Origin of the sequence: Roseateles sp. (assembly GCF_039595295.1) — a bacterium.
In the GTDB taxonomy this organism is placed as follows: domain Bacteria; phylum Pseudomonadota; class Gammaproteobacteria; order Burkholderiales; family Burkholderiaceae_C; genus Roseateles.
The window spans coordinates 222095-278151 of the sequence record NZ_JBCNLU010000001.1 but is presented as its reverse complement, the minus strand read 5'-3'; the positions used below and the strand labels follow the sequence as shown (position 1 = coordinate 278151).

The 56057-nt window shown below is 69.4% G+C and carries 50 protein-coding genes (2 of these 50 running past the window's edge); 23 read left to right on the top strand and 27 right to left on the bottom strand.

The genetic code is table 11. The features are described from left to right. On the top strand, window positions 1-1209 hold the 3' portion of the coding sequence (locus ABDW59_RS01320) for a dicarboxylate/amino acid:cation symporter (protein ID WP_343627547.1). It extends 132 nt beyond the left edge of the window; 1209 of the gene's 1341 nt are visible here — the last part of the coding sequence; its start codon lies off the left edge, out of view; the stop codon is at window positions 1207-1209. Here ABDW59_RS01320 and ABDW59_RS01315 read toward each other — a convergent pair whose 3' ends face one another. The 8 genes from ABDW59_RS01315 to ABDW59_RS01280 all read right to left on the bottom strand — a co-directional run bounded on the left by ABDW59_RS01315 (window position 1210) and on the right by ABDW59_RS01280 (window position 10821). Beyond that, window positions 1210-1470, bottom strand: coding sequence for a hypothetical protein (locus tag ABDW59_RS01315; protein WP_343627545.1), 261 nt, complete (start codon window positions 1468-1470; stop codon window positions 1210-1212). Between the two features lie 271 nt (window positions 1471-1741). Beyond that, window positions 1742-2503, bottom strand: a complete 762-nt coding sequence (locus ABDW59_RS01310; RefSeq protein ID WP_343627544.1) for an enoyl-CoA hydratase — start codon at window positions 2501-2503, stop codon at window positions 1742-1744. Window positions 2504-2557: 54 nt separating this feature from the next. Beyond that, complete coding sequence (locus ABDW59_RS01305; RefSeq protein ID WP_343627542.1) at window positions 2558-3409, bottom strand: alpha/beta fold hydrolase; 852 nt, start codon at window positions 3407-3409, stop codon at window positions 2558-2560. A gap of 376 nt (window positions 3410-3785) precedes the next feature. Beyond that, window positions 3786-5000: an acetyl-CoA C-acyltransferase gene (locus ABDW59_RS01300; protein WP_343627541.1), complete on the bottom strand. Its 1215-nt coding sequence runs from the start codon at window positions 4998-5000 to the stop codon at window positions 3786-3788. A gap of 178 nt (window positions 5001-5178) precedes the next feature. Further along, window positions 5179-7575, bottom strand: coding sequence for a 3-hydroxyacyl-CoA dehydrogenase/enoyl-CoA hydratase family protein (locus tag ABDW59_RS01295; protein ID WP_343627540.1), 2397 nt, complete (start codon window positions 7573-7575; stop codon window positions 5179-5181). A gap of 105 nt (window positions 7576-7680) precedes the next feature. Beyond that, entirely contained in the window at window positions 7681-8136 is a 456-nt protein-coding gene (locus tag ABDW59_RS01290) for a DUF2147 domain-containing protein (RefSeq protein ID WP_343627539.1), read from the bottom strand. Between the two features lie 116 nt (window positions 8137-8252). Continuing rightward, window positions 8253-10043 carry an acyl-CoA dehydrogenase C-terminal domain-containing protein gene (locus ABDW59_RS01285; protein WP_343627538.1) on the bottom strand — a complete coding sequence of 597 codons (1791 nt, stop codon included), beginning with the start codon at window positions 10041-10043 and terminating at the stop codon, window positions 8253-8255. A 49-nt stretch (window positions 10044-10092) separates the two neighbouring features. Continuing rightward, on the bottom strand, window positions 10093-10821 hold the full coding sequence (locus ABDW59_RS01280; RefSeq protein WP_343627725.1) for a TetR/AcrR family transcriptional regulator: 729 nt from the start codon (window positions 10819-10821) through the stop codon (window positions 10093-10095). 339 nt (window positions 10822-11160) lie between these two features. Here ABDW59_RS01280 and ABDW59_RS01275 point away from each other — a divergent pair, with 339 nt between their 5' ends. The 11 genes from ABDW59_RS01275 to ABDW59_RS01225 all read left to right on the top strand — a co-directional run bounded on the left by ABDW59_RS01275 (window position 11161) and on the right by ABDW59_RS01225 (window position 24495). Further along, window positions 11161-11724 (top strand): CheW domain-containing protein, encoded by a 564-nt coding sequence (locus ABDW59_RS01275; protein WP_343627537.1) that lies wholly within the window; start codon window positions 11161-11163, stop codon window positions 11722-11724. Continuing rightward, window positions 11721-13229 (top strand): protein-glutamate O-methyltransferase CheR, encoded by a 1509-nt coding sequence (locus ABDW59_RS01270; RefSeq protein WP_343627536.1) that lies wholly within the window; start codon window positions 11721-11723, stop codon window positions 13227-13229. Before ABDW59_RS01275 ends, ABDW59_RS01270 begins: the two co-directional genes overlap by 4 nt. Beyond that, the gene (locus tag ABDW59_RS01265) at window positions 13226-13771 is read left to right on the top strand and encodes a chemotaxis protein CheW (protein WP_343627535.1); all 546 of its coding nucleotides are present in this window, start codon (window positions 13226-13228) and stop codon (window positions 13769-13771) included. The genes ABDW59_RS01270 and ABDW59_RS01265 overlap by 4 nt, the downstream gene beginning before the upstream one ends. A gap of 14 nt (window positions 13772-13785) precedes the next feature. Next, window positions 13786-15246, top strand: coding sequence for a CHASE3 domain-containing protein (locus ABDW59_RS01260; RefSeq protein ID WP_343627534.1), 1461 nt, complete (start codon window positions 13786-13788; stop codon window positions 15244-15246). Between the two features lie 52 nt (window positions 15247-15298). Then, window positions 15299-17521 carry a response regulator gene (locus ABDW59_RS01255; protein ID WP_343627533.1) on the top strand — a complete coding sequence of 741 codons (2223 nt, stop codon included), beginning with the start codon at window positions 15299-15301 and terminating at the stop codon, window positions 17519-17521. After that, the gene (gene cheB, locus ABDW59_RS01250; protein WP_343627532.1) at window positions 17518-18594 is read left to right on the top strand and encodes a chemotaxis-specific protein-glutamate methyltransferase CheB; all 1077 of its coding nucleotides are present in this window, start codon (window positions 17518-17520) and stop codon (window positions 18592-18594) included. The genes ABDW59_RS01255 and cheB overlap by 4 nt, the downstream gene beginning before the upstream one ends. After that, window positions 18591-21590 (top strand): response regulator, encoded by a 3000-nt coding sequence (locus tag ABDW59_RS01245; RefSeq protein ID WP_343627531.1) that lies wholly within the window; start codon window positions 18591-18593, stop codon window positions 21588-21590. Before cheB ends, ABDW59_RS01245 begins: the two co-directional genes overlap by 4 nt. An 89-nt stretch (window positions 21591-21679) precedes the next feature. Beyond that, a complete protein-coding gene (locus tag ABDW59_RS01240; RefSeq protein ID WP_343627530.1) occupies window positions 21680-22495 on the top strand; it encodes a response regulator transcription factor in 816 nt (271 codons plus the stop codon). Between the two features lie 83 nt (window positions 22496-22578). Further along, entirely contained in the window at window positions 22579-23139 is a 561-nt protein-coding gene (locus ABDW59_RS01235; protein WP_343627724.1) for an HNH endonuclease, read from the top strand. Window positions 23140-23249: 110 nt separating this feature from the next. After that, complete coding sequence (locus ABDW59_RS01230) at window positions 23250-23906, top strand: response regulator transcription factor (RefSeq protein WP_343627529.1); 657 nt, start codon at window positions 23250-23252, stop codon at window positions 23904-23906. Window positions 23907-24027: 121 nt separating this feature from the next. Then, window positions 24028-24495: a glycine zipper 2TM domain-containing protein gene (locus tag ABDW59_RS01225; RefSeq protein WP_343627528.1), complete on the top strand. Its 468-nt coding sequence runs from the start codon at window positions 24028-24030 to the stop codon at window positions 24493-24495. Between the two features lie 54 nt (window positions 24496-24549). On the opposite strand, the gene ABDW59_RS01220 is transcribed toward ABDW59_RS01225, so the two are convergent. The 9 genes from ABDW59_RS01220 to cyoA form a co-directional block, all read right to left on the bottom strand. Then, window positions 24550-24909 carry a DUF86 domain-containing protein gene (locus ABDW59_RS01220; protein ID WP_343627526.1) on the bottom strand — a complete coding sequence of 120 codons (360 nt, stop codon included), beginning with the start codon at window positions 24907-24909 and terminating at the stop codon, window positions 24550-24552. Next, window positions 24906-25196: a nucleotidyltransferase family protein gene (locus ABDW59_RS01215; protein ID WP_343627524.1), complete on the bottom strand. Its 291-nt coding sequence runs from the start codon at window positions 25194-25196 to the stop codon at window positions 24906-24908. Before ABDW59_RS01215 ends, ABDW59_RS01220 begins: the two co-directional genes overlap by 4 nt. A gap of 102 nt (window positions 25197-25298) precedes the next feature. After that, the gene (locus ABDW59_RS01210; protein WP_245643129.1) at window positions 25299-25871 is read right to left on the bottom strand and encodes a response regulator transcription factor; all 573 of its coding nucleotides are present in this window, start codon (window positions 25869-25871) and stop codon (window positions 25299-25301) included. Continuing rightward, window positions 25858-27264: an ATP-binding protein gene (locus ABDW59_RS01205; protein WP_343627523.1), complete on the bottom strand. Its 1407-nt coding sequence runs from the start codon at window positions 27262-27264 to the stop codon at window positions 25858-25860. The genes ABDW59_RS01210 and ABDW59_RS01205 overlap by 14 nt, the downstream gene beginning before the upstream one ends. Before the next feature lie 32 nt (window positions 27265-27296). Continuing rightward, window positions 27297-28067 carry an SURF1 family protein gene (locus tag ABDW59_RS01200; RefSeq protein ID WP_343627522.1) on the bottom strand — a complete coding sequence of 257 codons (771 nt, stop codon included), beginning with the start codon at window positions 28065-28067 and terminating at the stop codon, window positions 27297-27299. Then, the gene (gene cyoD, locus ABDW59_RS01195) at window positions 28067-28462 is read right to left on the bottom strand and encodes a cytochrome o ubiquinol oxidase subunit IV (protein ID WP_343627521.1); all 396 of its coding nucleotides are present in this window, start codon (window positions 28460-28462) and stop codon (window positions 28067-28069) included. The genes ABDW59_RS01200 and cyoD overlap by 1 nt, the downstream gene beginning before the upstream one ends. Next, window positions 28459-29067, bottom strand: coding sequence for a cytochrome o ubiquinol oxidase subunit III (gene cyoC, locus ABDW59_RS01190; protein ID WP_343627723.1), 609 nt, complete (start codon window positions 29065-29067; stop codon window positions 28459-28461). Before cyoC ends, cyoD begins: the two co-directional genes overlap by 4 nt. Before the next feature lie 38 nt (window positions 29068-29105). Beyond that, window positions 29106-31100 carry a cytochrome o ubiquinol oxidase subunit I gene (gene cyoB / locus ABDW59_RS01185; protein ID WP_343627520.1) on the bottom strand — a complete coding sequence of 665 codons (1995 nt, stop codon included), beginning with the start codon at window positions 31098-31100 and terminating at the stop codon, window positions 29106-29108. Between the two features lie 62 nt (window positions 31101-31162). After that, a complete protein-coding gene (cyoA, locus tag ABDW59_RS01180; RefSeq protein ID WP_343627519.1) occupies window positions 31163-32239 on the bottom strand; it encodes a ubiquinol oxidase subunit II in 1077 nt (358 codons plus the stop codon). Between the two features lie 203 nt (window positions 32240-32442). On the opposite strand from cyoA, the gene ABDW59_RS01175 reads away from it, so the two are divergent. The 6 genes from ABDW59_RS01175 to ABDW59_RS01150 all read left to right on the top strand — a co-directional run bounded on the left by ABDW59_RS01175 (window position 32443) and on the right by ABDW59_RS01150 (window position 39278). After that, window positions 32443-33801 carry an MFS transporter gene (locus ABDW59_RS01175; protein ID WP_343627518.1) on the top strand — a complete coding sequence of 453 codons (1359 nt, stop codon included), beginning with the start codon at window positions 32443-32445 and terminating at the stop codon, window positions 33799-33801. Between the two features lie 189 nt (window positions 33802-33990). Then, window positions 33991-34497 carry a MarR family winged helix-turn-helix transcriptional regulator gene (locus ABDW59_RS01170; protein ID WP_343627516.1) on the top strand — a complete coding sequence of 169 codons (507 nt, stop codon included), beginning with the start codon at window positions 33991-33993 and terminating at the stop codon, window positions 34495-34497. 8 nt (window positions 34498-34505) lie between these two features. Beyond that, window positions 34506-36602 carry an FUSC family protein gene (locus ABDW59_RS01165; protein WP_343627515.1) on the top strand — a complete coding sequence of 699 codons (2097 nt, stop codon included), beginning with the start codon at window positions 34506-34508 and terminating at the stop codon, window positions 36600-36602. Next, window positions 36599-36814 carry a DUF1656 domain-containing protein gene (locus tag ABDW59_RS01160; protein WP_343627514.1) on the top strand — a complete coding sequence of 72 codons (216 nt, stop codon included), beginning with the start codon at window positions 36599-36601 and terminating at the stop codon, window positions 36812-36814. The genes ABDW59_RS01165 and ABDW59_RS01160 overlap by 4 nt, the downstream gene beginning before the upstream one ends. A gap of 80 nt (window positions 36815-36894) precedes the next feature. Next, entirely contained in the window at window positions 36895-37785 is an 891-nt protein-coding gene (locus ABDW59_RS01155) for an HlyD family secretion protein (protein ID WP_343627513.1), read from the top strand. Then, window positions 37782-39278, top strand: coding sequence for a TolC family protein (locus tag ABDW59_RS01150; RefSeq protein WP_343627511.1), 1497 nt, complete (start codon window positions 37782-37784; stop codon window positions 39276-39278). Before ABDW59_RS01155 ends, ABDW59_RS01150 begins: the two co-directional genes overlap by 4 nt. A 44-nt stretch (window positions 39279-39322) precedes the next feature. Here the strand turns inward: ABDW59_RS01150 and ABDW59_RS01145 are convergent, their stop codons facing one another. From ABDW59_RS01145 to ABDW59_RS01130, 4 genes are all read right to left on the bottom strand, one after another. After that, entirely contained in the window at window positions 39323-41788 is a 2466-nt protein-coding gene (locus ABDW59_RS01145) for a CehA/McbA family metallohydrolase (protein WP_343627509.1), read from the bottom strand. Window positions 41789-41904: 116 nt separating this feature from the next. Further along, complete coding sequence (locus ABDW59_RS01140; RefSeq protein WP_343627508.1) at window positions 41905-42615, bottom strand: PEP-CTERM sorting domain-containing protein; 711 nt, start codon at window positions 42613-42615, stop codon at window positions 41905-41907. 297 nt (window positions 42616-42912) lie between these two features. Continuing rightward, window positions 42913-44220 carry a HipA domain-containing protein gene (locus ABDW59_RS01135; RefSeq protein ID WP_343627507.1) on the bottom strand — a complete coding sequence of 436 codons (1308 nt, stop codon included), beginning with the start codon at window positions 44218-44220 and terminating at the stop codon, window positions 42913-42915. A 16-nt stretch (window positions 44221-44236) separates the two neighbouring features. Next, window positions 44237-44539 carry a helix-turn-helix transcriptional regulator gene (locus tag ABDW59_RS01130; protein ID WP_343627506.1) on the bottom strand — a complete coding sequence of 101 codons (303 nt, stop codon included), beginning with the start codon at window positions 44537-44539 and terminating at the stop codon, window positions 44237-44239. 234 nt (window positions 44540-44773) lie between these two features. Between ABDW59_RS01130 and ABDW59_RS01125 the strand changes: the two genes are divergently transcribed. Together ABDW59_RS01125 and ABDW59_RS01120 are read left to right on the top strand one after the other, a co-directional pair. Continuing rightward, complete coding sequence (locus ABDW59_RS01125) at window positions 44774-45838, top strand: NAD(P)H-dependent oxidoreductase (RefSeq protein ID WP_343627505.1); 1065 nt, start codon at window positions 44774-44776, stop codon at window positions 45836-45838. A gap of 80 nt (window positions 45839-45918) precedes the next feature. Next, window positions 45919-46194: a hypothetical protein gene (locus ABDW59_RS01120; protein WP_343627504.1), complete on the top strand. Its 276-nt coding sequence runs from the start codon at window positions 45919-45921 to the stop codon at window positions 46192-46194. A 22-nt stretch (window positions 46195-46216) separates the two neighbouring features. Here ABDW59_RS01120 and ABDW59_RS01115 read toward each other — a convergent pair whose 3' ends face one another. Then, window positions 46217-47188 (bottom strand): AraC family transcriptional regulator, encoded by a 972-nt coding sequence (locus tag ABDW59_RS01115; protein ID WP_343627503.1) that lies wholly within the window; start codon window positions 47186-47188, stop codon window positions 46217-46219. Between the two features lie 263 nt (window positions 47189-47451). On the opposite strand from ABDW59_RS01115, the gene ABDW59_RS01110 reads away from it, so the two are divergent. Continuing rightward, complete coding sequence (locus ABDW59_RS01110) at window positions 47452-48708, top strand: MFS transporter (protein WP_343627722.1); 1257 nt, start codon at window positions 47452-47454, stop codon at window positions 48706-48708. A 45-nt stretch (window positions 48709-48753) separates the two neighbouring features. On the opposite strand, the gene ABDW59_RS01105 is transcribed toward ABDW59_RS01110, so the two are convergent. Then, window positions 48754-49788 (bottom strand): AraC family transcriptional regulator, encoded by a 1035-nt coding sequence (locus ABDW59_RS01105; RefSeq protein ID WP_343627502.1) that lies wholly within the window; start codon window positions 49786-49788, stop codon window positions 48754-48756. 168 nt (window positions 49789-49956) lie between these two features. Here ABDW59_RS01105 and ABDW59_RS01100 point away from each other — a divergent pair, with 168 nt between their 5' ends. Then, window positions 49957-50493: a carboxymuconolactone decarboxylase family protein gene (locus ABDW59_RS01100; protein WP_343627501.1), complete on the top strand. Its 537-nt coding sequence runs from the start codon at window positions 49957-49959 to the stop codon at window positions 50491-50493. A 33-nt stretch (window positions 50494-50526) separates the two neighbouring features. On the opposite strand, the gene ABDW59_RS01095 is transcribed toward ABDW59_RS01100, so the two are convergent. From ABDW59_RS01095 to ABDW59_RS01080, 4 genes are all read right to left on the bottom strand, one after another. Then, on the bottom strand, window positions 50527-52101 hold the full coding sequence (locus ABDW59_RS01095) for a methyl-accepting chemotaxis protein (RefSeq protein WP_343627499.1): 1575 nt from the start codon (window positions 52099-52101) through the stop codon (window positions 50527-50529). A 171-nt stretch (window positions 52102-52272) separates the two neighbouring features. Then, window positions 52273-54141: a diguanylate cyclase gene (locus tag ABDW59_RS01090; protein WP_343627497.1), complete on the bottom strand. Its 1869-nt coding sequence runs from the start codon at window positions 54139-54141 to the stop codon at window positions 52273-52275. Between the two features lie 77 nt (window positions 54142-54218). Further along, on the bottom strand, window positions 54219-54653 hold the full coding sequence (locus ABDW59_RS01085) for a response regulator (RefSeq protein ID WP_343627495.1): 435 nt from the start codon (window positions 54651-54653) through the stop codon (window positions 54219-54221). Window positions 54654-54755: 102 nt separating this feature from the next. Beyond that, a complete protein-coding gene (locus ABDW59_RS01080; protein ID WP_343627494.1) occupies window positions 54756-55901 on the bottom strand; it encodes a C4-dicarboxylate ABC transporter in 1146 nt (381 codons plus the stop codon). Window positions 55902-56003: 102 nt separating this feature from the next. Between ABDW59_RS01080 and ABDW59_RS01075 the strand changes: the two genes are divergently transcribed. Further along, a protein-coding gene (locus ABDW59_RS01075) for a LysR family transcriptional regulator (protein WP_343627493.1) crosses the window boundary here: on the top strand, window positions 56004-56057 show its start. Its footprint extends 840 nt past the window's final position; the window shows 54 of its 894 coding nt (coding positions 1-54); its start codon is at window positions 56004-56006; the stop codon falls past the right edge of the window.

Sequence of the window (56057 nt, the reverse complement as noted above, 5' to 3'; positions counted from 1 at the left end):
CTGCAGCCCTTGGGCGACGCCTTCATCAAGCTGGTGAAGATGATCATCGCCCCGGTGATCTTCCTGACCATCGTGACCGGCATCGCGAGCATGACGCAGCTGAGCCGCGTCGGCCGGGTGTTCGGCAAGGCGATGGCCTACTTCCTGTTCTTCTCGACGCTGGCGCTGATCGTCGGCCTGATCGTGGCGAACGTGGTGCAGCCGGGCGCGGGCATGAACGTGAACGTCGCGGACCTGGACCAGAAGGAAGTCCACCGCTACGTCGAGAAGACGCATGACCTGACCCTGGTCGGCTTCCTGATGGAGATCATTCCGAAGTCGCTGATCGGCGCGCTGGCGGACGGCAACATCCTGCAGACGCTGTTCGTGGCGGTGCTGTTCGGCGTGTCGCTGGCGCTGGTGGGCGAGCGCGGCAAGCCGGTGCTGACCTTCTTCGAGTCGCTGACCGCGCCGGTGTTCCGGATGGTCCACATCCTGATGAAGGCGGCACCGATCGGTGCGCTGGGCGCGATGGCTTTCACCATCGGCAAGTACGGCCTGGCCTCGCTGCTCAACCTGGGCATGCTGGTGGGCAGCTTCTACGTGACGTCGCTGCTGTTCGTGCTGGTGGTGCTGGGCATCGTGGCCAAGCTCTGCGGGTTCTCGGTGATCAAGCTGATCCGCTACCTGAAGGCCGAGCTGCTGCTGGTGCTGGGCACCTCCTCGTCGGAGTCGGCGCTGCCCTCGCTGATGGAGAAGATGGAGAAGGCCGGCTGCGAGAAGACGGTGGTTGGCCTCGTGGTGCCGACGGGCTACTCGTTCAACCTGGACGGGACCAACATCTACATGACGCTGGCCGCGCTGTTCATCGCGCAGGCGACCAACACGGATCTGACGCTGGGTCACCAGATCACGCTGCTGCTGGTGGCGATGCTGAGCTCCAAGGGGGCGGCAGGCGTGACGGGCGCGGGCTTCATCACGCTGGCGGCGACGCTGTCGGTGGTGCCGGAAGTGCCGGTGGCCGGCATGGCGCTGATCCTGGGCGTGGACCGCTTCATGTCGGAGTGCCGCTCACTGACCAACTTCGTGGGCAACGCGGTCGCGACCATCGTGGTGTCGAAGTGGGAGAACGCGCTGGATCACGACGCGCTGGATCGCGCGTTGGCGGGAACCGACATCGATCCGGACGACCTGCCGGTGCGCAGCGCGGGTCCGGCCGAGACGGCCTGATCAGAACGCGCGACGGGCCCGCGGGGCCCGAATGAATGACGAGCCCTGCGGGGCTCGTTGTCGTTCATGGACGCGCTCGCACGACGTGGTCGCGAAGTCCAATGCCCGCTCGGCATCTCCTTCGAAAAAGTACACGCCGCTTCCCAACCAGTCGTATCGATTGGCCGACGGCGACAGCTGACGCAAAGTGCCGCGGATGAGACGGTCCCGAACCGTCACATCGCAGCCGTGATAGGCGATGACCAGTGCGCCGTCGTTCATTGGTACTCCGGCATCAGGTTGCCGTCCTTGTCGATGATCCCTGCCTCGATCGCCAACTGGATGGCGACGTCCGCGTCCACTGGCGCAAGAACAAGGAAGTCCGCTCACGCGAATCGCTGGAAGGCGCACGCTCACGTGATCCGCCGCTCATCCGGAGGCGGCCAACCGGATCGAGGCAAGACCCGGCCCCAATGAGAAAAGGGCGCCATCGGCGCCCTCCTCATTCGCGATCACGTCGCGACTCGCTCGCGACTCGCGTGTCCGTCGACCCTCAGAACTTCGAGAAGTCCGGCTGGCGCTTCTGGAAGAAGGCCTGGAAGGCTTCCATCGCTTCCGGGCTGCGCAGTCGCGCGCTGAAGATCTCGGCCTCGGCCTGGATGGTGTCCAGCAGTTGGTCTTTGGTCGAGCGGCGCATCAGCTGCTTGCTCTCGCGCACGGCGCTGGGCGCCAGCTTGTTGAAGCGCTCGGCCGTGCGGCGCGCCTGCGCCACCACTTCGCCCGCCGGCAGCACCGCGTTGGCGATGCCGCATTCCACCGCCTGCTCGCCGGTGAAGGGGTCGCCCAGCAGGATCTTCTCGGCCGCGCGGCGCGGGCCCATCAGGCGCGGCACCAGCAGGCTGGAGCCGAATTCCGGCACCAGACCCAGGCTCACGAAAGGCATGGCCAGGCGCGCGTCGTCGGCCACGTAGACGAAGTCGCAGTGCAGCAGCAACGTGGTGCCGATGCCGATGGCCGCGCCGTTGACAGCCGCCACGATGGGCTTGTCGCAGTTGATCATCGCGCGCATGAACTGGAACACCGGCGCGTTCTCGTCGCGCGGCGGGCTGCCCATGAAATCCTCGATGTCGTTGCCGGAGGTGAAGATCCCCGGCTGGCCCTGGATCAGCACCGCGCGCACGGCGTTGTCCGCATTCGCGGCCACCAGCGCGTCGGCCATCTCCTGGTACATCGCGCGGGTCAGCGCGTTCTTCTTCTCGGGACGTGCGATCTCGATGGTCTGCACGCCGTTGACGATGGCGGTCTTGATGCTCATGGAGCAGTCTCCTCGTGTGGGGTGACCGTGAGGGTCACGGTCGGATGGCCGCGATCATGCCAGCCACGCGCTCACCTGCGGCCACAGGCTGCGCTCGAAACGGTCGCGGAAGAATCCGAAATGGCCGATGCGGCGCTCGCCGACGTCCTTGGGCGCGATGCGGCGCAGCTCCGGCCGCGCGCCGGCATAGAAGCCGTGCAGCGACTCGGTGTTGCGACGCGACATGAACTCGTCGTCGGTGAAGGCCAGGGACAGCATCGGCACCCGCAGCGCCGCGTACTGGCGCTTCAGGGCTTCGCCGCCCTCGCCCATCATGTACTCGCGATCGAGACACCAGCGTCGCCATTGCGCCATCACGCCGCGCGGCAGGTCGCCGACCTTGCGCAGCTTGCGGCCAGGGAAGTAGCCGAAGACCGGCAGCGCCAGTGGGACGATCACGTACCAGAGCCACCAGACGTAGCGGCGCAGACCCAGCGAGTTCTCGCGCCAGTAGCCGCTGCCGCAGCCCACGGTCACGACGCGGGAGACGCGCGAGCGGTTGGGCAGCATGCCCAGAATCTGACCGCCCAGGCTGTGGCCCAGCCAGTGGATTTCGCGGTCGTCGTTCAGCAGCTTGTCCAGATGAGCGAGCGCCGCGGCGGCGTCGTGCTCGGCCCAGGTGCGGATGTCGGCGTCGAGACCGCGCAGCGAGCGCTTCATGCTCTCGGGACGGGAGGCGCCCATGCCGCGGTAGTCGAAGCTGAGCACCAGCCAGCCCTGCGACGCCATCCAGCGGGCGAAGGCCGCGTAGTAGCGCTGCTCGACACCCATCGCCGGAGCGATCAGCAGGCCGGCCTTGGCGGTGGCAGGGTCACCGTAGAGGTGACCTTGGAGAGGGAAGCCGTCGTCCGTTTGGAAACTGATCATCTTGATCTCCAGAGCCCGAAGACCCTCTCCCCTGCCCTCTCCCGCAAGCGGGCGAGGGAGTCGAGACCTGCCCACGTCCGCGCGAGGGCGAGGGGTTGAGGCCTGCCCACGTCCGCGCGAGAGCGAGGGGTTGAGGCCTGCCCACGTCCGCGCGAGAGCGAGGGGTTGAGGCCTGCCCACGTCCGCGCGAGAGCGAGGGAGCAAGAGCGCGATTGGCCTCGTCGCGAGCACCCCGGTCCTGCCCCTCTCCCGCTTGCGGGAGAGCCTAGGTCTTGCTCCCTCTCCCGCTTGCGGGAGAGCCCAGGTCCTGCCCCCTCTCCCGCTTGCGGGAGAGGGCGGGGGAGAGGGTCTTCGCGCTCGAAGCCCGTCGCTGTGTTTACAGCCGCTCGATGATGCCCGCTGCGCCCTGCCCGGCGCCGACGCACATGGTGACCATGCCGTACTTGCCGCCGGTACGACGCAGCCCATGAATCACCGACGCCGCGCGGATCGCGCCCGTCGCGCCCAGCGGGTGGCCCAGGGCGATCGCGCCGCCATTCGGGTTCACCTTCGAGCGATCCAGCACGATGCCCTTGCTGTCCAGGTCGTTCAGCACCGCCAGCGACTGCGCCGCAAACGCCTCGTTCAGCTCGACCCAGTCCAGTTGCTCAGCCTTGATGCCGGCCAGACGCAGCGCGGCCGGGATCGCCTCGATCGGACCGATGCCCATGATTTCCGGCGGCACGCCGCGCACCGCGAAGGACACGAAACGCGCCAGCGGCGTCAGGCCGAAGCGCTTCACCGCGGCTTCCGACGCGACGATCAGCGCGCCCGCGCCGTCCGAAGTCTGCGAGCTGTTGCCCGCCGTGACGCTGCCCTTGGCGGCGAACACCGGCTTCAACTTCGCCAGCCCCTCCATCGACGTGTCCTTGCGCGGACCTTCGTCGATGTCGACCGTGCGCGTCTTGACGATCACGCCGTCACCGTTCAGGTCCGGCTGACGGTCCTTCAGCTCGAACGGGGTGATCTCGTCCTTGAAGAAGCCGCCTTCGATCGCGGCCAGCGCGCGGCGGTGCGATTCGAGCGCGAACTCGTCCTGCGCCTGACGCGAGACCTTCCACTTGTCGGCGACCTTCTCTGCCGTCAGACCCATGCCGTAGGCCAGGCCGATGTTCTCGTCGCGCTCGAAGATCGCGGGCGGGAAGGAGGGCTTGTTGCCGCCCATCGGCACCATCGACATCGATTCCACGCCGCCGGCGATCATCACTTCGGATTCACCCACGCGGATGCGGTCCGCCGCCATCGCCAGGGCGGTGATGCCCGAGGCGCAGTAGCGGTTCACCGTCACGCCGCCGACCGTGTTCGGCAGGCCCGACAGGACCGCCGCCACGCGGGCGATGTTCATGCCCTGCTCGCCTTCCGGGAAGGAGCAGCCGATGATCGCGTCCTCGATGACCGACGGATCCAGACCCGGGACCTGGGCCATCGCGGCCTGGATCACGCGGGACAGCATCTCGTCCGGGCGGGTGTTCTTGAAGTAGCCCCGGCCCGACTTGCCGATCGGCAGACGGGTGGCGGCGCAGATGTAGGCGTCTTGAACTTGCTTGCTCATTTCTGATCCTTTCAACGATCAGCGGGTATCTTGAATTCGGTGAAGCGGTCTCTCGGGGCGTAGCGAGCGGACGCCAGGCTAGGCGGGCGAAGCGCAGGAAGCGGAACGTACTTCCTGTACGTGAGGATTCCGAGCATTCGACCAACGACGCATGGCGTTCGCGCAGTAGCCCTCGCTATCAGTTGCGGACCGGCTTGCCGGTCTGCAGCATGCCCATGATTCGCTCCTGGGTCTTCGGATGCTCCAGCAGCGAGCAGAAGTGCTTGCGCTCCAGCGACATCAGGTATTCCTCGGTCACCAGCGAGCCGGCTTCGACTTCACCGCCGCAGACCACGTCCGCGATCAGCGAGGCCAGATGGAAGTCGTGCGCGCTGATGAAGCCGCCGTCGCGCATGTTGGCCAGCGAGGACTTCACCGTGGCGATGCCCGAGCGACCCGCCACCGGGAATTTGGCGCGCAGCGGCGCGCGGTAGCCCGAGTCCGCCATCGCCTTGGCCTGCGCCGTGGCGACGAACAGCAGCTCGTCCTTGTTGGGGACGATGATGTCGCTGTCCAGCAGGTAGCCCAGCTTCTGCGCTTCCAGCGCGGAGGTCGCCACCTTGGCCATCGCGGCGTTGGTGAAGCCGTCCTTGAGGAAGGCGAAGATGTCCGCGTTGGCGTTGCCCGCCGCGGCCATTTCCGCCGCGCGACGCGCGATGTAGGTCAGACCGCCGCCGCCCGGGATCAGGCCCACGCCGACTTCGACCAGACCGACATACGACTCCATGTGCGCGACACGGCGGGCGCAATGCACCGCCAGCTCGCAGCCACCGCCCAGCGCCAGCCCGCGCATCGCGGCGACGACCGGCACGTTGGCGTAGCGCACGCGCAGCATCATGTCCTGCAGCTTCTTCTCTTCCGGGGCGATGCCCTTGGCGCCCTTGGTCATGAAGACCGGCATCAGCGCTTCCAGGTTGGCGCCGGCGGAGAACACGTCGTCCGGCGACCAGATCACCAGGCCCTTGTACTTGGCCTCGGCGATCTCCACGGCCTTGAGCAGGCCCTCGGTGACCGTCGGGCTGATCAGGTGCAGCTTGCAGTTGATCGAGGCGATCAGCACCTCGCCGTCCAGCGACCAGACACGGACCTCGTCGTTCTTGAACTCCTCGGTGCCGGCCTTCAGCGGCTCGACCGCGCCCTCGCCGACCAGCGACTCGGGGAAGGCCTGGCGCTCATAGACCGGCAGCTTGGCGCGCGGCTTGAACTTGCCTTCCTTGGCGCTCCAGGAGCCGTCCCTCGAATGCACGCCGCCGTTCTCGGCGACCGGGCCTTCGAAGACCCAGGCGGGCAGCGGCGCGCTCGACAGCGTCTTGCCGGCGTCGATGTCGGCCTTGACCCATTCGGCGACCTGCTTCCAGCCGGCGGCTTGCCACAGCTCGAACGGACCTTGCTGCGAGCCGAAGCCCCAGCGCATCGCGAAGTCGATCTCGCGCGCGGTGTCGGCGACAGTGTCCAGATGGACGGCGACGTACTGGAAGGAGTCGCGCAGGATGGACCACAGGAACTGCGCCTGCGGGTTGGTCGATTCGCGCAGCAGCTTGATGCGGTCGGCGGGCTGCTTCTTCAGCATGCGCGCGACGATCTCCTCGGCCTTGCCGCCGCCGGCGACGTATTCACCGGTGGCGAAGTCCAGGCGCTGGATGTCCTTGCCGACCTTCTTGTAGAAGCCCGCGCCGGCCTTCTGGCCCAGCGCGCCCTTCTCGATCAGACCGGCCAGCACCTTGGGCGTGGCGTAGGTCGAATAGAAGGGGTCGTCCTTCAGGTTGTCCTGCATGGTCTTGACGACGTGGGCCATCGTGTCCAGGCCCACCACGTCCGCGGTGCGGAAGGTGCCCGACGAGGCGCGACCCAGCTTCTTGCCGGTCAGGTCGTCGACGACGTCCACGGACAGGCCGAACTTCTCGGCCTCGATCATCGTGGCCATCATGCCGGCGATGCCGACGCGGTTGGCGACGAAGTTGGGCGTGTCGTTGGCGCGCACGACGCCCTTGCCCACGGCCGTGGTCACGAAGCTCTCGAGCTGGTCGATGACTTCAGGATTCGTGGTCGGGGTGTTGATCAGCTCGACCAGGTACATGTACCGGGGCGGGTTGAAGAAGTGGATGCCGCAGAAGCGCGGCTTGATCGACTCCGGCAGCACTTCCGACAGCTTGGTGATCGACAGGCCGGAGGTGTTGGACGCGACGATGGCGTGCGGCGCGACGAACGGAGCGATCTTGGTGTACAGATCCAGCTTCCAGTCCATGCGCTCGGCGATGGCCTCGATGATCAGGTCGCAATCCTTGAGCAGCTCCAGGTGCTCCTCGTAGTTGGCCTGCTGGATCAGCGCGGCGTTCTCGGCCACGCCCAGCGGCGCCGGCTTGAGCTTCTTCAGGCCGTCGACGGCCTTGCTGACGATGCCGTTCTTCGGGCCCTCTTTCGCGGGCAGGTCGAACAGCACGACCGGCACCTTCACGTTGACCAGATGGGCGGCGATCTGCGCGCCCATCACGCCGGCGCCGAGCACGGCGACCTTGCGAACTTGGAATCGACTCATGGTTTCTCCAATGACATCACGAGGGATGTAAGAACTCTTGGGTGGCCCGGGCGTCGCCGTGGCGGCGGCCGGGGATGGCGGCCGCGCGGGCCGCCGGTTCGGTGATCACTCGACGCGGATCCAGGTCTGTGTACGGCCCAGCAATGGCATGCCGATGAAACCGCGCACTTCCAGCTTCTTGCCGCCGTCCACCGGCTTCAGGCGCACACGATAGACCTTGCCGTTGCTCGGGTCGAGGATGTCCCCGCCGTCCCACAGCTCGGCGTCGCCGCTGTTCTTCTTGACGTTGCGGATGATGGTCATGCCGATGATGGGCTGACCCTTGCGATCGTCCTCGCACTCGTCGCACTTGGCGGTCTGCTTGGTCGGATCGGTGATCTTCTCGATCTTGCCCATCAGCACGCCGCCCACCTCGCTGATGCGGACGGTGGAGCGCTCCTGCTTGGTGTCGTCGTCGATCGTCTTCCAGACGCCCACCGGCGAGGTGGCCGATTGGGCCAGCGCCAGGTTGGCGGACAGACCGAGGCCCAGGGCGACGGCGGTGGCGAACAGCGGTTTCATCGTGTCTCTCTCCGATTTCTTGTGGACTGCCGTGGGCCCGGCGTGAGGCCGCATCGGTGCTGCGGCGGGGGGGACGCGGGCGCCCCGCTCGAGGGGGCGCCCGCGACGCTGTCTTTTTAGAACAGCGCCTCGTCCATTTCCATCAGCGGGTTCAGACCGGCACGCGCGGTGCGGATCAGGCTGGCCGTCTCGGGCAGCAGCTTGGCGAAGTAGAAGCGCGCGGTCGCCAGCTTGGCGGTGTAGAAGGGATCGCCCGAATCCTTCTTCTCCAGCGCCAGCTTGGCCATGCGCGCCCACATGTAGGCGAAGCACAGGTGACCCACGACGCGCAGGTAGTCCACCGCGGCGGCGCCGACTTCATCGGGGTTCTGGAAGGCCTTCATGCCGATTTCGGTGGTCAGCTTGGTGACCTTGTCGCCGATGTCGGCCAGCGGGTTGATGAACTCCTGCATCGCTTCGCTGGTGCCCTCTTCCTCGACGAACTCGGCGATCTTCTTGCCGAACTTCTTCAGCGTCGCGCCGTTGTTGCTCAGGATCTTGCGGCCCAGCAGGTCCAGCGACTGCACGGTGTTCGTGCCTTCGTAGGTCATGTTGATGCGGGAGTCGCGGACGAACTGCTCCATGCCCCACTCGTGGATGTAGCCGTGGCCGCCGTAGACCTGCATGCAGTGCGAGGTCGCGATCCAGGCGTTGTCCGAAATGAAGGCCTTGATGATGGGGGTCAGCAGGGCGACCTCGTCCTCGCAGGCCTTGCGCTCGTCGGCGTCGTCGCTGCTCAGCGCCTTGTCCAGCTGCAGCGCGGTGTAGGCCGACAGCGCGCGGCCGCCTTCGGCGTAAGCGCGCGCCGTCAGCAGCATCTTGCGCACGTCGGGGTGGACGATGATGGGATCGGCCGGCTTGTCCGGCGCCTTCGGGCCCGACAGAGCGCGCATCTGGATGCGGTCCTTGGCGTAGACGACGGCGTTTTGGTATGCGACTTCGGTCAGGCCCAGCGACTGGTTGCCCACGCCCAGACGGGCGGCGTTCATCATCACGAACATCGCCTGCAGACCCTTGTGGGGCTGGCCGACCAGCGTGCCCACCGCGCCATCGAGCACGATCTGCGCGGTGGCGTTCCCATGAATGCCCATCTTGTGTTCCAGGCCGCCGCAGTAGACCGGGTTGCGCTCGCCCAGCGAGCCGTCGGCGTTCACCTTGAACTTGGGTACCACGAACAGCGAGATGCCCTTGGAGCCGGCCGGCGCATCCGGCAGACGCGCCAGCACCAGGTGGATGATGTTCTCGGCCAGGTCGTGCTCGCCGGCGGAGATGAAGATCTTCTGGCCGGTGATCTTGTAGCTGCCGTCGCCCACGGGCTCGGCCTTGGAGCGCAGCAGGCCCAGGTCGGTGCCGCAATGCGGCTCGGTCAGGCACATCGTGCCGGTCCACACGCCCGAGGTCAGCTTGGGCAGGTAGGTGGCCTTCTGCTCCGGCGTGCCGTGCGCATGCAGCGCCTCGTAGGCGCCGTGGCTCAGGCCGGGGTACATGGTCCAGGCCTGGTTGGCCGAGTTCATCATCTCGTACATGAACTGGTTGACCAGCACCGGCAGGCCCTGGCCGCCGTACTCGGGGTCGCAGGACAGCGCGGGCCATCCGCCTTCGACGTACTGGGCATAGGCTTCCTTGAAGCCCTTGGGCGCCTTGACCTCGTGCGTGGTCTTGTCCAGCACGCAGCCTTCCTGGTCGCCCGACAGGTTGATCGGGGTCAGGACTTCGGAGGCGAACTTGCCGCCCTCTTCCAGGACCGCGTTGATGGTGTCCTCATCGACCTCGGCATGCGGGGGCAACAGCTTCAGCTCGTCGACCGCGTGCAGCAGCTCGTGCAGCACGAACTTCATGTCGCGCAGGGGCGGGTTGTACTGAGGCATGAGGAACTCCTGAGGGTGGTTCTAGTGAGAGGGAAAGACCTGACCCCGCTCAGGCGCGCTTGCGCCCGGCGGGGGCCGCCACGGAGGCGGCGGGTTGGGGTTGCCGCGCCTGGGCGTCGGCCTTGCGGCCGGCCGGCGTGGCGAAGCTGTCGAGGATGCGTTCCAGCCCCGTACGGGCGCGGGCCAGCGCGCCGGGGCTGCGCAGGAAGCGCGCGTCGTGATGCAGCGACAGGATCAGCCCGTGCATCTCGAAGAGCACCTGGTCCGGATCCGCGTCCGGCGCCAAATGGCCGACCTCCTGCGCCAGAAGGATGGCCTTGCGGATCGCCGCGTGCCAGTCGCGCACCATGCCGACCAGCGCATCGCGCACCGGGCCGGGCCGGTCGTCGAACTCGACCGCGCCGCTGATGTAGATGCAGCCCGAATCCACTTCGACCGAGGTCCGGTGCACCCAGCGCTCGAACAGCGCGCGCAGGCGCGGCAGGCCGCGAGGCTGACGGATCGCGCTGTAGAAGACTTCCTCTTCGAACTTGGCGTGATACTCCCGCACGACCGCGATCTGCAGTTCCTCGCGCGAGCCGAAATGCGCGAACACGCCAGACTTGCTCATCTTCGTCACATCGGCGAGCGCGCCGATGGACAGGCCTTCCAGCCCCATGTGCGAGGCCAAGCCCAGCGCGGCATCCAGGATGGCGGCGCGGGTCTGCTGGCCCTTCTGCAGCGAGCGCGTGCCACGACGGGCGGCCGCGGACGCGGGGGCTGGCTTGTTGGCGGTGATGGCGGTGCTGGACACGATGCCCGGAATAATAAAACGAACGGTCGTTCTATTTTGCAGAAGTCCAGCCCGGAAGTGCAATCCTTGACCACTGTTTTTTAGTGGTGATGACCTAAAAAAGCAGGTCCGCTGCTTTGGGCGGTGGATCCAAGGGATTGACCCGACGCGCCCAATGACAGCTCGGTCGCGCCACTTCGAGGGTTAACCCGAACGCGCGAATCGCCCCTTCTCGGCGACCCTGGCAGGCCATGTGCCCCGCGTGCGTCGAGCCGGTCCAGTGACCTTCGACGTCAGGGGGCGGAGGGCGCCGGCATAGACTGGTGCAAACAGGGAGCCTGAAGAATGCACAAGCCATCGAATGGCGTCGTTCGGGTTCTGGTGTGCCGGGTGCAGTCCCGCCTGTGCGGCCTGCCGCTGGACGCCGTGGAGGAGACGCTGCGCCCACAACCGCTGCGTCCGCTGACGGCGGAGGTCGTGCACGTCCAGGGCCTGGCGCGCATCCGCGGCGACTGGGTGCCGGTGGTCGACCTGGCCGGGCTGCTGGGCATGGACGCCGCGCCCGTCGGTCGCTATGTCGTCGTGCGCGCCGGCGGCCGGCGCGTCGCGCTCGCCGTCGCCGAGGTGCTGGGCCTGCACGCACTGGCCGAGGGCGCCGTCTCCACCCTGCCCCCGCTGCTCCAGGACCGGGCTCATGCCGCCGTCGCGGCGCTGGCCGAGCGCGACGACGAGCTCGTCGCCCTGCTGGACCACGCCCGCCTGCTGCCCAAGGACTGGCTCGCGACGCTGCCTGCGGACCCGCCTGGACGCGAGCCCTCGCCCGACGCCGCGCTCGACCCCGCGTCCGGCAGCACTCTCATGACCCTCCCCGATCCCGACGCGTCCCCGATGGCCGGAGCCGCCTCGTGAGCCGCCCCGTGCCCGCCGATCCGGCGCTGCTGCCGCGCCTGCGCGCGCTGCTCGCGGCACGGCTGGGCCTGCAGTTCGACGACCGTCAGGACGACTGGCTGGCCGCGGCGCTCGCCCGCGTGGCCGGAGCGGCGGGCCCGGAGCGCTTCCTCGCGCAGATGGAGCTCGCGCCCTCGCGCGACCGCTTGGACGCGCTGGCCGCCGAGCTCACCGTCGGCGAGACCTTCTTCTTCCGCCATCCGGAGCAGCTCGACGCCCTGCGCTACGACATGCTGCCGCGCATGACCCGCCGCGCGCTGGCCGACGCCGCGCTGAGCGGTTCGGCGCCAAGGGCGTTGCGCGTGCTCTCGGCGGGCTGCGCCTCGGGCGAGGAGGCCTACACCCTGGCGATCACGATGCAGCGCGCCGGCATGCAGATGCAGGGCGTGGACTGGGACATCCTGGCCATCGACCTGAACCCGGCCGCGATCGCGCGCGCCATGTCCGCCCGCTACGGCGAATGGAGCTTGCGCGCCACGCCGCCCGAGCTGCGTGAGCCCTGGTTCCGTCGGGCCGAGCCCGACTCCGACACGGCGTCCGGCGCGGCCCCGGAGCGCGACCGGCCCCGGCTCTGGTCGCCCCTCCCGTCCATTCGCGAGCGCGTGCGCTTCGAGCAGCGCCACCTCGGCCTGCCCGACGCGGTCTTCTGGGCGCCGGAACGTTTCGACGTCATCTTTTGCCGCAATGTGCTCATGTACCTGGAGCCGGCCGCCCTGCGCCAGGCCATCCGCAACCTGACCGGCGCGCTGGCGCCGGGGGGCGTGCTCTTCGTCGGCCACGCCGAGACGCTGCGCGGCCATACCGATGCGCTCACGCTGCGGCATGCGCAGGGCTGCTTCTTCTATCAACGCGAGACCGCCCCCGCGACGCCTCCCGCGCGGACCGCGCCGCATGAGCGGCTGATGCGAGGTGCGGGCGCCGGTTCTGGGGACGCCGGCATCGGCCTGGATCACTGCATCCCGCCCTCCTGGCCCTATCCCTGGTCGACCGTCGCGGCCTCGCCCGGCCAAGCCCGTCCGGCCGGCGAGGCCCCCGACGACACCGCCGACCGCGACGCTGAGCAGGCCTTGCTCGACGAGGCCCTGCGCCTGATCGAGGCGGGCCAGCTCGACGACGGGCTGCGCGCCTGCGCGCGGCTGAGCACGCCCGGCACGCCGCCCGCGCTGCTGGCCGAGGCGCTCTACCTGCAAGCGCTGGCGATGGAGGAGCGCGGCGAGCTGCCCTCCGCCGAATGGCACCACCAGCGCGCCGCGGCCAAGGATGCCGGCTTCGCGATGCCGCATCTGCGGCTGGGACTGCTGGCCCGGCGTCGCGGCGAGATCGTCGCGGCGCGGCGCGAGCTGCGCCGCGCGCTGGAGCTGCTCGACGGCGAGAGCGCCACGCGGCTGCGCCGCTTCGGCGGCGGCTTCGAGCGAGACGACCTGCGGCGTCTGTGTCGCGACGAGATCCGGGAGGCCCACGCATGAGCGACGAGATCCGCCGCCAGCTCGCCGATTGGCGCGACAGCTTCGACCGCGGCTTCGCCGAGCCGCTGCGCAGCCGCACCGACGAGGCGTCCTTCGACGTCCTGGGCATACGGATTGCCGGGGCCGCGTTTGCCCTGGACTTGGCCGATCTGGCCGGACTCATGCCCGCGATGCCGCCCGCCCCCTACCCCGCCACCGCGCCCGGTCTGCTGGGGCTCATCGGCCATCAGGGTCAGGTGTTGCCACTCTACGACCTGCAGACCTTGATCGGTCGCGGCAGCGCGCCGGCCACCCACTGGTGGGCCGTGGTGCGCGCCGCGCCGCTGGCGCTGGCCTTCGAGGGCTTCGACGGCCAGTGGCGCATCGCCGCCAGCGAGCGCCTGCAGCAGAGCGACGCGGCCGGCGCCGGCTGGGCGGTGCGCTGCGGCGGCGCGCTGCGTCCGCTGCTGGCGCTGCACGAGGTGGTCGCCACCGTCACCGGGCGGCTCGCGGCCGCCACAGAGACCGACACGACAAGGACCGCCGACCCGATCGGCTCATGACAGGGAGAACGCTCATGTGGACCTTCGGAAGAAAGTTGACGGTGGGCTTCGCCCTGTCCTTCGCGCTGCTGCTGCTGATCGGAGTGCTGTCCTATCGCGGCGTGGACGTGCTCACGCAGACCAGCTACCAGGTCGCCCACACCCACTCGGCGCTGAACCACATCACCGGCCTGCTGAGCGCCATGAAGGACGCCGAGACCGGTCAGCGCGGCTATCTGCTCACCGGCGACGACACCTATCTGGAGCCCTATCGCCAAGCCTCGGTCGACCTGCCACGGATGCTGGGCGAGCTCAAGACCCTGATCCGCGACAACCCGTCGCAGCAGGCGCGGCTCAACCAAGCCTCGCAGATGATTGACGGCCTGCTGGCGCTGCACAAGGACCGCGTCGACACGCGCAAGGGCAACGGCGAGGAAGCCGCGATGCGTCTGGTGCGCTTGGGCGATGGCAAGCGCCGCATGGACGAGCTGCGCGTGGTCATCGGCCAGATGGAGAACGAGGAAGAGGACCTGCTCAGGCAGCGCGCCGCCGAGGTCGAGCAAGCCGCCGCCGGCGTGCGCCAGGCCATCGTCTGGGGCACGGTCGCGGGCGCGGTGCTGGTGCTGATCGCGGCGATCACGCTCAGCCGCGCGCTCAGCGGTCAGGTGGGGTCGGCGGTGCGCCATGTGCAGCGTTCCTCGGCGGAGCTGCAGGCCGCGGCCAATCAGCAGGCGGCCGGCGCGCGCGAGACGGCAACCTCGATGACCGAGATCTCCACCACCATTTCCGAGCTGCTCGCGACCTCGCGCCAGATCGCCGACAGCGCGCAGCGGGTGGTCGCCATCGCCGAGCAGACGGACGGCTTCGCGCGCGGCGGCGACGGCACGCTGCAGGCGGCGCGCGAGACCATCGCCGCGATGCGGCGGCAGATCGATCTGGTCGTGGACCACATGCTGGACCTGGGCCGCAAGTCGCAGCAGATCGGCGTGGTGCTGGACTTGGTGGGCGAGCTGGCCGAGCAGACCAACATCCTGGCCATCAACGCGACCATCGAGGCCACCGTCGCGGGCGACGCGGGTCGCCGCTTCAGCGTGGTGGCCGACGAGATCCGCAAGCTGGCCGACCGCATGACCGCCTCGACCAAGGAGATCCGCGTGCAGATCGACGACGTGCGCGGCGCGGTGAACACCACGGTGATGGCGACGGAGACCGGCTCCAAGGCGGTCGACGCCAGCGCCCGCCAGTTCGACGACGTGGCCTCGACCTTCGGCCGCATCGCCAGCCTGGTCGTGACTACGACCGAGGCCGCGCGCGAAATCGAGCTTTCCACCAAGCAGCAGGCCACCGCGGTCGAGCAGCTGAACGTGGCGCTGTCCAACACCGCGCAGGCCTCGCGCGAGACCGAGGCCAGCTCCGGCCAGACCTCGCAGACGGCCACCGAGCTGGCGGAGATGTCGCGCGAGCTGCTGCGTCTGGTCCAGGCCCAGCCGGCCTGACCGGCCGCGCGACCCTCACCCGCCCTTCCACAGGAACAGGACGCCCAGCGCCGTGGCCAAGGACCCCTACCGCTTCTTCCGCGTCGAGGCGCGCGACCTGCTGCGCCAGATGAGCGAGGCCGTGCTCGCCGCCGAGCACGGCCCGGCGCCGGACCTGCCCGCCAAGCTGCTGCGGCTGGCCCACACGCTCAAGGGCGCGGCCAGCGTGGTGCGCCTGCCCGAGATCGCCGGACAGGCCCATGGCATCGAGGATCTGCTCACGCCCCTGCGCGACAGCGGAACGACGCCGGATCGCGCGGGACTGGATGCGCTGCTGATGCTGATCGACGCGGCCGGCGATGCGATCACGGCGCTGGATCCGGCGGCGCCGGTGCCGGCGGCCGCCACGGCCTCAGCGACCGCGTCGACGTCGTCAGCTTCGGCTGCCCCAAAGCCCTCACCGACTCCGGCCGTCGCGACCGAGACCTTCGCGAACCGCGCGCCGTCGGCCGAGCACGCGGCTTCACGCCCCGACAAGTCCGCCGTCGACGACGCCCCGATCCCGGCCCTGCCCGACATCTCCCGGCAGTCGCCGGAGGAGCTGGACGCGATCGTTGCCCACATCGCGCAGACGCAGGGCGAGCTGGTGCCCCTCGAGCGCGCCGCGGCGATGGTGCGCGAGCTGCGCCTGTCGCTGGAAGGCGCGCAGGAATCGCTCGCCGGCCCGCTGGCCCGCATCGAGGACCAACTGGAGCGCGGCACCCGACAACTCGGCCGCGAACTGGTGGCGCTGCGCGACAGCGCCGAGCAGTTGCGGCTGGTGCCGACCTCCAGCCTGTTCCCGCCGCTGCAGCGCGCCACCCGCGACGCCGCGCGCTCGCAGGACAAGCAGGCCCGCTTCGAGGGGCTTGGCGGCGACGTCAAGCTCGAAGGCGAGGTGCTGAACGCGCTGCTGGGCGCGCTGGTGCAGATGGTGCGCAATGCGCTGGCCCACGGCATCGAGACGCCGGCCGAGCGCGTGGCCGCCGGCAAGTCGCCGCAGGGCCGCATCACGCTGACCGTCGAGCGGCGCGGACGCGACGTGCTGTTCCGCTGCGAGGACGACGGCGCCGGCCTGGACCTGGACGCCGTGCGCCGGACCGCCTTGGCCAAGGGACTGGGCGACGCGGCGATGCTGGACGACGAGGGACTCATCGAACGCCTGCTGCGCGGCGGCCTGAGCACCGCGCGCCGCGTCGACGCGCTGGCCGGACGCGGCGTCGGCATGGACCTGGTGCGCGACACCGCCGACCGCCTCGGCGGACGGCTCACGCTGCGCAGCCGCCGCGGCGAGGGCACGACGCTGGAACTGCTGGTCCCGGTGCAGATCGCCGCGCTGCGCGCGATCCAGGTGGGATCCGGCGGGCTGACGGCCTGGATCCCGCTGGACGCGGTCGAGTGCGTGTTGCAACGGCCCACGCTCAACGGCCAGCAGATCGCGCTGCGCGACGAGCTGCTGCCGCTGCTGCCGCTGACCGAGGTGCTGCGGCCCGGGTCCGCTTCGCCGGAGGCCTTGGCGCCCCGCTCGGCGCTGGTGTTGCGGGCCGGCGGTCAGCGGGCGGCGTTGGGCGTGGAGGCGCTGGACGGCATCGCCGTCGTCGTGCTGCGGCCGCCGCCGGCCTTGCTGCCGGCCTCGCCGCTGATCGCGGGGCTCGCGCTGGACGCGGCGCAGCAGCCGGTGCCGGTGCTGGCGCCGGAAGGCCTGACCGCCGCCGCGCGCCGCGCCCGGCCGCGCGCCGCCGTGCCGGCCCCGCGCACGGGGACCATCCTGGTCATCGACGACTCGCTCACCACGCGCATGCTGGAGCAGAGCATCCTCGAAGCCGCCGGCTACCGCGTCCACATGGCCGCCTGCGCCGAGGACGGCCTGGAAGCGGCGCACCGCGAGCGCTACGCGTTGATCCTGGTGGACGTCGAGATGCCCGGCATGGACGGCTTCGAATTCGTGAGCCGCATCCGCCAGGACGCCGCGTTGCGCGACGTGCCGGCCGTGCTGGTGACCTCGCGCAACGCGCCCGAGGACTTGGCGCGCGGCAAGGCCGTGGGCGCCGACGGCTACATCGTCAAGGGCGAGTTCGCGCAGAACGAGTTCCTCGCGCAGGTCGCGCGGCTGGTGGCGCGCTCCGCATCGCAGGACGCGTCGACGCCCGGTTCTGGCGCGGCGCCCGGCACCACGTCCCGTGCGAACCCGGCGTCGTCGGCATTGCAGACATCGACATCGGCATCGCGCGCCGCCGACAAGGGGACGTCCTCATGAGCGTCGCCAAGCTGCGGGTGCTGGTGGTCGAGGACTCGATCACCGTGCTGGCGCACATCCGCGAGGTGCTGTCCGCGCAGCGCGACATCGAGATCGTGGGCGAGGCCAACGACGGCCAGCGCGCGGTGGCGCTGTGCCAGCAGCTGCGGCCCGACGTCGTGTCCATGGACATGATGCTGCCCGGCATGGACGGCCAGGCCGCGACCGAGGCCATCATGGCCCACTGCCCGACGCCCATCCTGATCGTGTCCTCGTCGACCAATCGCGGCGAACTCCTGCGCACCTACGAGGCGCTGGCCGCCGGGGCCGTCGAGGTGCTGGAGAAGCCCAGCGGCACGCAGCCCGAGGGCGAATGGGAGCGCCGTTACGTGACGCTGCTGCGGCTGGTCTCGCGCATCCGCGTGATCACGCATGTGCGGGCGCGCATGGCGGGCCGGCCGCTGCCGTCGGCGTCCGCGCCGTTCCCGGGGGGATCCGCGCCGGGACGCCGCGCGCTGCTCGCGCTGGGCGCCTCCACCGGCGGCCCCGGCGCGCTGATGAAGGTGCTGCAGTCGCTGCCCGCGCCGGCACCGCTGCCGGTGCTCATCGTGATGCACATCAACGCGGTCTTCAGCCGCGGCTTCGCCGAATGGCTGGATGCGCAGACCCCGCATCGGGTGCGCTACGCCCACGGCGGCGAGCCGCTGCGCGAGTTGGCGGGTCAGGTCTTGCTGGCGCCCCCGGACGCCCACCTGATCCTGCGCGCCGGCCGCCTGGAGCTGAGCCACGCGCCCCCGCGGCACTCCTGCCGTCCGTCGGTGGACGTGCTCTTCGAATCACTGGCCGCCGAGATCGGCGCGGGCGTCGCCGCCGCGTTGCTGACCGGGATGGGCCGGGATGGCGCGGCCGGGCTGCTGGCGATCCGCCGGGCCGGCGGCGCGACGCTGGCCCAGGACGAGGCCAGTTCCATGGTGTACGGCATGCCGCGCGAGGCCGCCCAGTTGGGCGCCGCCGAGCGCATCCTGCCGCTGAACGAGATTGGTCCCGCCTTGATGGGCTTGAGCGGTACGGCCTGGGGAGGAGCCCATTCATGAATGAAAGAACCTTGATCGTCGAGGACAGCCTGACGGTGCGGATGGACCTGCGCGAGGCGCTGGACGAGGCCGGCTTCGACTGCGTCGAATGCGCGACGCTGGCGCAGGCGCGCGCGGCGCTGGCGCAAGCGACGCCTGCCCTGGTGCTGCTGGACAACCAGCTGCCCGACGGCGACGGCGCCGGCTGGCTCAGCGAGCTGCGCGCCGCGCCAGGCGGCCAGGACTGCGTGGTGCTCATCCTGTCCAGCGCCTCGCAGGTCGGCGACCGGCTGCGCGGTCTGGCGCACGGCGCGGACGAGTACGTCGGCAAGCCTTACGACCGGCTCTACGTCGTGGATCGCGCCCGCGAGCTGGTGCGCCAGCGCCATGCGCTGCGCAGCGTGGGCGATGCGCTGACGCAACCGCCCAGCGTGCTGCTGATCGACGACAGCGAGACCTTCCGCGAGGCGCTGCGCGAGGCCTTGGAGCCCGCCGGCTATCGCATCCTGCTGGCGGCCAGCGGCGAGGACGGCCTGCGCCAATCGGCCGCGCTGCGGCCCAACGCGGTGATCGTCGACCAGCACATGCCGGGCATGGACGGGGCGGCGGTGATCCGCTCGTTGCGGCTGGACCCGGCGCTGCGTCACACGCCCTGCCTGCTGCTCACGGCCGACGAGGGCTATGAGGCCGAGCTGCGCGCGCTGGAAGCCGGCGCCGACGCTTTCGCCCGCAAGCAGGACGATGTCGACCTGATCCTGGCGCGCGTCGCCGCGATGCTGCGCAGCGCCAAGGCCAGCCTGCCCGAGCACGGCGCCAGCCTGCTCGGCCCCAAGCGCCTGCTGCTGGTGGACGACAGCGCCAATGTGCTGGCCGAGCTGGGCGCCACGCTGCGCGACGACGGCTTCGACGTGATCTCGGCGTCCAGCGGCGAGCAGGCGCTGGAGCTGCTGTCGGTGCAGAGCGTGGACGCCGTCCTGCTGGACGTGCAGATGCCCGGCATCGGCGGCCTGGAGACCTGTCGCCGCATCAAGGCCGCGCCGGCGCTGCGCGACATTCCGGTGCTGCTGCTGACCGCCTTCGACGGCCGCGAGACCATGCTGGCCGGGTTGGAGATCGGCGCCGACGATTACGTCATCAAGGCCAACGGCGAGGTCGAGCTGCTCAAGGCGCGGCTGCGCGCGCAGCTGCGCCGCAAGCAGTTCGAAGACGAGGCTCGCCGCAGCCATGCCGAGCTGCACAACAGCGCGATGGAGGCCGCCGAGGCGCGCGCCGCGCGCGAGCTGGCGGACAGCCGAGCCGAGCTGCTCGCCGTGCTGCAGCAGCGCAACGACGCGCTGGAGCAGCTCAACGCCGAGCTCAGCCGCGCCAGCAGCGCCAAGACCGCCTTCCTGTCGACCATGTCGCATGAGCTGCGCACGCCGCTGAACGCGGTGATCGGCTTCGCGCAGCTGATGCGGGACGGCGCCGCCGGTCCGGTCAGCGATCGGCAATCCGAGTTCTGCAACCACATCCACAACGCGGGCCAGCATCTGCTGTCGCTGGTCAACGACCTGCTGGACATGGCCAAGATCGAGGCCGGCCGCGTCGACCTGGACATCGAGCCGGTGGACCTGGACGAGCTGCTGGGCGACGCGCTGGCCATCGTCCAGGAACGCGCGCGGCTGGGCAACATCCGCATGGACTTCTTCGGCGTGGGCCAGCAACAGCGACTGTGCGTCGACCGGCGCCGGCTGCGGCAGATCATCTACAACCTGCTGTCCAACGCCGCCAAGTTCACGCCCAAGGGCGGGCAGATCCGGCTGGAGGCGCGCCGCGTCTCGCGGGCCCGGGCGCGCGAATCGCTGCCGGGCTTCCCCATCGGGCGGCGCTCGGACCTGCCTGAGAGCGAGTTCGCCGAGTTCGTGCAGATCAGCGTGACCGACAGCGGCATCGGCATTCCCGCGGACGGGCTGGAGCGGCTGTTCCAGCCCTTCAACCAGATCCGCAACGCGCTGACGCACAAGGTCGAGGGAACGGGCCTGGGCCTGGCGACGGTGGCGCGGCTGGTGCAGCTGCACGACGGCGCGGTGGCGGTCAGCAGCGAGCCGGACAAGGGCAGCTGCTTCACCTGCTGGCTCCCCTGGCGCGAGCCGGTGATCCCCGACGTCATCCTGCCCGACGAGCCCGGCGAGCGTCCGCTCGCCCTGGTCATCGAGCACAACGAGCAGGCCGCCACGCTGATCCAGACGCAGCTCAAGGGCGCGGGTTTCCGTGTGCGGCATGTGCGCTCGGCCGAGGAGGCCTTGCAGCTCGCGCACCGGCTGCGTCCCGACCTGATCACGCTGGAGGTCAACCTGCCGGGGCTGGACGGCTGGGAGCTGCTGTCGCGGCTCAAGAACCTGGCGGGCTGGGCGCACATCCCGGTGGTCGTGGTCTCGGTCGATGCGGGGCAGGAGGTGGCGCTGTCGCTGGGCGCCTCGGCGGTGCTGCACAAGCCGGTCAGCCGCAAGGCGCTGACGCAGGAGCTGCAGATGCTGGGCTTCAAGCCGACGGCGACGCGCAAGTTCCTGGTGCTGGCGATCAGCGATGCGCCGGGGGATCTGCAGTCGCTCAGCGCGCATCTGTCGCAGCCGGGCTTCTCGGTGCTGCGCGCGACCGGCGGCAAGGAGGGCATCGAGCTGGCTCGGCGCCACGTGCCCGACCTGATCGTGCTGGACCTGCTGATGGCGGAGGTCGACGGCATCGGCGTCGTCGAGGCGCTGCAGCGCGATCCGCTGACGGCGGCGATTCCGGTGATCGTGGTCGCCGCTTCGCAGCTGACCGCGCGCGATCGGGAGCTGCTCAACCGCCATGTGCAGCGCGCGACCGCGCGGCAGCCGGCGGCGGATGCGGCGGCTTCTCCGGTCGGCGCACCGCCATCGGCGGTGCTACCCTCCGGCGCGCGGCCCTCGCCAGGACCGCAGGGTCACTTCATGGACGAGGTCAAACGCGCCATCAGCCGCACCAGCTGGGGCGACCTCGATCCGCTGGATGATTGAGGCACGCACTTGAAGTGCCATGCGGCGCAATGAATCGCCACTGAGAAGCGACGACGTGCCGATGGCGATCGAAACGACACGGGAGCCCGATGCAGCCGAACGAGACGCCCTCCTCCTCTTCCCCGCCGGCCACGCCGCCGGACGGGGGTTTGCTGACCGTGGTCCTGGTCGAGGACTCGCTGACCATCCGGCGTCAGCTGTTGCAGCGCCTGGACGCGGTGCCCGGCCTGCGCGTGATCGGCGAGGCGGCTGACGAAGCCACCGCGATCACCATCGTCACGCAGCTGCAGCCCAAGGCGGTGCTGCTGGACCTGTCGCTGGCCCAGGGAGGCTCCGGCCTGGCGGTGCTCAAGGCGCTGCGCAAGCAGGGCTTCGTGGGGCAAGTGATCGTGCTCTCGCACCAGACCGAGGCCTACCGCGCGGGCGTACTCGCGGCGGGCGCCAATGGCTTCTTCGACAAGGCCGAAGAGCTGGACGTGATGCTGCGCCAGCTCACCGGCCGCGCGGAGCTGCCCGGACCCGAACCGCTGGACGCGGACGCGCTGCATGCGAGGCTGGACCAGACGGTGCGGCTGGCGCTGCGCGACGGCTCGGAGGTCGTCGTGCACGTGATCGCCGGGCGTCGCTCCGAGATGCCGCCGCTGGCGGCGCAGCTGGCGGTGGGACTCGAAGGGGGTGATCTGGTCGGATGGACCAGAGCGGCCGGCGGGGCCGGCGGGGCCGGCGACGCGCTGCTGTGCGTCGTCCAGGTCGATGCGGACGATGCGCCCCCGCTGCGGGAGCGACTGGACGTCCTGGCACCCGATGTACGGCTGGGTCGCGCGCGGCTGCCGGAGGACGCGCTGTCGGCGGGCGGGCTGATCGGACTGGCCACGCTGCAGGCGCTGGGCAAGCTGCCGGGCTAATCCTTCCGGGCCGGGGGGATGCAGGCGGGCACTTGAGTTGCCCCCACGACTGGAATACCCTCCACCGCTGGAGGTCAATGACCGTGGACGTTCTGCAACTGGACATCTCGGGCCGACCGCAGGCCTGGATCTCGACGAAGGAAGCAGCGGTGCTGTACGCCAGCGACGCCATCGGGTGGACGCTGGGAGACCCGTGCCACACGCTGCGCGGCGGCTATCAGCGCATGACGGGGTTGCAGTCCCGCATCGAGCTCCACCCCATCGTCGCCGTCCGCGGCGCGATTCCCAGCCGCGCCTGGCGCCAGTCCCCGGCGCTGTCCAATTTCAAGCTGTTCGCCCGGGATCGGCATGTCTGCGCCTACTGCGGACACAGCTTCCATGCGGACCACCTGACACGGGAGCACATCCAGCCGGTGTCGCGCCACGGGCGGGACACCTGGATGAACTGCATCACCGCCTGCCGCGGTTGCAACGGCCGCAAGGGCAACCGCACGCCGGAAGAGGCGAACATGACGCTGCTGTATCTGCCCTACGTGCCCAGCCTGCACGAGGACATGATCCTGCGCGGGCGCCGCATTCTGGCGGACCAGATGGAGTTCCTGCTGGCGAGCGTGCCGCGGTCGTCGCGGCTGTATCTGGACTAGGACGGAGCTCGTCCTCCCCCATCCGACGGGGGAGAAGCTCATACCAAGACGTTATGGCGAGCTCGCCCGGCCGGCCCTAGTCTGATGGGGTCGCACAGAGGGAGCTCCCCATGATGAACACGTCTTTCCATCGCATCCAGGTGCGGGTGGCGCATGCCGATCCGCTGGTGGCCGTGGGGCTCGCCACGGTGCTCGCCCGTCACGCCGACATCGAGCTGGTCGAGCATGACCTCGCCGGCCCGCGCGTCGTCATCGCCGATTACGAGGGCGCGCTCAGCCTCGTCCATCAGCGCCGCTCGCCCCGTGCGCCGCGGCCGATGACGCCGCTCCCGCCGCACCGCGTCGACGACGCCAAGGTGCTGGTGCTCACCGCCAACGACCGCGAGCACGATGTGCGCTCGGCGCTGGAGGCCGGTGTCGAGGGCTATGCCGACCTGGGCTGCCACATCGAGGAGCTGGTCAACGGCGTGCGGCTCGTGGCGCGGGGCTCGCGGTATCTCAGCCAGCGCGCGGCGCAGCGCGTCGCCGCGAGCATGACCCGCAGCGCGCTCACCGAGCGCGAACGCGAGGTGCTGGCGGAGGTCGCGCTGGGCAAGAGCAACAAGGCGGTCGGGCAGACGCTGCGGATCTCGGCCGGCACGGTGAAGACGCACATGAAGGCGATCCTGGAGAAGCTCGGCGCGGCCACCCGCACCGAGGCCTCGGGCATCGCGCGCGAGCTGGGCCTGATCGCCTCGCCGCCGGTGCGGTCCGGTCGACTTGTGTAGAGTGACGCTTTGGGCCCGCCGCGAGGCGCGCGCCTTGCCCGTGAGCAGCAGGTAAAGACTTGTTGCCCGGTCAACGATGGCGCGAGCGTGTTCGTTGGCCGGCTATCGACTGGAGTACGAGATGAAGAAGCTCTTGATGGCGACGATGGTGGCGGCCCTGGCCGCCTGTTCGACGACGAGTCCCGACGTGATTCAACGCGGCGACGCGCAGCGTCTGTCGCAGGTGCAGGATGCGACGGTGCTGTCCTGGCGCCCGGTGACGGTGGACGGCAGCCAGAGCGGTGCCGGCGCGGTGACAGGCGCGGTGGTGGGCGGTGTCGCGGGCGGCAGCGTCGGCGGCCATCGGGAGGGCCTGGTGGTCGGCGTGCTGGGCGCGGTCGCGGGTGCGGCTCTGGGCAACGCGGTGGAACGCGGCGTGACCAAGGAGCAGGCGGTCGAGATCATCGTCCAGCTGCGCAACGGCGAGCGCCGCGCGATCGTCCAGGCGCAAGGCAACGAGAACTGGCAATCCGGCGAACCGGTGATGATCATCACCACCGGCGGCAAGGCCCGCGTGGTGCGCGCGCCGGCGGCGACCCGGACCAATTGAGCCCTTCGGGCTGGACATGAGAAAGGGGCTTCGGCCCCTTTTTTCGTTCGTGCTCTATCCAGTTTCGGCAGCACGCCGAACGGCGGGCAACTGAGTTAGCAGCTCTGGAAGAGCCAAGGTGACGGTGTCCCACACGACATCGAGGTTGATGTCGAAATAGCCATGGGCGATGCGGTTGCGCATGCCCTTCATGCTCCGCCAAGGTACTTGCGGATGTGCGTCAACGAAAGGCTCGTGGTCCTTGAGCACCTTCGTCGCGGCCTCGCCAAGCACGATGATGTTGAGGATGACCGCCTGCTGGGTCTTCTTGTCCTCGAGAAACGCCGCCTTGCTGAAACCGTCGACGTACGAGCAGGCCAAGCCGGCGGCTTCCTGCATGTGGTCGAGGTAATCGAGCAGGCGGGTTTCGCTCATACGGGCTGGGCCTCCGCAAGAACCTGCCCTCGGAACTTCATGGGAAGGTCGCCGGGAGTCAGCAGATCCACGCGCACTCCGAGAAGCTCCTCCAATTCGACCTGGAGTCCCCCCAGGTCGAACAGCGTGGCGCCGGGCAGCGGATCGACCAGCAAATCAAGATCGGAGCCATCACGGTCGTCGCCATGCAGGGCCGAGCCGAATACCCGCAGATTCGACGAACGATAGCGGGCGACCAGACTGCGCAACAGATCTCGCTTCGAGGCAAGAGCAAGTGATGGTTTCATTTGAGCTTCACGTTCAATGCGACCAAGTGCAAAGGATACCGCGCAGTTGGTCGAGAGGGATATCTCGCGAGAACACGTCGGCAGTGAACGCGCTCCCGAGCCTCACTTCACCCGCTGCTTCTCCAGCTTCCGCGCCAGCGTTCGCCGGTGCATGCCCAGCCGCCGCGCGGTCTCCGAGATATTGAAATCGGTCGCCGCCAGCGTCTCGTGGATGTGCTCCCACTCCAGCGTCTTGATCGAGGTCGTCGCCCGCGCGGTCACCTCGACGTCCGCGTCCCCGTCGGCGCGCGAGAACGCCGCCTCGATGTCATCGGTGTTGGCGGGCTTGGCCAGGTAGTGACGCGCCCCCAGCTTGATCGCCTCCACCGCCGTGGCGATGCTCGCGTAGCCGGTCAGCACGACGATGACCATCTCGTCATCGCGCTCGTGCAGCGCCTGCACGCAGGCCAGGCCCGAGCCGCCGCCCGCCAACTTCAGATCGACCACCGCGTACTCCGGCCGCTCGTCAGGCGCGCGTTCGTCGAGCAGCTTCTGCACCTGCTCCAGGCTGGTCGCGCGCAGCACCTGATAGCCGCGGCGCTCGAACGAGCGCGCCAGCGTGCGCGCGAACGCGTCGTCGTCCTCGACGATCAGCAGCAGCCGATCGGCATCGGCGGAAAGGTCATCCTGCATCATGGCCGCCATTGTCGGACAGTCCTTGCGGCGCGAGCGCCGACAAGGGCATGCGAATCTCGACCTCCGCCCCGCCGCCCTCCTCCGCATCGCGGTTGCGCGCCTGCAATCGCCCGCCCAGCGAGCGCACCACATTCAGCGCGAGGAACAGCCCCAGCCCGCCGCCCGCCCGGCCCTTGCTCGATTGATAGGGCTTGCCGAAGCGCTCCAGCATCTCCGGCAGGAAGCCCGGCCCCCGGTCCCGCACCCGCAGCACCAACTGGCCGTCCTCGATCAGCGCGCGCAGGATCACCGGCTGGCCCGGCGCCGCCTCCAGTGCGTTGTCCAGGATGTTGTCGATCATCTGCTTGAGCCCCACGTCCGACACGATGCGCGGCGACGGCAGATCCACATCGGGCCGGTAGTCCAGCCCCTCCCGCGAGCGCGTCGCGCGCCAGTGCTCGACCAGCTCGTCCAGGAAGCCCTGCAGCGTCGTCACCACCGGCGACTCGCCGCGCAGCTCGCCCGCCGACATCAGGATGCCGCTGACGATCGCCTTGCAGCGGCGCAGCTGGACCTGCATTTCCTCGATCTCCTCGCGCAGCTCCGGATCGCCGGCGAAAGGCGCCATGCGCGACCAGTCGCCCAGGATCACCGACAGCGTCGCCAGCGGCGTGCCCAGCTCATGCGCGGCGCCCGAGGCCAGCAGGCCCATGCGGACGATGTGCTCTTCCTCCGCCGCTCGCTGGCGCAGATCGGCCAGCCGCGCGTCGCGCGTGCGCAGGTTGCGCCCGATCCGCTGGATGAAGATCACCAGCAGCCCCGCGTTGATCGCGAAGCAGATCAGCAGCCCGCCGATGTAATGCGTGGGCAGCGCCAGCCCGACCATGTCCGGCACCAGCAGCGGCAGGTGCCACTGCGTCAGCGCGATGAAGCAGCCGCCCGTCAGGCTCACCATGAACCAGATGTAGCGCGAAGGCAGCAGCACCGCGCCCACCGCGATCTGCAGCAGGAACAGGAAGATGAAGGGATTCGTGACGCCGCCGCTGTAGTACAGCTGGCCGCTGAGCACCGCGACGTCCACCAGCAGGCCGGCGAAGAGCTCGGCGTTGCGCACGCTGGGCATCCAGCGCGCGCGCAGCCAGCAGGCCAGGTTGAACAGCACCAGCACGGCCAGCAGCGTCAGCATCTCCGGCATCGGCAGCCGGATGTGCAGCGCGTAATGCACCGACAGGACCGTCGCAAACTGCCCCGCCGCCGCCAGCCAGCGCAGCTGCACCAGCTGCAGCAGGTTGTTGCGCCCCGCCTCCAACGCGCGCACCTCGTTGATGGCGTTCAGCGCCGCGCCGTCCTCACCGTCCAGATAGCGGCTGTCGTCGGGATGATCATCGTCGGGATCGGGCAGAGCGAGCGGCATCGCGGGCAGGACAGGAAAAGAACGAGCCCGGGTCAGGCCTTGCCGGACATGGCCGCGCGCCGGCGCGGCTCGATGCGCCAGAGATAGAACGAGATCCCCGCCACCATCGCCGCCATCGCAAACCAGGTCAGCGCGTACTGCAGGTGATGGTTGTTGAAGCGCACCACCGTCAGCCCGCCGCGCGGCCAGCGCGTCTGGTCGTCGGCCACGGCGGCGTCGACGAAGTACGGCGCCACCGGCCCTTCGATCGCGCGCGCCTTGGCGATGGCCTCGACATCGCGCGAGTACCAGCGGTCCTGCTCCGGCGCGTTCTTGCGCAGCAGATCGCCGCCCGGCTCGGTCAGGCGCAGCAGCCCGACGACGCGGTCCTCGCCCTGCGTCTCCGACGCGGTGCGCGAGGCGCGGGTCTTGAACTCCGGCGGCACGAAGCCGCGGTTCACCAGCACCCAGTCGCCTTGCGTCGTGCGCAGCGGCGTCAGCACCCAGTAGCCGGTGCCCAGCTCGGTGCTGGCGCCGACCAGGGTCTCGCGCGAGTGGTCGAAGGTTCCCACCAGCTGGACCTTGCGGTACTCGTCATCGGCCTTGTTGACCGCGGCCCAGTGCGCCGCGTCGGGCGCGCGCACCGCGGCGGCGGCCAGGCGCTGATCGATGCGCGCGATCAGGTCCTCTTTCCAGCCCAGCCGCTGCACCTGCCACAAGCCCAGCGCCACGAAGGCCGCAAACGAAAGGGCCGCGCCCAGCAGCAGCGCCCAGAAGGCGCCGCCGCGGCGCGGCCGCTGCGGTTCCCGGATGGTCTCGGCCATCAGGGCATGTTGCGCATGTCGTGGATGGGCATCATGTTGGCGTTCAGGTGGAACATGACCCAGATCGAGCCCGCCAGCATGATCACCACCACCGCGATCGTGAAGATCAGCGACAGCATGGACCAGCCGCCCTCGACCTTCGAGTTCATGTGCAGGAAGTACACCATGTGCACCACGATCTGCACCGCCGCGAAGCCCAGCAGGACCAGGCCGGTCGTGCTCGACGACGGGATGACCTTGGCCATCACCAGCCAGAACGGGATCGCCGTCAGGATCACCGACAGGATGAAGCCGATCACGTAGCCCTTGACGGTGGCGTGGTAGCCGACGTCGTCGTGGTCGTCATGACCGTGGCCGTGGCCGTGGTCGTGGTTGTCGTTGTGGTCAGCGCTCATGGCAGCACTCCCATCAGATAAACGAAGGTGAAGACACCGATCCAGATCACGTCCAGGAAGTGCCAGAACATCGACAGGCAGATCAGGCGGCGCTTGTTCTCCTTGGTCAGGCCGAACTTGGCCACCTGGAACATCAGCGTCACCAGCCAGATCGAACCGAAGGTCACGTGCAGGCCGTGCGTGCCCACCAGCGTGAAGAAGGACGACAGGAAGGCGCTGCGCTGCGGACCCGCGCCCTCGTGGATCAGGTGCGCGAACTCGTACAGCTCGACGGCCAGGAAGCACAGGCCCAGCAGGCCCGTCACCGCCAGCCAGCCCAGCGTGCCGCCCTTCTTGTTGCCCAGCATCTTGATCATGGCGAAGCCATAGGTGATCGAAGAGAGCAGCAGGAAGCCGGTGTTCAGCGCCACCAGCGGCAGGTCGAACAGGTCCGCCCCCGACGGGCCGGCCGCGTAGCTGCGGCCCAGCACCGCATACGCCGCGAACAGCACCGCGAAGATCAGGCAGTCGCTCATCAGGTAGATCCAGAACCCGAGGAGCGTGCCGTGCTGCGGATGATGGTCGCCGTTGTCGTAGAACACCGGCGTGCCGGTGTTGTTCGTCATGGTCGTTGCTTGCATGTTGGATATTGCTCGCTGCGGATTCAGGCCTGGGCGGCCAGCACCTTCGTGCGGGCGTCCTCCGTGCGCGTCACTTCATCGGACTTGATGTAGTAGTCGCGCTTGTAGTTGAAGGTGTGGACGATCGCCGCGATCACGGTCACCGCGAAGGCGACACCCGCCACCAGCCACATGTGCCAGATCAGCGCGAAGCCCACCAGGGTCGACAGGCCCGCCAGGATCACGCCGGCGGCGGTGTTCTTGGGCATGTGGATGTCCTGGAAGTTGGCGGTCGGGCGTTGATGGCCGCGGGTCTTCATGTCGTGCCACGCGTCGTGGTCATGCACCACCGGCGTGAAGGCGAAGTTGTACTGCGGCGGGGGCGACGAAGTCGACCACTCCAGCGTGCGGCCGTTCCAGGGGTCGCCCGTCACGTCGCGCAGTTGGTCGCGCTTGAGGTACGAGACCACCAGCTGGATCAGGAAGCTGCCGATGCCCGCGGCGATCAGCAGCGCGCCGAAGGCGGCGACCTGGAACCAGATCTGCAGCGACGGATCGTCGAAGTGGCTCATGCGGCGGGTCACGCCCATCAGGCCCAGCACGTACAGCGGCATGAAGGCGACGAAGAAGCCGATCTGCCAGAACCAGAACGAGCACTTGCCCCAGAACGGATCCAGCTTGTAGCCGAAGGCCTTCGGGAACCAGAACGAGATGCCCGCCAGCAGGCCGAACAGCACGCCGCCGATGATCACGTTGTGGAAGTGGGCGATCAGGAACAGCGAGTTGTGCAGCACGAAGTCCGCGGGCGGGACGGCCAGCAGCACGCCGGTCATGCCGCCGATCACGAAGGTGATCATGAAGCCGATGGTCCAGTACATCGGGACCTCGAACTTGATGCGGCCGCGGTACATCGTGAACAGCCAGTTGAAGATCTTCGCGCCCGTCGGGATCGAGATGATCATCGTCGTGATGCCGAAGAACGAGTTGACGCTGGCGCCCGAACCCATCGTGAAGAAGTGGTGCAGCCACACCAGGTACGACAGGATGGTGATGACGACGGTCGCGTAGACCATCGAGGCGTAGCCGAACAGCTTCTTCTGGCTGAAGGTCGAGACGACCTCGGAGAAGATGCCGAAGGCCGGCAGCACCAGGATGTAGACCTCGGGGTGGCCCCAGATCCAGATCAGGTTGACGTACATCATGGCGTTGCCGCCGAGGTCCGTCGTGAAGAAGTTGGTGCCGGCGTAACGGTCCAGCGACAGCAGCGCCAGGGCCGCGGTCAGGATCGGGAACGAGGCCACGATCAGGATGTTGGAGCACAGCGAGGTCCAGGTGAAGACCGGCATCTTCATCATGGTCATGCCCGGCGCGCGCATCTTGATGATGGTCGCGATCAGGTTGATACCGGACAGCGTCGTGCCGACCCCGGCGACCTGCAGGCCCCAGATGTAGTAGTCCACCCCCACCCCCGGACTCGCCAGGATGCCCGACAGCGGCGGATAGGCCAGCCAGCCGGTGCGCGCGAATTCGCCGATGAACAGCGACAGCATGATCAGCACGGCGCCGCCGGTGGTCATCCAGAAGCTGAAGTTGTTCAGGAAGGGGAAGGCCACGTCGCGCGCGCCGATCTGCAGCGGCACGACGAAGTTCATGAAGCCCGTGATCAGCGGCATCGCCACGAAGAAGATCATGATCACGCCGTGGGCGGTGAAGACCTGGTCGTAGTGATGCGGGGGCAGGAAGCCGAGCTGGTCGCCGAAGGCGATGGCCTGCTGGGCGCGCATCATCAGCGCGTCGGCGAAGCCGCGCAGCAGCATGACCAAGCCCAGCACGATGTACATGATGCCGATCTTCTTGTGGTCGATGCTGGTCACCCAGTCGCGCCAGAAGGGGCCCCACAGACGGAACTTGGTCATCAGCGCGAGCAGGGCCAGCCCGCCCAGCGCGACCATCGCGAACGTGCCGATCAGAATCGGCTCGTGATAAGGAATCGCCTCGAGACTGAGGCGTCCGAAGATGAGCTTTTGAGCGTCAATCATCTTGGATCTCGGTAGTGCTTGCGGGCCCGGCGCGTCGGGGAGCGTCGCGCCGGGCGGCAGGGTCAGTTACGGGTGGCCGAAGCCTGCCACTGGGAGGCGTACTGCCCCGCGTTGTCGGGGGTGCACAGCGAAGCGACGAAGATGCGCTTCTGGTCGTTGCTCCAGGGCTTGCTGGCCAGGCCGTCGATGGCGCCCTTGCCGCCGCCGCCGGCCGCGTCGATCGCCATCATCTGGCCCATGCACATCTTGGAGCCGTCGACGCAGCGGTTCACGACCGCGTCGAACAGGCCCGGCGCCACGCTGGCGAAGCGGCGCACCGGCTGACGCTCGGACGGCTTCTCCAGGTCGAGGTACATCTCCTTGGTCAGCGCCACGCCGTCGGCCTTGTTGCGCTCGACCCAGGCGGCGAACTCGTCGTTGCTCAGACCGTGGAACTTGAAGCGCATATGCGAGAAGCCGTCGCCGCTGAAGTTGGCGGAGAAGCCGTCATACACGCCGGGCTTGTTGATCACGGCGTTGAGCTGGCTCTGCATGCCGGGCATCGCGTAGATCATGCCGGCCATGGCGGGCACGTAGAACGCGTTCATCACGGTCGACGAGCTGATCTTGAAGTGGATCGGTCGATCCACCGGCGCGGCCAGTTCGTTGACGGTGGCGATGCCTTGCTCGGGATAGATGAACAGCCACTTCCAGTCCAGCGCCACGACCTCGACGGTCAGCGGCTCCACGCCGGCCGGAATCGCGCGATGCGCGTCCAGGCGTTCCAGCGGACGGAACGGGTCGAGCTTGTGCGTGGAGATCCAGGTCATCGCGCCCAGCGCGATGATGATCAGCAGGGGCGCGCCCCAGATGATCAGCTCCAGGCGCGTGGAGTGGTCCCACTCGGGCGAGTAGGTGGCCTCCTTGTTGGACGCGCGGTATCGGAACGCGAAGACCAGCGTCAGGATGATCACCGGGACGATGATCAAGAGCATCAGCAGGGTCGAAGCGACGATCAGCTGCGCTTGCTGGTTCGCGATGTCGCCCGAAGGTTTCATCACGACCATGTTGCAGGCGGAGAGGGGGAGCGCCAGCGCGAGCAGCCCGAGACGGGCCAACCTGCGGGCAAGACTTGTGTTTAGAGAAGCTTTGAGGTACATGGGACTTCAGCAAACCAGCAGGCGTAGTTCACGCGGGACCCCCTCCAGGCTCTCGGTCCGCGCTGCCAAACCTGGGGGTTTGTCCTGCGGAGGGAAAGCGATAAAGGGGAAAACGACACTTGTCGACCGTTGCACGCCGGGCGCAGATTTTGCCCGATTGACTCAAACCAACTATTGGACATTTTGTCCCAGGTAGGAGACGTATGAACAGCAGCACCCTTTCGACAGCCGGGCAACACCTGTCCACCGTCGGGCAACCGCTGCCCCGGGGGAACGGCGTGGCAACCCAGGAGGAGCAGGACGCGATCGCCCCGGGCGACATCGCGGTCGGCGTGGTCATCGGGCGGGCGTCGGAGTACTTCGACTTCTTCGTCTACGGGATCGCCTCGGTCCTGGTCTTCCCGACGATCTTCTTCCCCCACATGGAGCGCCTGGAGGGCACGCTCTGGGCCTTCGCGCTGCTGGCGCTGGCCTTCGTGGTCCGGCCCATCGGGACCATGGTCGGCATGGAGATCCAGCGCCGCTTCGGCCGCAGCGTGAAGCTGACGGTGGCGCTGTTCCTGCTGGGCATCTCGACCTGCACGATCGCCGTGCTGCCCGGCTTCAACACCTGGGGCGGTGCGGCCATCGCCCTGCTGGCCGCCTGCCGCATCGGGCAAGGCCTGGCGCTGGGCGGGTCCTGGGACGGGCTCCCGTCCCTGCTGGCCCTGAACGCGCCCCCGGGGCGCCGCGGCTGGTACGCGATGCTGGGCCAGCTGGGCGCGCCCATCGGCTTCCTGATCGCGGCCGCGATCTACGCCTACCTGTGGAGCAGCTTGGCGACGGTGGACTTCCTGAGCTGGGGCTGGCGCTATCCCTTCTTCGCGGCCTTCGCGATCAACGTGGTGGCGCTGTTCGCCCGCCTGCGCCTGGTCGTGACCCACGAGTACGAGAAGAACCTGGAGGAGCACGAACTCGATCCCGCCGACACCGGCGAGCTGTTCTCGCAGCAGGGCTACAACGTCTTCATCGGCGCCTTCGCGGCCCTGGCGAGCTACGCCCTCTTCCACATCGTCACGGTGTTCCCGCTGTCCTGGGTGATGCTGTACGGGGACCAGAACGTCACGCAGTTCCTGATTGTCCAGATCGTCGGCGCCCTGCTGGCGGCGGCGGCGATGCCGATCTCGGGCATGGTGGCCGACCGCATCGGCCGGCGCAGCACGCTGGGCACGCTGGCGACGACGATCGCGATCTTCAGCCTGTTCGCGCCCATCCTGCTGGACAGCGGCAGCATGGGTCAGAACATCTTCATCCTGGTCGGCTTCGTGCTGCTGGGCCTGTCCTACGGCCAGGCCGCAGGCGCGGTGACGTCCAACTTCCTGCCGCGCTTCCGCTACACCGGAGCGGCGCTGACCTCGGACCTGGCCTGGCTGATCGGCGCCGCCTTCGCCCCGCTGGTGGCGCTGGGGCTGTCCGCGCATTACGGGCTGTGGGCGGTGACGGCGTATCTGATCTCCGGATCGATCTGCACGCTGGTGGCCCTGCGCACCAACCGCATGCTCCAAATGAAAGACAAGGATTGACGGGGCGCCTGACGCCCAAAGTCGTGACATGTCCTTGACGGCCCGCGACGCCTAAAAGCAACGCAGGCTGCAGCAAATGCCCGACGGCCGATCGACAGATCGGCCGTTTTTCATTGCGCCGTCGATCTGTCGCCCTCCGGAATAACCCCAGGAAATTAGTTAGCAAGCTATCTATCTAGAATTCGGGGCATGACTTCCTCGACCGACAAGCCCGTGCGCACGCTGACGCGCACCGCCCGCGAGACCGCCCTGATGAAGGTGGGCGTGACGCTGCCGGTGCTGGAGCGCGCGTATCGCGCCCGCGCCAACCTGGCGATCGCCCACGTGGGCCTGTCGCAGGCGCTGGCCTGGCCGCTGGTGATGATCGGGCGCCAGGGCGACGGTCTGCGCCAGGGCGAGCTCGCCACCCTGCTGGGCATCGAAGGGCCGTCGCTGACGCGTTCCATCGATCAGCTGATCTCGGGCGGTTTCGTCGAGCGCCACGAGGATCCCGACGACCGCCGCGCCAAGACCCTGCATCTGACCGCGCTCGGCGCGGACGCCTGCGAGCAGATCGAGACGACGCTGCGCGACCTGCGCAACGAGCTCTACCAAGGCATCCCCGACGCGGACATCGAAGCCGCGCTGCGGGTCTTCTCCACCCTGGCCGAACGCGTCGGCGCGCCGCAACCGACGGTGCCGCCGCGGCGCAAATGAGGATGCAGATGCCCGCCCTCCTCAAGCCCGGCTTCACCCGCGCCGAGTGGATCTTCTCGTTCAAGGCCTTCGCCGCCGCGATGCTGGCGGTCTTCCTGGCCAGTTGGGCGGGCCAGCCGCGCCCATTCTGGGCGCTGATGACGGCCTACGTCGTCGCCCATCCGATGGCCGGCGCGGTGCGCTCCAAGGGGTTGTTCCGCTTCCTGGGAACGCTGGTCGGCAGCACGGCGGCGGTGCTGATGGTGCCGCGCTTCGTCAACGCGCCGGAGCTGCTGAGCCTGGCCCTGGCGCTGTGGGTCGCCGGCTGCCTGACGCTGTCGCTGCGCGACCGCACGCCTCGCGCCTACGCCTTCATGCTGGCCGGCTACACGGCGGCGCTGATCGGCTTCCCCGCGGTCGACACGCCGCTGGGTATCTTCGACACCGCCATCGCGCGGGTCGAAGAAATCGGCTTGGGCATCCTCTCCGCGTCGCTGGTGCACAGCCTGGTGCTGCCCAACAGCCTGGCCAGCTCGGTGCTGGGTCTGCTGGACCGCACGCTCGGCGACACCCGCGCCTGGCTGGGCGACATCGCCAAGCGCCAGGACGGCGGCGCCGATCGACGCCGCGTCGCCAGCGACATCACGCAGCTGCGCCTGCTGTCCATCCACATTCCCTTCGACACCAGCCATCTGCGCTGGACGGCCGACGCGGTCCATGCGATGCAGGATCACGTCGCCGCGCTGACGCCGCTGCTGGCAGGCGTCGAGGACCGTCTGGAGGCGCTGCAGGCGCATGGCGGCATTCCCGACGATGTGCGGGCGCTGCTGGACCGCATCGGCCCGTGGCTGGCGCTGCCGGCCGCGCGCGCCGAGGCCGAGCTGCCCGCGCTGCGCGCCCAGGTCGCCGCGCTGACCGACGAGACGCGTCGCACGCAGCTGGCCGACGATCCCTGGGCGCGGCTGCTGCGCGTGGCGCTGGCGGAACGGCTGGAAGGGCTGCTCGACGGCTGGCTGCACTGCGTGCAGCTGCGCTCGGACATCGACCTGGGCCTCAGCGGCGCGCCCATGCCCACGCGCGCCCTGGTCGCGCCCAGCGGCCACACCTTGCACCGGGACATGGGCATGGCGCTGTGGTCCGGCGCGGCCGCGCTGATCGCTATCCTGGTCTGCTGCGCGTTCTGGGTCCTGACCGGATGGCCGATGGGCTCGGCCGCCGCGATGATGGCCGCGATCTTCTGCTGCTTCTTCGCGGCGATGGACGACCCGGTCCCCGCGATCAACGGTTTCCTGCACTGGACCGTGCTGTCCATGCCCGTGGGCGCGCTCTACGTGCTGGTCCTGCTGCCGCTGGTGCAGGACATGTGGACGCTGATGGCCGTGTGCGCGCCGGTGTTCCTGCTGATCGGCTGCTACATCGGCCGCCCGGCGACGGTGGGATCCGCCCTGCCCTTCCTGTTCGGCGTGATCGGCACGCTGGTGATGCACGACACCGCGCAGGCGGACCTGACCAGCTTCCTGAACTCGATGCTGGGCCAGTTGGGCGGCGTCTTCGTGGCGGCGCGGGTCACGCGCCTGATGCGCTCGGTCGGTGCCGACTGGAGCGCCCGCCGGATCCAGCGCACCACTTGGCGCGAGCTCGACGACCTTGCGCGGCTGCCGCGCTCGGCGGCTCGCGGCCAGGCCTATCTGCTGCGCATGCTGGACCGGATCTCGCTGCTGGCGCCGCGCGTGGCGCAGGCAGGCGGCTCGGTGCCCGGCGTGCCCACCGACGACGCGCTGCGCGACCTGCGCATAGGCGCCAACCTGGTCGCGCTGCAGAGCGTGCGCGATCAGTTGCCCGCCGTGCCGCTGCGGCCGCTGCTGGACGCGTTGTCGGCCTGGCTGCAGCGCCGCATCGCCGGCGACCTGGGCGCCGCGCCGCAGGATCTGCTGGAGCGCCTGGACGACACGCTCGCGCGCCTCGTGCAGGCCTACCCGCCGCTGGCCCCGCTGCCGGATCCCGTGCGGCCCGCCGCGTCCGCGCTGCTGGGTCTGCGCCGCAACCTCTTCCCCGAGGCGCCGCCGGCCCTGCTGTTCGCGATCAACGACACCCCACACGATCAACACGAGGAGAACCGGGCATGACCGGCGCCGTCGATTTCTTCGGGCTCTATCTGCCCTGGCTGATGCCGCTGGCCGCGGTCGCCTTGCTGGCGCTGGCCGCCGTGCGGCGCGTGCTCGCCTGGACCGGCGCCTATCGCTGGATCTGGCATCCGGCGCTGTTCGACATGGCCTTGTACGTCGTGCTGCTGTGGGGCCTGAGCGCCGCCTCGCTGCGCGTGCTGCATCCCGGCTGACGACGCGCGCCCGTTCCGACCGCACGAGCCCTCGGGCTCCCCGAACACCTGAATGACGCCGGTCCGCCGGCCCCGATGACATGACTTCCTCCGTTTCCTCCTTCACCTGGCGCCGCGCGGTGTCCATCCTGGTGACCTTGCTGGTGGTGGCCGCCGCGCTGTGGGCCGCCTCGCGCCTGTGGGACCGCTACGAGCTCCAGCCCTGGACCCGCGACGGCCGCGTGCGCGCCAACGTCGTGCAGATCGCGCCGGACGTGTCCGGCCTGGTCACCGCGGTCCCGGTGCAGGACAACCAGCAGGTCGCCGCCGGCGCGCTGCTCTTCGAGGTCGACCGCGCCCGCTATGAGCTCGCGCTGCGCCAGGCGCAGGCGCAGCTGTCGGCGCAAAAGGTCGCGCTGGCACAGGCGCTGCGCGAGGCCGAACGCAACAGCGGCCTGGGCAGCCTGGTCTCGCAGGAAGCGCGCGAGCAGACCCGCAGCCGCGCCGAGCAATCGCGCGCCGCGGTCGCGCAGGCCGAGGTCGCCGTCGACAGCGCCAAGCTGAATCTGCAGCGCGCCGAGATCCGCGCCCCGTCCGCCGGCACCATCACCAACTTCGACCTGCGCCAGGGCGCGTATGCGAGCGCCGGTCATCCGGTGCTCGCGCTGGTGGACGCGCAATCGCTCTACGTCGAGGGCTACTTCGAGGAAACCAAGCTCGCCCGCATCCACATCGGAGACGCGGTCGAGATCGTGCCCATGGGCGCGAGCCATCCGCTCAAGGGCCGCGTGGAGAGTTTCTCGGCCGGCATCGCCGACCGCGACCGCAGCACCAGCGCCAACCTGCTGCCCAGCGTGAACCCGAGCTTCAACTGGGTCCGCCTGCCGCAGCGCGTGCCGGTGCGGGTGAAGCTGGATCCGCTGCCGGCCGGCGAGCGCCTGGTCGCGGGCCAGACGGTGACGGTGCAGGTGCTCAGCGGAGTGAAGTCGTGAGCCGCCGCCTGAATGCGGCGCTGGCGCTGATCGCCGCTGCGGCCTTGGCCGCCTGCTCGACCGCGCCCAAGGGCCCGAACTATCAAGTCCCCGCCGAGGCGGTCGTGCTCAAGCCGCGCGCCTCGGAGTCCTTCAGCGAGCAGCAGCGCGCCGCCTCCGACGCGCAAGCCGCCGCGCAGCCCGCGCCCTTCGACGCCCAGCCGCTGCCGGCGCACTGGTGGCGCCTGTTCCAGGACGAACGCCTGGACGCGCTGATCGAGAAGGCCTTCGCCCACAACACCGATCTGCGCCAGGCCGCCGCGAATCTCGAGCGGGTGCAGGCGATGGAGACCGAGGTCGCCGGCGGCGAAAAGCCCACGATCAGCGTCAACGGCGGCCCCAGCTATGGGCACCCGTCCGGCCTGTCCATGCTGAAGAAGGACGACGTTCCGCCGGACACCTACCGCTACAGCGCGGGCGTCGGTCTGTCGTATCAGCTGGACCTGTTCGGCCAGATCCGCCGCGCGATCGAGTCCTCGCATGCCAGCACGGAAGCCGCGCAGGCCGCGCTGGATCTGGTGAAGGTCAATGTCGCCGCGGGCACCGCACGCGCCTATGCCGAGGCTTGCGCGACCGGACAGCGTCTAGATGCGGCCAAGCAGTCGGTGGAGCTCCAGCAGCAGGCGCTTGAGTTGACCGAGAAACTGCAGCACGCCGGCCGCGTCGGCGAGATCGACGCCGCGCGCGCCCGCAGCCAGCTGCAGCAGCTCAAGGCCGCGTTGCCGCCGCTGCTGGCGCAGCGCCAGTCGGCGCTGTACCGGCTCGCGACGCTGACCGGCGATCTGCCCGAGGACTTCCCGCGCGACCTGGCCGAATGCCACATCGCGCCGCATGTTGCCGGCACGATCCCCGTCGGCGACGGCGCCGCGCTGCTGCGCCGCCGGCCCGACATCCGCCAGGCCGAGCGCGAGCTGCATGCCGCCACCGCGCGCATCGGCGTGGCCATCGCGGACCGCTATCCGAAGATCTCGCTGGGCTTGTCGGCCGGATCGGCCGGCACGCTGGCGGGCTTCGGCAAGAGCGACACGCTGAGCTGGAGCCTGGGTCCGCTGATCTCCTGGACGCTGCCCAACACCGGCATCGCCGACGCGCGCATCGCGCAGGCCGAGGCCGGCACCAGGCAGGCCGCCGCGCGTTTCGACGGCACGGTGCTGAACGCGCTGCGCGAGACCGAAACGGCGCTCAACCAGTACGCCCGCGAGCTCGATCGCAAGGCCGCGCTGCAGGCCTCGCGCGACGAGGCCGCGATCGTCGCGGGCCAGGCGCGCCGGCTGTATCAGGGCGGCAAGGTCGGCTATCTGGACGCGCTCGATGCCGAGCGCGCGCTCGCCGCCAGCGACGCGGCGCTGGCCGCGTCCGAGGCCACGCTGATCGACGAGCAGGTGCAGCTGTTCATGGCCTTGGGCGGCGGCTGGGAAGCCGAAGCGGGAACGCCCAAGCAAGCGGCGAAGTGAATCGCCTCGCGGTCCGTGCCCATCGGCGCGGACCGCGTCGTCCATCAGGGGTAGCTGATCGTCAGCGTGTAGCTGGCGGTCGTGCTGTAGCCCGCGTACGGGATGACCTTGATGTAGACGGTCTGCGCGGTCGCGCCGTTCTGGTAGGTCAGCGACTCGTTGCTGCCGACACCTTCCGAGCGCGCCAGGCCGGCGCCGCTGGCCTTCACGACGTAGAGGTCGTAGTCGATGCTGGACGAGGTCGGACCGACCATGTCCACGCGCAGGCGCTGGTTGGCGGCCAGGTTGACCTTGAAGAAGTCCTTGTCGGCGGCGCTGCTGATGTAGCCGGTGATCGACGTGCGGTTGCCCACCGCGTTGGCGGCGGCGACGCTGTCGTTGGGTTCGACTTCGTCGGCGGCGTTGACCGGGTTGTTGACGGTGAAGGCCACCGGCTGCGAGGTCGCCGTGTTGCCCGCCGCGTCATAGGCCTTGGCCACCAGGCTGTGGCTGCCGTTGGTCAGCTGCGTCGAGGGCACGGCCAGCGTGTACGGGGCGCTGTTGACGATGTCGCGCAGCACGCCGTCCAGCCAGAACTCCACCTTGCTCACGCCGACGTTGTCGCTGGCATTGGCCGAGAAGGTGATCGTGCCGCTGGTGCCGGAGACCGAGGCGGTGACCGTCGGCGGCACGGTGTCGCCGCCGGACACGCCCTGGTTGACCCAGATCGGCGCGGACCACAGCACCTTGCCGTCGTCCTGCGTGACCTTGGCGTAGTAGAAGTGCTTGCCGTTGGCCGGCGTGATGGTCGCCGTCGCGCTGTTGGTCAGCAGCGTGACCGTGCCGTTGCGGCCCGGGACGCCTTCCCAGATCTCCGTCGCGACCACGGTGCGGCCGTTCGGGTTGTAGAAGCCCACGTTCAAGGCCAAGGCGCCGCTGTTGTCGAAGCGCTCGCCCATGATCTTGCCGTTGGCGCTGAAGATCAGCTGCGAGTTCTTGTCCAGCGTCGCGAAGACGCGGCGCGCCTTCAGCGCGTCGACCAGCGCGGTCTTGCTCAGCGCCGTCCCGGTGGGGATCAGCACCGCAGTGCGGTTGGTGTAGGACGCGCCCCAGTTGGCGCAGTGGTTGTCCTGGTTGGTCGCCGGGGCCACATGGAAGCCGCGTTCCAGCAGCTTCTTCCAGGCGCCTTCATACGAACTGCGCGAGGTCTCGGTCTCCGTCGTGTTGGAGGAGAACGCGGAGGTGTTCATCACCTCGGACATCACCATCACCTCGTCGCCGTCGGCGCTGTAGGCCATGTCGGTGCCGTTGATGATGAACTGGCCGCTGGAGTCCGGATGGTTGAACTGGCCGATCAGGCCTTGCGCGCGCATCACCGAGTACAGCGTCGCGTAATCGCTCTTGGCGATGTAGCGATCACCGAAGAGCTCGTTCTGCGCGTTGTACTCCCACGAGAACAGCTCGTTGCTGTTGAAGATGTTCAGGTGGCCGCCGTTGCTGATGACGCCCCACTCCATCCCGTAGACCGCCAGGAAGCCCGGGTTGCCCGCGCTGTAGTCGGCCGCGATCTGCAGGCCGCGCTGGTAGCGCGCCTTGGCGGCGGTGGCCGAGCCGCTGGTGTTGGTGCCCGACGAGCCGTCGAAGTAATGGTTGTGGTCGGTGTTGGCGAAGATGTCCAGGCCCGCGTTCTTCGCATAGGGGAAGGCCGCGTCGGGACCGAAGGCGCCGCTTTGCGCCGGCTGCGAGGAGTTGCAGCTGCCGATGGCGCCGCCGCCGTCGGAGTCGTTGGTCTGGCCGTGGAAGCTGCCGTAGTAGATGGTGTAGGGCCAGGAGCCCGCGCCCACCGCCGCCGACTGCGCGCGCACGCGCTGGTCGGCCTCGCCGGTGGCGCCCATGGCCAGCGGACGCAGCGTGCCCATCGCGATCTTGGCCAGCTTGCCGACGCCGAAGTTCCAGCTCTGCTCGATGTTGTGGCCGGTGCCTTCGGCCTGCTGCAGCGCGAAGAGTTCGTCGAACTGCGCGTCGGCGCCGGAGCTCTTCAGCTCGGTGCCGGCCTTGGCGGTGATGGCCGTCAGCGTCGCGCTGTAGAGCCCGTCGGGCTGACCGGCCTGACGACCGGCCCAGGCCAGCGGCACGGTCTTGACGTCGCCGGCGTACTGCTCGACGCCGCTCCAGCGCTGCACCAGCGCGCCGGTGGGGCTGCGCAGCTCGACGCGGTAAGCCAGCAGCGTGCCCTTGGGCGCGCCGGTGTAATCGAGGTGGACCGCGAAGTTGCGCGCCCCGGTGGATTCCGCGCCGGCGAAGGGCACGTCCAGGGCGGCGTCGAACTCGTGGTGATCGGGGTACTTGGCGGCCGGGTCGACGGCCTGCGTGGTGACGCGGTCATCGGTCGGGGCGGTCGCCGATTGCGACTTGCTGTCGCCGGTCAGGCCGCCGCCGCAGGCGGACAGCACGACGACCATGGCGCTCAGCGTGGTGACGCGCAGCACGGCGCCACGGGAGAGCGGGAACAGGGAGCGGAACGGATTCATGTCGGACTCGCTTGGCGCGCGCAGGCGCCGGTGAGAGGCGATGCGGAGCGCGCGGCGCTCCGGCTGACGGCCCGCCGTTCAGGCGGGCGCAGGGGATCCAGCGATCGGGCGCGCGATCAGGCTTGCGTCTTGCGACGGCGCAGCACCAGGCCCATGGCGCCCAGGCCGGCCAGCATCAGCGCGAGGGATTCGGGCTCGGGCACGGCGGCGGCCATGATTTCGGTGCCGGTGAACTTCACCATGTCGTAGCGGATCGTGCCGGAGGTGCCGTAGTTGGCCGAGGTGGTCGGCGCATAGGCGTTGGTGCCGGGGGCGAACATGCTCACCAGTTGCACGGCGAAGCTGTTGTTGTCGGCCACGCCGAGGATGTTGGAGAAGTCGAAGCTCAGGCCCTTGACGAAGCTGCCGTCCTTGAGCATCTGGAAGGTGGCGGCCTGGATCCAGTTGTCGCCGCCGTCGATGGTGTAGCGCAGCGCGGTCCAGGCCGAGGCGGTGCCACTGTTGCGCTGGTCGAAGCTGAAGACGATGTTCTCGAAGCCGGTGGTGTCCAGCGAGAACTGCACGCCGGTGGTCATGTTGCCGGTGCCCTGCGCGGCGTATCCAGCGGTGTTGAGCGCCTGGCTGCTGGCGTTGGTGTCGGATGAGCCGGACTGGCTGACGAAAGTCGTCGACACGCCCAGCGCGTCGAAGTAGGCGCCGCCATGGTCGGTGGCGGGCTTGGTGTTGCCGTTGAATCCCCACGTAGCGAGGTTCACGACCTCGGCATGGGCGGCGGAGCTGAGCGCCAGGAAGGCGCCGGCGGCGAGCAGGGCGGGCTTGAATTTCATGAGGGCTCTCGTTGTCAATCGTTCAACCGAACCGTTTGCGCAAACGTTTACGGCAACAATTTGTCAGGCGTTAGTGAATTTGTGCGCTTGACTTCGCACGGGTGAGGGACGGCGAAGGTTAGGTTCGGTTGATGACAAACAGGTTGCGGGGAAGCCCGGGGACGGGTTCTCCTGCCCCCGCGAACGCGGGGGGCGCGGAACAGGTCCGGCGCACGCGGGCGGTGCGTCGCGGGAGGGGATTCGTCAGGGTGGTGGATGCACCGGGGCGGGCGAGGCGATCGCGCGCGGCTGGCGGGCTCAACCGAGCCCGCCAGCCTGTCCGAGGAAGAGTGCGGCGTGTTGTCGTGTGCCGTCCGCAACGGCGTGCCAGGTGTTGCCTGGGAAGCCGGCGGGCAACTGCCGAGCGGCGGCATCAAGCGCGTCGCCGACGCCTTCTGCCATCGCCTTCATGGCGGGCCATGTCTGTGGACCGGCCTGAAGTGCCAGGCCTTGCCAATGGCGCGCGTTGAGCTCGCTCAGCCGGTAATGCATGTTGCGGGACTTGAGCCCCATCGCCAGCTTGGCGCGGCTGTATGGCAGCTGATTCGGGCCGTTGCCGATGATGGGCCAGGCGGACAGCACGTCGTAGAGCGGCGTCATCGCATAGCGGCCACCGCGCAGATGGTGGATGGAGAAGTTCTTCGCATGCCCATCCGTTGCAGCGAGCAGCCAGAAGGCGAACTGGGCCAAGGCGAAGACGCCGATATCGGCCGCCCGCTCGGATCCACGCAGTCGCTGCAAACAGCCCAGCATGGTGGGCCCACCGTCCGACTGGTATTTGAGATCGGGGCTCAGCCCGTGCGCCTGGCAGAGGTCTTCCTGCGGGAGCCGCAGAACCCATGGATCGGACGCTCCCATCCATTGCCTGTCGAAGCGCTCCACCACCAGTGCCTTGGCGTCGCCGAACACGCCGATCTCGGTCTTGGCCACGGGCAATCCGAGGGCGCTCAAGATCTGCGCGCACAGCCATTCGTTCTCGACGGACGAGCTCATGTCGGCGCGCATGTTTCCAACCAGGCCGAGCGGGAGCTTCAGGATGTGGGTGGTTGGCGTCGCACCGTGCGGGCGATGCCATTGATCGCCGATACGCAGAAGCGCGGTCTTCTCTTGGGCGCCGGCAATGGAGATCCTGAACTCGTCGATGTCGTCGTGGCCAAGGGCCGAAGCAGAGGTCACCGCAGTGAGGATGCGTTCGACGTCCAGGTCATCGATTCGGTCTGCATCGATCCGATCCCAGCCCTCCGGCGTCTCGCCGGGCGGCAGGATCTGGAGCGCCCCGACACAGTCTCGGCCGATCGATTGAAGGAGATCGAAGGCGCTGGTCGAAGAGGTCCGGAAGCGCTGTCTGATTCGTCGACGGATCGCAGCGCTGTCAGGAAGGAGGTTCTCGAAGTAGTTCTCGACCGTCTCGGGGCGATGTGCGCTGTCGAACTGAAGTGAAAGCGAGAGTGGCCTCCCCTGCGGAGAGTCGATCCAGGACTGCTCATAGGTCAAAGCGGCGCCTGAGCGCTGAAGCGACCAGACCCCTACCGCCTGCCCGTTCATCCAGAGATGCAGCTCCGCCATGACTCGTCCATCCTTCCTACCAGGGCTCATCCAACGGCGATCGCGCCGTTGGCTCGTCTACTCCTGCCACGTTGGGGGCGTCGGCGCCGGGGTCGATGCGTCGTTCATCGGTCTCCAGGACCACCGTCGTCCCCAGCACATGGAGCAGGTCCAACAGCTGATCGAAGCTCACGCTGGAAGGATCATTCTCGATTCGCGCCAGGCGGCTCTGGCTGACTCCAATGCGCTGACCAACTTCGGTCTGGCTGAGACCTTGCCGTCGACGCAAGGCCCGCAGATGGGGGCCAAGCTGCTCGGGGGTCTGCAAGCGGAAGTTCATGGCAGTCCTTCAAATGGCTTGTGGTGCAGAGATGCCAGATTCGGCATACGGCGAGAATATGATGAATTTGGCATACATAACAAGTATGCTTAATTTGGCATTTATCGTTACAGCGTTGAATTGGCACTGCCGCCAATCCGTAGGACAACCCACCCCGCCAAACCCTCCCCCGTCCGACACCGGCGGGCGGCTGCTCCCGCGAATACTGGCCCCACCGTCATTCCGAAGGCCGCCATGACCGAGATCCGCAAGGGCCAGCAGCCCGCGGAGTTGACCCGCGAGCAGTTCCACGAGCGCTTCATGCGCCGCTTCTACGACCCCGCGTTTCGCGCCGAGGATCAGGCCATCGCCCGCCTCGAGGACATCGCCTGGCAGGCCATGAAGGATGGCCGCAAGGCGCCGCGCACACGCCTGGCTGGCCCCGGCTTCAAGGACCCCGGCTACGAGCTCTCCGTCGAATGGCTGGAAGCACGTCAGCGGCTGGAGACCGCCCAGCAGCGCTGGGCCGATCCGGCGACGCGCTCGCGCGTGCTGCTGGTCTGCGCCAGTGACCGCAACGACGGCACCTGCCCCGGCGAGATCTCCAAGACCTGGCGCCTGACCCAGCTCGCGCGTGAGCAGCTCAGCCGCCGGGACCTCATCGTCGACGTGCTGGACCTCAGCCTCATCACCTCCGAGTACGGCCGCGAGATCCACCCCTGCAAGGGCTGCGTTTCCACCGCCATGCCGCTGTGCCACTGGCCCTGCAGCTGCTATCCGAATCACTCGCTGGGCCAGTCCTCGGACTGGATGAACGAGATCTACGAGCGCTGGGTCTCCGCGCACGGCGTCATCCTGTTCACGCCGACCTACTGGTACCAGTCGCCCAGCGCGCTCAAGCTGATGATCGACCGTCTGGTCTGCGCCGACGGCGGCAACCCCGATCCAACCTCGACCCACGGCAAGACTGTCGCCGAGGCCAAGGCCATGGAGGCCAGCGGCTGGTCCTATCCCAAGCACCTGGCCGGTCGCGTCTACGGACTGGTGGTGCATGGAGACGTCGCCGGCGTCGAGGCTCAGCGCCGCAATCTCGCCGACTGGCTGGACTGGATGGGACTGATCGATGCGGGCGCGCAGGCCGTGCTGGACCGCTATCTCGGCTATTACCAGCCCTACTTCGACAGCCACGAGGCGCTGGATCGCGACACCGCGCTGCAGAAGGAAGTCCGCCTGGTCGCGGACGTCGTGGGCGACGCGGTGCGGCTGCTGCGCGAGGGCAAGCTCCCTCGGCCCGAGCGCAAGCCCGTGCGGCCCAAGTAGGCGCCGCGGCGCTCGCGAAGAGAACTTGCAGGGAACGGCGCTTGCTCGCCAAGGGTTCGCTTCTTTAAGGAGATTCACCGATGGCCGCTCACACCTCCTCGTCCCGTGCCCGCAAGAGCGCGAAGCCGCAGATCTCGCACCTGATGCCGGAATTCCCGCCGGGGACGCCGCCGGTGCCGGCCTCCGACAAGGGCGTCGACGCCGACGACCTGGACAGCGTCTACGGCCAGCTGATCAAGGGCGTGGGCCATGAGTTCGTCACCGACGCCAACGTGGAGGCGCTCGCCAAGCGGGCCGAGCAGGACGGACATCCCGTCCTCGCCACCGAGTTGCGCGAGTGGAAGGCGCCCTGCTGAGGCCCAGGCGCCGGGCCTCGTCTCAGCGCGAGACCGGCCGGCGCATCGCGCCCGGCGGCTGACCGACGATGCGCTTGAAGGCCCGGCTGAACGAGGCCTCCGAGTCGTAGCCCAGCCGGTCCGCCGCGACCGCGACGCGCATGCCCTCCTGCGCGATCCAACGCCGCGCCTGGAACATCTTGACCTTGGCGACATAGCGCGCCGGCGTCTCCCCCACGGTGCGCGAGAACGCGTCCGCGAAGCGAGAGCGCGAGGCGCCCATCAGCTCGGCCAGCTCCGGCACCGACCAGTTGCGCTCGGGCTCCGCGTGGATGGCCGCGATGACCTTGCCGATGCTCGGGCACTGCACCGCGGCGATCCAGCCGCTGGCGTCGTTGCAGGCGCACTCGACCCAGGCGCGGATGATGCTCGCCGCCACCACGTCGGCCAGCCGCGCGAGGATGCCGCAAGCGCCGATGCGGTCCAGCGCGACCTCGCGTTCCATCGCCTCCAGCAGCGCCGGCACCGACGGGTCGCGCTGCGCCAGATCGTTGGCCCGCATCGCGTCCGGCATCATCGACAGCAGCGGATGCAGCGGGTCCAGGTTGAAGCGCATGGCGCCGCAGAACATCACGTCCAGCCCCGCTTCGTCCTCGCTGGCCGAGCCCTTGCCCGGCTCCACCGCGCCGACCAGATAGAGGTCGTCGGCGACCGGTCGGCGCGCGAGCGAATCGATGTCCACCGCCGGCAGGTCCGGCGCGCTGGCCAGCACATGCAGGCTGCCGCGCGGCAACAGCACCGCGTCCCCGGCGTTGAGCCGCACCCACTCGCTGCCCGGCGTGCGGAGCCAGCAGCCGCCGCGGGCGACGAAGTGGAAGCGCGCCTCCTGCCGCGCCGGGAAGGCGACGGCCCACGGCGCGCGCAGCCGGCAGCGCCCGTATTCCACCCCCTCCAGCCGCAGGCCCAGCAGGATCTGCGTCAGCAGGTCCGCCGGTTTGAGCACCGTCGGCGGCAAGGGCGGAACCGGGGCATCGGCAAGCTGAGGCAGCTCGGCCGCCGTCAAGGCGACCGGGGCGGCGCGGCCAGCCGCGACCGGCTGTGACTCCCGAGCGGCCACGCTCGGCGGAGCCGCCGGGGTCCCTGGCGCGGAGGGTCGACTGGAGTAAAGGTCAAGCATTACGGCTTTTGCGGCATGGAAACGCTCGCATGCTATCCATAAGCTGACGGCCATTGAGACTTCTCCACGTTGCCGCCGTGTCTACTTCCTGCACCGATTGCCTGGATCCTCCCCGCGCCGCCGCGCTCCCAGGCGGCGCCACCGCCGCCGGGGCCGCGGCCTCGACAGCCCCCGCCGCCGCGCCCGCGCCCGCCGCCGAAACGCCCGCCCGTTGGGCTGCCATCGGCTCGCTGACGCTGGGTGTCTTCGGCCTGGTGACGGCGGAATTTCTGCCCGCCAGCCTGCTGACCGCGATCTCCTCGGACCTGCACGTCAGCGCCGGTGCGGCCGGCCAGACGGTCACCGCGACCGCGCTGGTCGGCGCCGTCGCCGCGCCCGCCATCCCGCTGCTGACGCGACGCTTCGACCGGCGCCTGGTCATGATCGCGCTGACCCTGCTGCTGGTGCTGTCCAACGCGATGGCGGCCACCGCCTCCAGCCTGGGCGTGCTGCTCACGGCGCGCGTGCTGCTGGGCATGGCGCTGGGCGGCTTCTGGTCGATGGCGGCGGCGCTGGCGATGCGGCTGGTGCCGGACCGGCTCTTCGCGCGGGCCATGTCGCTGATCCTGACCGGCGTGTCGGTGGCCACCGTCTGCGCGGCGCCGATCGGCGCGTGGATGGGCGAGGCCTGGGGCTGGCGCAGCGCCTTCATCGCGGCCGGCGCTGTCAGCCTGCTGACCTTGGCCGGGCAAGTCCTGACCCTGCCCAAGCTGCCTCCGCGCGACAACCCCGACCTGCGCGTGCTGGGCGAGCTGCTGACCCGCCCCGGCGTGCGCGTCGCGCTGATGGCGGTGCTGCTGGTGATCTCGGGCCACTTCGCCGGCTTCACCTACATCCGCCCGCTGATGGAGGACGTCACCCATCTGCCGGTGAGCTCGATCACCGCCATCCTGCTGGGCTACGGGATCGGCGGCTTCTTCGGCAATCTGGCCGGCGGCTTCCTGGCCGAGCGCAGCGAGCGCCGCGCCATCCTGGCCGGCGGCTCGCTCATCGTGGTGCTGGCGGCGACGCTGCTGGCGGCGGGCGGCTCCGCGTGGGTGACGGCGGCGGCGGTGGTGCTGTGGGGCTTCGCCTTCGGCGCCTTCCCGGTCGGCTTCCAGACCTGGATCGTCCGTGCGGCGCCCGATCAGGCGGAGGGTGCCGGCGGCCTGATGGTCGCGGCCTTCCAGATCGCCATCGCCAGCGGCGCGATCGGCGGCGGGATGCTGGTCGACCGCATCGGCGCCCTGGGCGGACCGGCCTTCGCCGTCGCCGCGATCACGTTGGGCACGCTGCTGACCTGGCGCCATGGGCCCAAGGTCCGGGCCGCCCGAGCCTGAGCCCAAGCCCAGTCATCGGCCCGGTTTCGAGCCCGGGCTTGAGCCTCAGCCCGCGAGCCGCTTGCGCTCGGGCAAGGCGGTCGTCGCGGCAGCCTCGCCGGCGGCGCGCCAAGCGGCGGGCGTCAGCCCGGTCTCGCGCTTGAACGCCCGCTGGAACGCGGCCTCCGAGGCGTAGCCGACCGCCTCGCCGATGGCGGCCACGGACTCGCTCCCCTCGCGCAGACGACGGCCCGCCTCGGTCATGCGGATCTGCGTGAGGAAGTCCGCCGGCGACACGCCCGCCGCGGCCTGGAAGGCTCGGATCAACGATGAGCGCGACAGATGCGCGCGCTCGGCCATCCCCTCCAACGTCCAGTCAGCGGCCGGCTCGCGCAGCAGGGCCACCGCCAAGGCGGCCAGCCGGGGATGCGCGCTCAGCGCTAGCACGCCGGCATTCGCCGCGTTCGTTGTCGTTGTGGTTGGCGATGTCGACGCCGCCATCGCGGCCCGCAAGGCGACCGCGAACAGCGCGCCCGACAGGTGCCGCAGCAGGGCGGCCCCGCCCTCGCCGGGCGCATCGGTCTCCTCGCGCATCAGCGCCAGCAGCCGGGTCAATCGGGAGTCCGTCCCCTCGCCTCGCACGAGCAACGCCGGCGGCACCAGCGCACGCACCAGCTTCGCCGACGCCGCCGGCACGACGAAGCGGCCGCACAACAGCGCACCTTCGCCGGGCCGCATCAGGCTCGCCGGATCTCGATCGCGCAGCCGATGCGCGCCGCCTCCCGGGAGCATCAGCACGTCGCCGGCCCGCATCGTCGCGGCATTCAGACCGTCGGCGTCGACGAGCGCCTCGCCGTCGAGCAGCACGTGAAAGGGCATGTGATGCCCGTCCGCCGCGTCCTGCGCCAGATCCCATCCGGCGCCGAGCTCGCAGCGCACGTCCAACCGGCCGTCGACGTCGACCAGCGCCAGCAGCCGATCCAGCATCCCCGTCGACTCGCCGGCATCGGGCGATTGGGGAGAACCCGGCAGATCGGCGACGCCGCCCCCGCTTCCAGCGCCGATTCCCGCGCCGATTCCCGCGTCCGCGTTCACGTCCATCCGAACTCCCCTGCCTGAAACGAACGGGCATTAGACAGGCACGGACGGGCATTCGCGCCAGGGGCGGCGATTCCTACATTGGAGTCACTGCAAGACAAGCACTGCAGCCCTCGCAACGGACCGTCGCCATCCGCGCTCCGGTCCTCACGACACTCGAAAGGAATCGCCATGTCCCGCCTCATCGCCCCCGCCGTCGCCGACGCCCCGCAAGCGGCTCAACCGCTGTTCGAGCAGATCCGCAAGGCCGCCGGCAAGCTGCCCAACGCTTACGCGCTGATCGGCGCGCTCAGCCCCGCCTCGCTCCAGCTGATGCTGGAGGGCGACGGCGTGCTCGCCAAGGGCGCGCTGTCCCGCGCCGACATCGAGGCAATTCGTGTCGCCGTCAGCGCGCACAACGGTTGCGACTACTGCGTGGCCGCGCACAGCCTGATCGGCAAGATGGCCGGCCTGAAGCCCGACGAGCTGCGCCAGCTGCGCGCCGGCGAGTCCGTCGAGGACGCCAAGCGCCGCGCGCTGGTGGACTTCGCCCGCGAGCTGACCTCCAGCAGCGGGACCGTGCCCGCCGAGCGCGTGCAGGCGGTGCTCGACGCGGGTTGGAGCTCGGCCCAGCTGGTCGAGGCGATGCTGGTCATCTCGCTGATCACCTTCACCAACCTGGTGAACCGCGTCAACGACACGCCGGTGGACTTCCCGATCCCGGCCTGAGCGTCATCAGGCACGCGCCGGGGCCGGCGTCGCTCAGCGATCCACGCCGTCTCCGGTGCGGAATCGCGCGACGGCCGCCACCAGCGCATCGGCCTGCTGCCGCAACGCCTCGGCGGCGGCGGCCGATTCCTCGACCAGCGCGGCGTTCTGCTGCGTCACCTGGTCCATCTGGCCGACCGCCTCGCCCACCTGGCTCACGCCCTGCGACTGCTCGCGCGTCGCATTGCTGATCTCGCCCACCACCTCGGTGACGCGGCGGATCGCCGCCACCACCTCGTCCATGGTCGCCGCCGCCTGGTCGACCTGGCTGGTGCCGTGCTCGACCTGCTCGACGCTGGTGCTGATCAGCGTCTTGATCTCCTTGGCCGCCTCGGCGCTGCGTTGCGCCAACGAACGCACCTCGCTCGCCACCACCGCGAAACCGCGGCCCTGCTCGCCCGCGCGCGCCGCCTCGACCGCCGCGTTCAGCGCCAGGATGTTGGTCTGGAAGGCGATGCCGTCGATGGTGCCGATGATGTCGGCGATGCGCCGGCTGCTGTCGTTGATGCCCTTCATCGTGTCGACGAACTGCTGCACCACTTGCCCGCCGCGCTGCGCGACGTCCGTGGCCGAGCGCGCCAACTGGTCCGCCTGCGCCGCGTTCTCCGAGGTCAGGCGCACTGTCGCGCCCAGCTCGCTCATCGTGGCCGCGGTCTGCTCCAGCGCGCTGGCCTGCTCCTCGGTGCGCTGGCTCAGGTCGCCATTGCCCATCGCGATCTGCGCGCTGGCGCTGGCGACCGACTCGCTGCCCTGGCGCACGCCGCCGACCACCTGCCGCAGACTGTTCTGCATGGCCTTGAGCGCCGCGATCAGGCTGCGCTCGTCACCGGCGCGCACTTCGATGTGGCCGCTCAGGTCACCCTCGGCGACTTGCCGCACCAGATTCGCGGCGTCCGCCGGATCACCGCCCAGCAGACCGCGCACATGGCGCATCAGCAACCAGGCCAGCGTCGCCGCGACCACCAGCGCCGCCAGCGTCAACGTGATGTTCAGGCCCCGTCCTGTCGCGTAGCTGCGCGCGGCCGCCTCGCGCGAGCGGGCCCCGCCCGCCGCGTTGTAGTCGGCGCTGCGCTCGATGGCCTGGACCCAGCTGTTGAAGGAGCTGCGCGAGTCGCCGCGGAAGTAGGCGCGGGTCTCGCCGCCCGACGCCTCGCCGCCGCGCGAGAGCTTGAGCAGCGTCTCCTGCGTCCGGAAGTAGGCGTCGCGGGTGGCGACGATGGCCTCATAGAGCCGGCGCTCCTCGTCGCTGCCGATCAGCGGCTGATAGCTCTGCTCGACATGGGCCAGTTCCTCTCGCGCCTTGGCGATCGAGCGCTCGATGCGCTCCTTCTCGGCCGCGTCCTCGGACAGCAGGTGGTCCGGCTCCATGCGACGGATCTGATTGGCCTTGACCCGGATGGCCGCCATGCTCTGGATGCTGGGCATCCAGTCGTCGGCGATCTCGGTGGTGCTGCGATGGATCTGGCTCATCTGCAGCAGACCCATGCCGCCCACCAGCGCGCACAGCGCGACCAGCGTGCCGAAGGACGCCCCCAGCTTGGCGGACAGGCGCCAGTGTTGAATGTTCATTTGATCGCTCCCTACGACTTTTCCCTCTCAGCATCGGCGCTCCGGCCGGAAAAGTTGAGAGGAAATCGCGCATGTCCCCCACAGGGGCGACCTCCGGGCGTCCTGCGCGCGGACGCACCAGCCTGGCCTCAGGCCGGCATCGGCAAGGTCCGAGCCCGGATCGGATTCGGCTCAGGCGGCGACGGCCCAGGCCGGATGGGCGTGCTCGACGACCTGGATCTGGCCCTTGCCGCTGCGCTTGACCGCGTACATCGCTTCGTCGGAGGCGCGCAGCAGCTCGCGGCAGCTGTCGGCCGAGCCGCCCAGGACCGCGCCGATGCTGGCGTTCACCGAGACCTTCTCGCCGCTGTCCAGGGTGATGCGACGCTGGATCGAGAACAGGCAGCGCTGCAGCGTCTGCTCGACTTCCTCGACGCGATGCACGTCGGACAGCAGCAGCGCGAACTCGTCGCCGCCCAGCCGCGCCACCACGTCGTTGGAGCGCAGCAGCTCCTGCAGCCGGCGGGCGACCTGGGTCAGCACCTCGTCGCCGGCCTCGTGGCCGTGGCGGTCGTTGATGGGCTTGAAGCCGTCCAGGTCCAGGTAGCAGACCGCGAAGCCGCGACCGGTGCGGCGCGCGCCGTTGATCGCGTCGCCCAGCTTTTCCTCGAACAGGCGGCGGTTGGGCAGGTTGGTCAGCACGTCGCGCAGTGCCAGATGCTGGGCCTGTTCCTCACTGCGCTTGAGCGCGTCGATGTCGACCAGCATCCACAGGGACTCGGTTTCCGACAACACCGTGCCGTGCAGGTCCACCCAGAACTCGCTGCCGTCGCGGCGGCGCATGCGCAGCTGGGTCTGGAAGCGGCCGCCGGAACGGATGGTCGCGGTGCCGACGTCGCGGATGTAGGCGTGCTCGCGCGGGCTCAGGAAGAGCACGTCGGCGGGCAGACCGACCAACTCACCGGACGCCAGCCCGAACATGCGCTCCAGCGCGCGGTTGCCCCAGACGGCGTGGCCGTCGCGCACGCGGATCATGCCGATCAGGTCGTTCTGCAGCATCGCGTCCTGCTCACGCGCCAGGCGCTGCAGCGCATCCTTGGAACGGCGCTCGCCGCGGTGCGTGCGATGGATCAGCCAGGAGGCGCCTGCCACCGCCAGCGCCACCAGCAGGGCCAGCAGCGTCTGCTGGCGCGCCTGCACCAGCCAGCCGGCCAGGAAGTAATCGGTGCTCATGCCGGTGAACAGGGTCATCGGATAGCCGGCTACCTTGCGGTAGGCGGTGATGCGCTCGACCTTGTCCAGCGCGGTCGGCGTGACGTAGACGCCGCGCTCGCGGTTCAGGGCCAGGCTCTTGAGCGCTTGCTCGGACAAGGTGCGGGCGCCGAAGCCCTTGGTCGAGCCGGGCTCGCCGGCGGAGTAGCGCGCCACCAGGCCCATCGCGTCCGAGCGCAGCGACACCGCACCCGACGGGCCCAGCGCGACGCTGCTGAAGCGGTCGACGAAATGCTGCGCGGTGACCACCGCATAGACGATGCCGGCGAAGCGGCCTTCGTGGTCGATCAGGCGGCGGGCCAGGATGACGCACCAGTGGCCCTGCGCACGGCTGTTCAGCGGTTCGGAGACAACCATTCCGTCGGTGCGGCGGGCCTGGGCGAAGTAGTCGCGGTCGCCAATGTTGAATGCGCGCTCGCCCGGCATCAGGCCGTCGACCACCGTGCCGTTGACGTCGGTGATGCGCAGCGCCGAGACCTGGGGCAGCAGGCCGCGCTGCTCCTCGATCAGGTGGGCGACCATGCTTTCCTGACCGGCGGACCGGCGCTCGCTGCGGAAGCGCAGCGCCACGGTGGCCAGCGCGTTGTCGGTGTTGCGCAGCTCGGCGCCCACTTCGACCGCGATGTTCTGGGCGAGGTTCTCGACCACGTCGCGGGCGCGATCGGTCTCCGTCTGGCGGTGGCCGAGCAGGCTCAGCGTCGTCATCGCCACCAGCGCCACCACGAGCAGGACATTGCCAACGATCAACCAGGTGGCCATGCGGCCGGGGGGATTCCAGGCGAACTTCATGAGGGGTCCTCCGGTCGTCGTGATGTCGTGGCGCCTGGGGATGGTGGCGTTGTCAGGGAGAGAGGCGGGGCCCGGCCTCAGCCGTTGACCACGCGGCGGTCCCCGTCCCGCAGGAAGCCGGCGTGGGGCGAATTGGCTGCGCCGCGCTGGCACAGGTCGTGGAGATCGGACAGCAGGCGCTCGAAGTCGAAGGCCTTGTCGTAGAAACCGTCGGCGCCGCGCTGGCGGCAAAGAGACTCGTGGGTCTCGCCCGCTTCCGCGGAGAGCACGAAAACGTGGCCGGCGAATTCGCGGCGGCGGATGCGCGACAGCACGGACAGGCCGGTTCCCTGCGCCAGTCCCAGGTCCAGCAGGACGACGTCGGGCGAGGTGGCCATGACGGCGGCCACCGCCTCGTCTTCCCCCGACGCCTGGGCGACGACGGTGATTCCGGCCAGCTTCTCGGCGCGGCGCACCAGGAGTTGGCGGACCGGCACGTGATCTTCGATGACAGCGACTTTCATGGTGCCCATGGTCGCGTCTGGGGACCGGGATCGCCAGCGTGCGGGCGCCGATCCCGCTGAACGTCGGAGCCGCCGTCGGCTGTAGGCGCTTGACCTACAGCCGTGAGCCGGTCAGCCGAGCGCCGCCGGACCCGACAGCGCGACCGCGTCGGTGCGTGACGGACTGCGCAGACGGGCCGCCTTTCGCGCCAGATCGAGCGCGGTGCGCAGCGCCACCAGCGCCCACAGCGCCAGCAGCAGCGCGCCCAGCGCCAGGCCCAGATCGGACAGCGCGCCGAAGCCGGTGACCTGCGCCAGCTTCAGCGTGGCCAGCGTGTACACGCCCAGCGGGAAGGTGAAGCCCCACCAGCCCAGGTTGAAGGGCAGGCCCTCGCGCAGACCTTCGCGCAGGTAATGGCGCGTGAACATCAGCGCGCCGGCCAGCCACCACAGACCCGCGCCCCAGAGCAGCAGCGCCCCGACGATGCCCAGATCGCGCGCCGCGCCCATGGCCTCGGCCAGCGGAGCGCCGGCGAAGGCGTGGGCGGCGGCTTCGCCCAACGTGAGCAGGCCCAGCGCGCCGGTCCCGATCGGACCCAGCGTCAGCCAGCTGGTGACGCCCAGCTCGCGCGCCGGCAGCTTGTGCAGGATCAGCCGGATCAGCACCAGGGTCAGGAGGGAGAAGGCCAGCGGGACGGAGATGCCCCACAGCACGTAACCCGCGCCGGTGACCCACTGCGCGGTGACGGCGGGGAGATGCGGCGCCAGCACCGCGGCGCTGGAGGCCGCGACCTCGGGGGCGACCACCGGCAGCAGCAGCGCGGCGGTGACGCGCTCCAGCCGGTGATCCTGGCGCGTGATGACCCAGTAGGGAACGGCCACCGCGACCAGCACCGAGAGCGCCGCATCGGCGATCCACAGCGCCAGCGCGAGCGACACGGCCCACGGCCCGCCGTTGAAGATCACCAGCCCGTTGATCACCGGCACCAGGCCCATGGGCAGCGCGCCGAAGAACAGCGACTGCAGCGGGTGCTCGAGCAGCTCGCGCAGCGCACCGCGGTCCGACGCCAGACGCGCGAGCAGCAAACCGAGGAAGACAGCGAAGAGCACGGCATCGAGCGCCCACAGCCCCTGGGCGGCGGCGTGAGCGAGCTCGGCGGCGCGGCCGTGCAGCGGCAAGGCGGCCAGCACCAGCGCGGCGGCGCCGGTGCCCATGGTGACGGCGAACCAGTTGGGCGTGAAGCCGCGGACGGCGGCCTGGGGGAGGCGGAGGTTCATGGCGTCACTCTAGGGAGCGGCGACGGATATTGAAAATACATTCTTCTGATCCAATCGATGCCTTTGAGGCATTCCAGGCCGTGGCTCGCCCGGGCATCCCGCATGAACTTCACCCACCTCGCCGCCTTCCAGGCGGTCGTCGAGACCGGCAGCGTC

Coding starts and splice junctions, on each gene's coding strand:
- ABDW59_RS01315 (WP_343627545.1), bottom strand. CDS start 1,470: ATGAACGACGGCGCACTGGTCATCGCCTATCACGGCTGCGATGTGACG.
- ABDW59_RS01310 (WP_343627544.1), bottom strand. CDS start 2,503: ATGAGCATCAAGACCGCCATCGTCAACGGCGTGCAGACCATCGAGATC.
- ABDW59_RS01305 (WP_343627542.1), bottom strand. CDS start 3,409: ATGATCAGTTTCCAAACGGACGACGGCTTCCCTCTCCAAGGTCACCTC.
- ABDW59_RS01300 (WP_343627541.1), bottom strand. CDS start 5,000: ATGAGCAAGCAAGTTCAAGACGCCTACATCTGCGCCGCCACCCGTCTG.
- ABDW59_RS01295 (WP_343627540.1), bottom strand. CDS start 7,575: ATGAGTCGATTCCAAGTTCGCAAGGTCGCCGTGCTCGGCGCCGGCGTG.
- ABDW59_RS01290 (WP_343627539.1), bottom strand. CDS start 8,136: ATGAAACCGCTGTTCGCCACCGCCGTCGCCCTGGGCCTCGGTCTGTCC.
- ABDW59_RS01285 (WP_343627538.1), bottom strand. CDS start 10,043: ATGCCTCAGTACAACCCGCCCCTGCGCGACATGAAGTTCGTGCTGCAC.
- ABDW59_RS01275 (WP_343627537.1), top strand. CDS start 11,161: ATGCACAAGCCATCGAATGGCGTCGTTCGGGTTCTGGTGTGCCGGGTG.
- ABDW59_RS01265 (WP_343627535.1), top strand. CDS start 13,226: ATGAGCGACGAGATCCGCCGCCAGCTCGCCGATTGGCGCGACAGCTTC.
- ABDW59_RS01260 (WP_343627534.1), top strand. CDS start 13,786: ATGTGGACCTTCGGAAGAAAGTTGACGGTGGGCTTCGCCCTGTCCTTC.
- cheB (WP_343627532.1), top strand. CDS start 17,518: ATGAGCGTCGCCAAGCTGCGGGTGCTGGTGGTCGAGGACTCGATCACC.
- ABDW59_RS01245 (WP_343627531.1), top strand. CDS start 18,591: ATGAATGAAAGAACCTTGATCGTCGAGGACAGCCTGACGGTGCGGATG.
- ABDW59_RS01240 (WP_343627530.1), top strand. CDS start 21,680: ATGCAGCCGAACGAGACGCCCTCCTCCTCTTCCCCGCCGGCCACGCCG.
- ABDW59_RS01230 (WP_343627529.1), top strand. CDS start 23,250: ATGATGAACACGTCTTTCCATCGCATCCAGGTGCGGGTGGCGCATGCC.
- ABDW59_RS01225 (WP_343627528.1), top strand. CDS start 24,028: ATGAAGAAGCTCTTGATGGCGACGATGGTGGCGGCCCTGGCCGCCTGT.
- ABDW59_RS01220 (WP_343627526.1), bottom strand. CDS start 24,909: ATGAGCGAAACCCGCCTGCTCGATTACCTCGACCACATGCAGGAAGCC.
- ABDW59_RS01215 (WP_343627524.1), bottom strand. CDS start 25,196: ATGAAACCATCACTTGCTCTTGCCTCGAAGCGAGATCTGTTGCGCAGT.
- ABDW59_RS01210 (WP_245643129.1), bottom strand. CDS start 25,871: ATGATGCAGGATGACCTTTCCGCCGATGCCGATCGGCTGCTGCTGATC.
- ABDW59_RS01205 (WP_343627523.1), bottom strand. CDS start 27,264: ATGCCGCTCGCTCTGCCCGATCCCGACGATGATCATCCCGACGACAGC.
- ABDW59_RS01200 (WP_343627522.1), bottom strand. CDS start 28,067: ATGGCCGAGACCATCCGGGAACCGCAGCGGCCGCGCCGCGGCGGCGCC.
- cyoD (WP_343627521.1), bottom strand. CDS start 28,462: ATGAGCGCTGACCACAACGACAACCACGACCACGGCCACGGCCACGGT.
- cyoC (WP_343627723.1), bottom strand. CDS start 29,067: ATGACGAACAACACCGGCACGCCGGTGTTCTACGACAACGGCGACCAT.
- cyoB (WP_343627520.1), bottom strand. CDS start 31,100: ATGATTGACGCTCAAAAGCTCATCTTCGGACGCCTCAGTCTCGAGGCG.
- cyoA (WP_343627519.1), bottom strand. CDS start 32,239: ATGTACCTCAAAGCTTCTCTAAACACAAGTCTTGCCCGCAGGTTGGCC.
- ABDW59_RS01175 (WP_343627518.1), top strand. CDS start 32,443: ATGAACAGCAGCACCCTTTCGACAGCCGGGCAACACCTGTCCACCGTC.
- ABDW59_RS01170 (WP_343627516.1), top strand. CDS start 33,991: ATGACTTCCTCGACCGACAAGCCCGTGCGCACGCTGACGCGCACCGCC.
- ABDW59_RS01165 (WP_343627515.1), top strand. CDS start 34,506: ATGCCCGCCCTCCTCAAGCCCGGCTTCACCCGCGCCGAGTGGATCTTC.
- ABDW59_RS01160 (WP_343627514.1), top strand. CDS start 36,599: ATGACCGGCGCCGTCGATTTCTTCGGGCTCTATCTGCCCTGGCTGATG.
- ABDW59_RS01155 (WP_343627513.1), top strand. CDS start 36,895: ATGACTTCCTCCGTTTCCTCCTTCACCTGGCGCCGCGCGGTGTCCATC.
- ABDW59_RS01145 (WP_343627509.1), bottom strand. CDS start 41,788: ATGAATCCGTTCCGCTCCCTGTTCCCGCTCTCCCGTGGCGCCGTGCTG.
- ABDW59_RS01140 (WP_343627508.1), bottom strand. CDS start 42,615: ATGAAATTCAAGCCCGCCCTGCTCGCCGCCGGCGCCTTCCTGGCGCTC.
- ABDW59_RS01135 (WP_343627507.1), bottom strand. CDS start 44,220: ATGGCGGAGCTGCATCTCTGGATGAACGGGCAGGCGGTAGGGGTCTGG.
- ABDW59_RS01130 (WP_343627506.1), bottom strand. CDS start 44,539: ATGAACTTCCGCTTGCAGACCCCCGAGCAGCTTGGCCCCCATCTGCGG.
- ABDW59_RS01125 (WP_343627505.1), top strand. CDS start 44,774: ATGACCGAGATCCGCAAGGGCCAGCAGCCCGCGGAGTTGACCCGCGAG.
- ABDW59_RS01120 (WP_343627504.1), top strand. CDS start 45,919: ATGGCCGCTCACACCTCCTCGTCCCGTGCCCGCAAGAGCGCGAAGCCG.
- ABDW59_RS01105 (WP_343627502.1), bottom strand. CDS start 49,788: ATGGACGTGAACGCGGACGCGGGAATCGGCGCGGGAATCGGCGCTGGA.
- ABDW59_RS01100 (WP_343627501.1), top strand. CDS start 49,957: ATGTCCCGCCTCATCGCCCCCGCCGTCGCCGACGCCCCGCAAGCGGCT.
- ABDW59_RS01095 (WP_343627499.1), bottom strand. CDS start 52,101: ATGAACATTCAACACTGGCGCCTGTCCGCCAAGCTGGGGGCGTCCTTC.
- ABDW59_RS01090 (WP_343627497.1), bottom strand. CDS start 54,141: ATGAAGTTCGCCTGGAATCCCCCCGGCCGCATGGCCACCTGGTTGATC.
- ABDW59_RS01085 (WP_343627495.1), bottom strand. CDS start 54,653: ATGGGCACCATGAAAGTCGCTGTCATCGAAGATCACGTGCCGGTCCGC.
- ABDW59_RS01080 (WP_343627494.1), bottom strand. CDS start 55,901: ATGAACCTCCGCCTCCCCCAGGCCGCCGTCCGCGGCTTCACGCCCAAC.